Origin of the sequence: Oryzomicrobium sp. (genome assembly GCF_036820405.1) — a bacterium.
In the GTDB taxonomy this organism is placed as follows: Bacteria; Pseudomonadota; Gammaproteobacteria; order Burkholderiales; family Rhodocyclaceae; genus Oryzomicrobium.
Map to the genome: position 1 here is coordinate 112,974 of NZ_DAISLS010000004.1, position 56,983 is coordinate 169,956.

The 56,983-nt window shown below is 70.2% G+C and carries 49 protein-coding genes (2 of these 49 only partly in view); 31 read left to right on the plus strand and 18 right to left on the minus strand.

Annotated elements, in window-relative coordinates:
• The 8 genes from V7Z98_RS04765 to V7Z98_RS04800 form a co-directional block, all read left to right on the plus strand.
• Positions 1-249 carry the 3' end of a DUF4390 domain-containing protein gene (locus V7Z98_RS04765; protein WP_334157172.1) on the plus strand. The gene continues 393 nt to the left of window position 1, outside the view, so 249 of the gene's 642 nt are visible here — the last part of the coding sequence; the start codon falls outside the window, past its left edge; the stop codon is at positions 247-249.
• On the plus strand, positions 246-2,417 hold the full coding sequence (locus tag V7Z98_RS04770) for a sensor histidine kinase (protein WP_334157173.1): 2,172 nt from the start codon (positions 246-248) through the stop codon (positions 2,415-2,417). Before V7Z98_RS04765 ends, V7Z98_RS04770 begins: the two co-directional genes overlap by 4 nt.
• A 30-nt stretch (positions 2,418-2,447) precedes the next feature.
• Entirely contained in the window at positions 2,448-3,710 is a 1,263-nt protein-coding gene (locus V7Z98_RS04775) for a sigma-54-dependent transcriptional regulator (RefSeq protein ID WP_334157174.1), read from the plus strand.
• Positions 3,711-3,881: 171 nt separating this feature from the next.
• Positions 3,882-5,312, plus strand: a complete 1,431-nt coding sequence (gene trkA / locus V7Z98_RS04780) for a Trk system potassium transporter TrkA (protein ID WP_293260960.1) — start codon at positions 3,882-3,884, stop codon at positions 5,310-5,312.
• Between the two features lie 44 nt (positions 5,313-5,356).
• Positions 5,357-6,976 (plus strand): TrkH family potassium uptake protein, encoded by a 1,620-nt coding sequence (locus tag V7Z98_RS04785; RefSeq protein WP_334157175.1) that lies wholly within the window; start codon positions 5,357-5,359, stop codon positions 6,974-6,976.
• A 243-nt stretch (positions 6,977-7,219) separates the two neighbouring features.
• A complete protein-coding gene (gene hemE, locus V7Z98_RS04790; RefSeq protein WP_334157176.1) occupies positions 7,220-8,302 on the plus strand; it encodes a uroporphyrinogen decarboxylase in 1,083 nt (360 codons plus the stop codon).
• Positions 8,303-8,697: 395 nt separating this feature from the next.
• Positions 8,698-10,716 (plus strand): primosomal protein N', encoded by a 2,019-nt coding sequence (locus V7Z98_RS04795; RefSeq protein WP_334157177.1) that lies wholly within the window; start codon positions 8,698-8,700, stop codon positions 10,714-10,716.
• A 55-nt stretch (positions 10,717-10,771) separates the two neighbouring features.
• Entirely contained in the window at positions 10,772-11,899 is a 1,128-nt protein-coding gene (locus tag V7Z98_RS04800) for a hypothetical protein (RefSeq protein WP_334157178.1), read from the plus strand.
• A gap of 16 nt (positions 11,900-11,915) precedes the next feature.
• On the opposite strand, the gene V7Z98_RS04805 is transcribed toward V7Z98_RS04800, so the two are convergent.
• From V7Z98_RS04805 to can, 4 genes are all read right to left on the minus strand, one after another.
• Positions 11,916-12,668, minus strand: a complete 753-nt coding sequence (locus V7Z98_RS04805) for an MOSC domain-containing protein (protein WP_334157179.1) — start codon at positions 12,666-12,668, stop codon at positions 11,916-11,918.
• 45 nt (positions 12,669-12,713) lie between these two features.
• Positions 12,714-13,637 carry an ROK family protein gene (locus V7Z98_RS04810; protein WP_334157180.1) on the minus strand — a complete coding sequence of 308 codons (924 nt, stop codon included), beginning with the start codon at positions 13,635-13,637 and terminating at the stop codon, positions 12,714-12,716.
• 108 nt (positions 13,638-13,745) lie between these two features.
• Positions 13,746-14,696, minus strand: a complete 951-nt coding sequence (gene dmeF, locus V7Z98_RS04815; protein WP_334157181.1) for a CDF family Co(II)/Ni(II) efflux transporter DmeF — start codon at positions 14,694-14,696, stop codon at positions 13,746-13,748.
• Positions 14,697-14,698: 2 nt separating this feature from the next.
• Positions 14,699-15,370 (minus strand): carbonate dehydratase, encoded by a 672-nt coding sequence (gene can, locus V7Z98_RS04820; RefSeq protein WP_334157182.1) that lies wholly within the window; start codon positions 15,368-15,370, stop codon positions 14,699-14,701.
• A 155-nt stretch (positions 15,371-15,525) separates the two neighbouring features.
• On the opposite strand from can, the gene V7Z98_RS04825 reads away from it, so the two are divergent.
• Positions 15,526-15,876, plus strand: coding sequence for a DUF1840 domain-containing protein (locus tag V7Z98_RS04825; protein WP_293260933.1), 351 nt, complete (start codon positions 15,526-15,528; stop codon positions 15,874-15,876).
• 57 nt (positions 15,877-15,933) lie between these two features.
• On the opposite strand, the gene ptsP is transcribed toward V7Z98_RS04825, so the two are convergent.
• The 7 genes from ptsP to gshA form a co-directional block, all read right to left on the minus strand.
• A complete protein-coding gene (ptsP, locus tag V7Z98_RS04830) occupies positions 15,934-17,676 on the minus strand; it encodes a phosphoenolpyruvate--protein phosphotransferase (protein WP_334157183.1) in 1,743 nt (580 codons plus the stop codon).
• 43 nt (positions 17,677-17,719) lie between these two features.
• Positions 17,720-17,998 carry an HPr family phosphocarrier protein gene (locus V7Z98_RS04835; protein WP_293260927.1) on the minus strand — a complete coding sequence of 93 codons (279 nt, stop codon included), beginning with the start codon at positions 17,996-17,998 and terminating at the stop codon, positions 17,720-17,722.
• A 45-nt stretch (positions 17,999-18,043) separates the two neighbouring features.
• Positions 18,044-18,457, minus strand: a complete 414-nt coding sequence (locus V7Z98_RS04840; protein ID WP_293260924.1) for a PTS sugar transporter subunit IIA — start codon at positions 18,455-18,457, stop codon at positions 18,044-18,046.
• Positions 18,458-18,495: 38 nt separating this feature from the next.
• Positions 18,496-19,647: an FAD:protein FMN transferase gene (locus V7Z98_RS04845; RefSeq protein ID WP_334157184.1), complete on the minus strand. Its 1,152-nt coding sequence runs from the start codon at positions 19,645-19,647 to the stop codon at positions 18,496-18,498.
• Positions 19,648-19,732: 85 nt separating this feature from the next.
• On the minus strand, positions 19,733-20,329 hold the full coding sequence (locus tag V7Z98_RS04850) for a gamma-glutamylcyclotransferase family protein (RefSeq protein ID WP_334157185.1): 597 nt from the start codon (positions 20,327-20,329) through the stop codon (positions 19,733-19,735).
• Complete coding sequence (locus tag V7Z98_RS04855; protein ID WP_334157186.1) at positions 20,326-22,845, minus strand: tetratricopeptide repeat protein; 2,520 nt, start codon at positions 22,843-22,845, stop codon at positions 20,326-20,328. Before V7Z98_RS04855 ends, V7Z98_RS04850 begins: the two co-directional genes overlap by 4 nt.
• Positions 22,846-23,115: 270 nt before the next feature.
• On the minus strand, positions 23,116-24,408 hold the full coding sequence (gshA, locus tag V7Z98_RS04860) for a glutamate--cysteine ligase (protein ID WP_334157187.1): 1,293 nt from the start codon (positions 24,406-24,408) through the stop codon (positions 23,116-23,118).
• 206 nt (positions 24,409-24,614) lie between these two features.
• On the opposite strand from gshA, the gene V7Z98_RS04865 reads away from it, so the two are divergent.
• Both V7Z98_RS04865 and ubiB read left to right on the plus strand, forming a co-directional pair.
• A complete protein-coding gene (locus tag V7Z98_RS04865; RefSeq protein ID WP_334157188.1) occupies positions 24,615-25,085 on the plus strand; it encodes an Sbal_3080 family lipoprotein in 471 nt (156 codons plus the stop codon).
• A gap of 147 nt (positions 25,086-25,232) precedes the next feature.
• Positions 25,233-26,753: a ubiquinone biosynthesis regulatory protein kinase UbiB gene (ubiB, locus tag V7Z98_RS04870; RefSeq protein ID WP_334157189.1), complete on the plus strand. Its 1,521-nt coding sequence runs from the start codon at positions 25,233-25,235 to the stop codon at positions 26,751-26,753.
• A 205-nt stretch (positions 26,754-26,958) separates the two neighbouring features.
• Here ubiB and corA read toward each other — a convergent pair whose 3' ends face one another.
• Both corA and V7Z98_RS04880 read right to left on the minus strand, forming a co-directional pair.
• Positions 26,959-27,921 (minus strand): magnesium/cobalt transporter CorA, encoded by a 963-nt coding sequence (gene corA, locus V7Z98_RS04875; protein ID WP_293260904.1) that lies wholly within the window; start codon positions 27,919-27,921, stop codon positions 26,959-26,961.
• Between the two features lie 395 nt (positions 27,922-28,316).
• Positions 28,317-28,895: a TMEM165/GDT1 family protein gene (locus tag V7Z98_RS04880; protein WP_334157190.1), complete on the minus strand. Its 579-nt coding sequence runs from the start codon at positions 28,893-28,895 to the stop codon at positions 28,317-28,319.
• A 339-nt stretch (positions 28,896-29,234) separates the two neighbouring features.
• On the opposite strand from V7Z98_RS04880, the gene rocD reads away from it, so the two are divergent.
• The 10 genes from rocD (at position 29,235) to V7Z98_RS04930 (ending at position 42,947) form a co-directional block, all read left to right on the plus strand.
• Complete coding sequence (gene rocD / locus V7Z98_RS04885; protein WP_334157191.1) at positions 29,235-31,493, plus strand: ornithine--oxo-acid transaminase; 2,259 nt, start codon at positions 29,235-29,237, stop codon at positions 31,491-31,493.
• Positions 31,490-32,962, plus strand: a complete 1,473-nt coding sequence (locus V7Z98_RS04890) for an aldehyde dehydrogenase family protein (RefSeq protein ID WP_334157192.1) — start codon at positions 31,490-31,492, stop codon at positions 32,960-32,962. Before rocD ends, V7Z98_RS04890 begins: the two co-directional genes overlap by 4 nt.
• A gap of 103 nt (positions 32,963-33,065) precedes the next feature.
• On the plus strand, positions 33,066-34,988 hold the full coding sequence (locus V7Z98_RS04895; protein WP_293260892.1) for a PrkA family serine protein kinase: 1,923 nt from the start codon (positions 33,066-33,068) through the stop codon (positions 34,986-34,988).
• 111 nt (positions 34,989-35,099) lie between these two features.
• A complete protein-coding gene (locus V7Z98_RS04900) occupies positions 35,100-36,377 on the plus strand; it encodes a YeaH/YhbH family protein (protein ID WP_293260889.1) in 1,278 nt (425 codons plus the stop codon).
• 45 nt (positions 36,378-36,422) lie between these two features.
• A complete protein-coding gene (locus V7Z98_RS04905; protein WP_293260886.1) occupies positions 36,423-37,994 on the plus strand; it encodes a SpoVR family protein in 1,572 nt (523 codons plus the stop codon).
• 327 nt (positions 37,995-38,321) lie between these two features.
• Positions 38,322-39,773 carry a sodium:solute symporter family protein gene (locus tag V7Z98_RS04910; RefSeq protein ID WP_293260883.1) on the plus strand — a complete coding sequence of 484 codons (1,452 nt, stop codon included), beginning with the start codon at positions 38,322-38,324 and terminating at the stop codon, positions 39,771-39,773.
• Positions 39,774-39,809: 36 nt separating this feature from the next.
• The gene (locus tag V7Z98_RS04915) at positions 39,810-40,916 is read left to right on the plus strand and encodes a VanZ family protein (RefSeq protein ID WP_334157193.1); all 1,107 of its coding nucleotides are present in this window, start codon (positions 39,810-39,812) and stop codon (positions 40,914-40,916) included.
• A gap of 111 nt (positions 40,917-41,027) precedes the next feature.
• The gene (locus V7Z98_RS04920) at positions 41,028-41,336 is read left to right on the plus strand and encodes a (2Fe-2S) ferredoxin domain-containing protein (protein WP_293260877.1); all 309 of its coding nucleotides are present in this window, start codon (positions 41,028-41,030) and stop codon (positions 41,334-41,336) included.
• Positions 41,333-41,986, plus strand: coding sequence for an alpha/beta hydrolase (locus V7Z98_RS04925; RefSeq protein WP_293260874.1), 654 nt, complete (start codon positions 41,333-41,335; stop codon positions 41,984-41,986). Before V7Z98_RS04920 ends, V7Z98_RS04925 begins: the two co-directional genes overlap by 4 nt.
• A gap of 13 nt (positions 41,987-41,999) precedes the next feature.
• Positions 42,000-42,947, plus strand: a complete 948-nt coding sequence (locus tag V7Z98_RS04930; protein WP_334157194.1) for an ATP-binding cassette domain-containing protein — start codon at positions 42,000-42,002, stop codon at positions 42,945-42,947.
• A gap of 16 nt (positions 42,948-42,963) precedes the next feature.
• Here the strand turns inward: V7Z98_RS04930 and V7Z98_RS04935 are convergent, their stop codons facing one another.
• Positions 42,964-43,425 carry an MEKHLA domain-containing protein gene (locus V7Z98_RS04935; RefSeq protein ID WP_334157195.1) on the minus strand — a complete coding sequence of 154 codons (462 nt, stop codon included), beginning with the start codon at positions 43,423-43,425 and terminating at the stop codon, positions 42,964-42,966.
• Between the two features lie 108 nt (positions 43,426-43,533).
• Between V7Z98_RS04935 and V7Z98_RS04940 the strand changes: the two genes are divergently transcribed.
• The 5 genes from V7Z98_RS04940 to purU all read left to right on the plus strand — a co-directional run bounded on the left by V7Z98_RS04940 (position 43,534) and on the right by purU (position 48,302).
• On the plus strand, positions 43,534-44,379 hold the full coding sequence (locus V7Z98_RS04940) for an ABC transporter permease (RefSeq protein WP_334157196.1): 846 nt from the start codon (positions 43,534-43,536) through the stop codon (positions 44,377-44,379).
• A gap of 22 nt (positions 44,380-44,401) precedes the next feature.
• Positions 44,402-44,773: a divalent-cation tolerance protein CutA gene (gene cutA, locus V7Z98_RS04945; RefSeq protein WP_442951812.1), complete on the plus strand. Its 372-nt coding sequence runs from the start codon at positions 44,402-44,404 to the stop codon at positions 44,771-44,773.
• 5 nt (positions 44,774-44,778) lie between these two features.
• Positions 44,779-46,638, plus strand: a complete 1,860-nt coding sequence (gene dsbD / locus V7Z98_RS04950; protein WP_334157198.1) for a protein-disulfide reductase DsbD — start codon at positions 44,779-44,781, stop codon at positions 46,636-46,638.
• Positions 46,639-46,744: 106 nt separating this feature from the next.
• A complete protein-coding gene (gene thrH, locus V7Z98_RS04955) occupies positions 46,745-47,353 on the plus strand; it encodes a bifunctional phosphoserine phosphatase/homoserine phosphotransferase ThrH (RefSeq protein WP_293260856.1) in 609 nt (202 codons plus the stop codon).
• Positions 47,354-47,429: 76 nt separating this feature from the next.
• On the plus strand, positions 47,430-48,302 hold the full coding sequence (purU, locus tag V7Z98_RS04960; protein WP_293260853.1) for a formyltetrahydrofolate deformylase: 873 nt from the start codon (positions 47,430-47,432) through the stop codon (positions 48,300-48,302).
• A gap of 93 nt (positions 48,303-48,395) precedes the next feature.
• Here purU and V7Z98_RS04965 read toward each other — a convergent pair whose 3' ends face one another.
• The 4 genes from V7Z98_RS04965 to V7Z98_RS04980 form a co-directional block, all read right to left on the minus strand.
• Positions 48,396-49,193 (minus strand): phosphodiesterase, encoded by a 798-nt coding sequence (locus V7Z98_RS04965; RefSeq protein ID WP_334157199.1) that lies wholly within the window; start codon positions 49,191-49,193, stop codon positions 48,396-48,398.
• A 110-nt stretch (positions 49,194-49,303) separates the two neighbouring features.
• Positions 49,304-50,830 carry an ammonium transporter gene (locus V7Z98_RS04970; RefSeq protein ID WP_293260847.1) on the minus strand — a complete coding sequence of 509 codons (1,527 nt, stop codon included), beginning with the start codon at positions 50,828-50,830 and terminating at the stop codon, positions 49,304-49,306.
• A 13-nt stretch (positions 50,831-50,843) separates the two neighbouring features.
• Positions 50,844-51,182, minus strand: coding sequence for a P-II family nitrogen regulator (gene glnK / locus V7Z98_RS04975; RefSeq protein WP_054619821.1), 339 nt, complete (start codon positions 51,180-51,182; stop codon positions 50,844-50,846).
• Between the two features lie 20 nt (positions 51,183-51,202).
• Complete coding sequence (locus tag V7Z98_RS04980; protein ID WP_334157200.1) at positions 51,203-52,069, minus strand: TorF family putative porin; 867 nt, start codon at positions 52,067-52,069, stop codon at positions 51,203-51,205.
• Between the two features lie 475 nt (positions 52,070-52,544).
• Between V7Z98_RS04980 and V7Z98_RS04985 the strand changes: the two genes are divergently transcribed.
• The 5 genes from V7Z98_RS04985 to bamE all read left to right on the plus strand — a co-directional run.
• Entirely contained in the window at positions 52,545-52,790 is a 246-nt protein-coding gene (locus V7Z98_RS04985) for an accessory factor UbiK family protein (RefSeq protein WP_293260834.1), read from the plus strand.
• A gap of 7 nt (positions 52,791-52,797) precedes the next feature.
• A complete protein-coding gene (locus tag V7Z98_RS04990; protein WP_334157201.1) occupies positions 52,798-53,415 on the plus strand; it encodes a YceI family protein in 618 nt (205 codons plus the stop codon).
• Positions 53,412-54,896 (plus strand): YifB family Mg chelatase-like AAA ATPase, encoded by a 1,485-nt coding sequence (locus V7Z98_RS04995; protein WP_334157202.1) that lies wholly within the window; start codon positions 53,412-53,414, stop codon positions 54,894-54,896. Before V7Z98_RS04990 ends, V7Z98_RS04995 begins: the two co-directional genes overlap by 4 nt.
• Before the next feature lie 267 nt (positions 54,897-55,163).
• Positions 55,164-56,384, plus strand: coding sequence for a multidrug effflux MFS transporter (locus tag V7Z98_RS05000; protein WP_334157203.1), 1,221 nt, complete (start codon positions 55,164-55,166; stop codon positions 56,382-56,384).
• 107 nt (positions 56,385-56,491) lie between these two features.
• On the plus strand, positions 56,492-56,983 hold the 5' portion of the coding sequence (gene bamE, locus V7Z98_RS05005; RefSeq protein ID WP_293260757.1) for an outer membrane protein assembly factor BamE domain-containing protein. Its footprint extends 9 nt past the window's final position; the window shows 492 of its 501 coding nt (coding positions 1-492); its start codon is at positions 56,492-56,494; the stop codon falls past the right edge of the window.

Sequence of the window (56,983 nt, forward strand, 5' to 3'; positions counted from 1 at the left end):
CACCAGAGCTTCGCCACCCTGGACGACGCCCTGCGCCTGCTTTCCCGCCTGCGCCAGTGGCCGGTGCTGGACCGCCACCAGCTGCGCCCGGGCGAGACCTACGAGGCCGCCCTGCGCCTGCGCCTGGATACCTCCCAGCTGCCCAAGCCGTTCCAGATCAGCGCCCTGGCCAACCGGGACTGGACCCTCACCTCCGACTGGGTGCGCTGGTCCTTCGTCCCCCCGGCCCTGCCGAGCGAGACGCGATGAAGCTGTTGATCGCCGCCGCCGCCGCCTTGGGGGGCTTCCTGCTGCTGCTGCTCACCCTGGCCTCGGGCAACACCCCCTTGTTCACTCGCCAGTACCCCTGGCTGTTGGTGGGCAACCTGGTGGTGGCCCTGAGCCTGGTCGGACTGGTGGTGTGGCAAATCGCCCAACTGGCCCGGGAGCACCGGGCCCAGGTGTTCGGCTCCAAGCTCAAGCTGCGTCTGGTGCTGTTCTTCGGCCTGATGGCGGTGGTGCCCGGGGCCCTGGTCTATGGGGTGTCGGTGCGCTTCGTCACCAAGAGCATCGAGAGCTGGTTCGATGTGCGGGTGGAAAAAGCCCTGGAGGCCGGCCTCAACCTGGGCCGTTCCGCCCTCGATACGCGCCTCGCCGAGTTCTCCGCTCGGGGCCGCGCCGCCGTCCAGGAACTGGCGGACCGCCCCGATGCCCAGCGCCGGGTGATGCTCAATCGGCTGCGCGAGCAGGTGGATGCAGACACCGCCCTGCTCGTCACCCCCCAGGGCCAGCTGCTGGCCTCGTCCTCAGCCGGCCTGGCCAACCTGCTGCCCAGCCTGCCCTCCCCTTCCCAGCTCAAGCAGGCCCGCCTTAACCGGGGCACGGCCGAGGTGGAAGGGGAAAGCGGCCAGGACCTGACCCTGCGCATCGTGCTGCCGATCAACACCTTCCACCTGGGCGAGGAGCCGCGCTACGTGCAGTTCACCCAGCCGGTGCCCAACGCCCTGGCGGCCAACGCCGACGCGGTCCAGGCGGTGTACCGGGACTACCAGGAGCTGGCCCTGGCCCGCTCCGGCCTGACCCGGCTGTATGCCCTGTCCCTGACCCTGACCCTGCTGCTCGCCCTGCTCGGCGCCATCGCCCTGGCCTTCGTCCTGGCCCGGCGCCTATCGGCGCCTCTCTCGATCCTGGCCGAAGGCACCCAGGCGGTGGCCGCCGGCGACTTCACGCCGCGCCAGGCCATCTACAGCCGCGACGAGCTGGGGGTGCTGACCCAATCCTTCTCGCGCATGACCCGCCAGCTCGACGACGCCCGGCGCGACACCGAGCGGCACCGGGCGGAACTGGAATCGGCCCGGGCCTATCTGGAAGAAATCCTCGGCAACCTGTCCGCCGGGGTGCTGGCCTTCGACCGCCGCTTCGTCCTGCACGCCGCCAACCAGGGCGCCGGCCACATCCTCGGCGACGACCTGGTCGGGCTGATCGGCGTAGCGGCGGAAGATTGGCCGCGCCTGGGGGAATACGTCCAGGCCATCCGGGAATCCTTCGCCGCCCATCCGGACGAGGACTGGCAGCGGGAAGTGAACATGGTCGGCGCCGACGGCGCCCACCGCATCCTGCTGGTGCGCGGCTCATCCCTGCCGGCCGCGTCCGGCGGTGGCTACGTGGTGGTGTTCGACGACGTCAGCCAGCTCATCGCCGCCCAGCGCGCCGCCGCCTGGGGCGAAGTGGCGCGGCGTCTGGCCCACGAGATCAAGAATCCCCTCACCCCCATCCAGCTGTCCGCCGAGCGCCTGCAACTCAAGCTTGCCGACAAGCTGGGCAACGGCGACGCCGAACTGCTGCAACGTTCCACCACTACCATCATCAACCAGGTTCAGGCGATGAAGCACATGGTGGACGATTTCCGCGACTACGCCCGCTTGCCGCCGCCGGAACTGAAACCCCTCGACCTGAATGCCCTGGTGGGCGAGGTGCTGGGCCTCTACGAGGCCTCCCAGGCCCCGGTGGTGGCCGAGCTGGCCCCGGACCTGCCGCCGGTGCTGGGGGATGCCACCCAACTGCGCCAGGTGATCCACAACCTGTTGCGCAACGCCCAGGATGCGGTGGAGGGCCTGGGCGACCCGGCGGCGCCGGATAGCGGAGCGGGGGGCGATTCTCCCGCCGAACCGCCTCCGGCGCCGCGCATCGAACTGAGCACCACTATCGCCGGCCGCTACGCCGAACTGGTGGTGGCCGACAACGGCTGCGGCTTCCCCGCCGAGGTCCTGGCCCGGGCTTTCGAGCCCTACACCACCACCAAGGCCAAGGGTACCGGCCTGGGCCTGGCCATCGTGCGCAAGATCGCCGACGAGCACGGTGGCGACGTGACCCTGGCCAACCGGGCGCCCCGGGGCGCCCTGATCCGGGTGCGCATCCCCCTGGCGGCCGCCGCCTGACCCCCTGAACTGGACGAACCGAGTACTCCCATGGCCCAGATCCTCGTAGTCGACGACGAAGTCGGCATCCGCGAGCTCCTCTCCGAAATCCTCGCCGACGAGGGGCACGCCGTGCTGCTGGCGGAAAACGCCGCCGCCGCCCGGCGGGCACGCGCCGAGCGCCGCCCCGACCTGGTGCTGCTCGACATCTGGATGCCCGACACCGACGGCATCAGCCTGCTCAAGGAATGGGCGGCGGCAGGGCAGCTGACCATGCCGGTGATCATGATGTCCGGCCACGGCACCATCGATACCGCTGTCGAGGCCACCCGTTTCGGCGCCGCCGACTTCCTGGAAAAACCCATCGCCCTGCAAAAGCTGCTGGCTACGGTCAAGCGCGTGCTCAAGCACGAGACCCCGGCGGCCAAGCCGGTGATGACCCTGGAAGCCTTCGCCCACGTGCCCCTGCTCAAGGAGTTCCGCAAGCGCCTGGAGCAGGCCGCCGCCCGCACCCGGGCGGTGCTGCTGCGCTGTCCCGCCGGCGGCATGGCCGAAGTCTGCGCCCGCACCTTGCAGGCGCCCCAGGCGCCTTGGCTCGACCTGTCCGTCGAATCCGGCCCCCTCACCCAGGAGCGCCTCCAGGAAGTGGCCGGCGGCCTGCTGTTCGTCCCCGAGCTACCCAGCCTGGGACGTTTGCAGCAGATGAACCTGGCCTTCGCCCTGGACCGGCTGGAGCGCCACAAGCTGATGCTGGTGGCCGCCAGCAGCAAGTCCGCCACCACCCTGCCCGAGGCCGGCTGGGACCCGGCCCTGGTCAGCCGCTTGGCCGAGGTGCGCCTGGCCCTGCCACCCCTCGCCGACCGGGGCGACGAAGTGCCCGAGATCGCCACCCTGCTCCTCACCTTGCTCGCCGAGCGCGGCGAGGTGCCGCACAAGCGCCTGTCCAGCGGCGCCCTCAACCTGCTGCGCCAGCAGCGCTGGCCCGGCGACGACGGCGGCTGGTCGGCCCTTTCCGCCACGGTCAAGAACCTGGCCCTCACCGCCCTCGACGACGAGATCAGCGCCGAGGAGGTGGGACGCCTGCTCACCGCCGAAAGCAGCGGCAACGACGGCCCGGGGCAGGCCCTGGCCGCCCTCTTCGGCGAGCCCCTGCGCGAGGCCCGGGAAGCTTTCGAAAAAGCCTACTTCGCCCACCACCTGGCGGTGGCTGGCGGCAACATGACCCGGGTGGCCGAGCAGACCGGCCTGGAGCGCACCCACCTCTACCGCAAGCTCAAGCAACTGGGCCTGCCCGTGGGGCGCAGCAAGGAATAAACGAACCAGCGGCCGGGCGGCAGCGCCGCCCGCAGCACACATGCGCCATGCAACCCACGCCGCATCGAGCCCCGGGCTCGCGGCATGGCGAAGAACAAACCGACAGGCTGCCGCAGCGGCCGCCAATGGCCGTCACGCCCGCATACCGGGTGGGTTGGGAGGGAGAGCCCCGTGAAGATCGTCATCCTCGGCGCCGGACAGGTCGGCGCCAGCCTGGTCGAGCACCTGGCGTCCGAAGCCAACGACATCACGGTGGTGGACACCGACCGGGAGCGGCTGGTCCTGCTCCAGGACCGCTACGACCTGCGCACCGTGGTCGGCGACGCCGCCACCCCGGCGGTGCTCGACGCCGCCGGCACCGGGGACGCCGACCTGCTGGTGGCGGCGACCCGCAGTGACCCGGCCAACCTGGTGGCCTGCAAGCTTGCCCACAGCCGCTTCAACGTGCCGCGCCGGGTGGCCCGCCTGCGCAGCGCCGACTTCTTCGCCGATCCCGGCCTGTTCGCCCCGGAGCACTTCGCCGTCACCGAGGCCCTGTGCCCTGAGCAGGAGGTCACCGACACCATCGTCCGCCTAGTGGAATTCCCCCGGGCCTTGCAGGTGCTGGAGTTCGGCGCGGGACGGCTGACCCTGGTCGGCGTGCGCGCCTACGAGGGCGGGCTGCTGGTGGGCCACCCGATCCGCGAGATGCGCCGCCACCTGCCCCCGGACATCGACGCCCGCATCGCCGCCCTGTACCGGCGTGACCGGCCCCTGATGCCCGACGGCGACACCCGCATCGAGGTGGGAGACGAGGTGTTCTTCATCGCCCCCACCGAACACCTGCCGGCGGTGCTGCGCGAGCTGCGCCGCGAAGAGCAGCCGGTGCGCCAGGTGGTGGTGGCCGGGGCCGGCAACATCGGCGCCCGGGTTGCCGCCGCCCTCCAGGGCCGCTGCCGGGTGACGGTGGTGGAAGCCAGCCGCCAGCGCGCCGAGGAGGTGGCCGACCGGCTCGACGACGCCCTGGTGTTGTGCGGCGGCGCCAGCGACGAGGACGTGTTGGAGCAGGCCAACATCGCCGAGGCCGACCTGTTCCTGGCCCTGACCAACGACGACGAGGACAACATCCTGGCCGCCAGCCTGGCCAAGCGCCTGGGCAGCCGCCGGGTGCTGGCCCTGATCAACCGCCGTGTCTATGCCGACATGGTCCAGGGCGGCCCCATCGACATCGCCCTGTCCCCGGCCGAGGTGTCCGCCGGCGCCTTTCTCGCCCACGTGCGCCAGGGCGACGTGGTCCAGGTGCACCGCCTGCGCCGGGGCGCCGCCGAGGCTCTGGAACTGGTGGTGCACGGCGACGCCCGCACCTCCAAGGTGGTGGGCCGGCGCATCGCCGACCTGGACCTGCCCGAGGGCGTCTCGGTGGCCGCCCTGGTGCGCAACATGGAAATCCCCGAGGTGCTGGTGGAAACCGAGGACGAGGTGGAAACCCGCTTCGGCCAGGTGATCATGGCCCACCACGACACGGTGGTGCAGGCCGGCGACCACGTCATTCTGTTCTGCACCCGCAAGGAGCTGGTGCCCAAGGTGGTGCGCCTGTTCCAGGTGGCCTTCGGCTTCCTCTGATCCCGCTCCCCGCTCCCCGCTCAACCTCGCCCCCCGCCTTCGCCATGACCGACGCCACCCTCGCCGGCCGCCCCCGTCGCCCGGCCGCCTCCGTCGCCGACGCCGACGCCGATGCCGATGCCCCCAGCCAGCCGGTGCGGCGCCGGGTGCGCCGTCGCCTGCGCCTGCTGTTCGCCGGTGAGCTGTCCCGGCCGCGCCAGTCCCGGGGCTGGTTCCCCTACCTGCCGGTGCTGCGGGTGTTTTCCCTGATCCTGTTCTTCTTCACCCTCACCCTGCTGCTGCCCCTGGGCCTGTCCTGGGGGCTGGACGATGGGGCCCTGGGCGCCCTGGGCGCCAGCCTGGGGATGGGGCTGGGCGCCGCCGCCCTGTTGTTTCTCGCCACCCGTCGGGCCGGCGGCGAGCTGACGGTGCGCGACGGCTTTCTGCTGGTGGTACTGACCTGGGCGGTGCTGCCGGTGTTCGCCGCCCTGCCCCTGATGCTGCAACTGGGCATGAGCTTCACCGGCGCCTATTTCGAGGCAGCCTCGGGCCTCACCACCACCTGCGCCACGGTGCTCTCCGGGCTGGACGGCCTGCCGCCGTCGATCAACCTGTGGCGCTGCCAGCTGGCCTGGGTCGGCGGCATGGGCCTGATCGTGCTGGCGGTGGCGATCCTGCCCCTGCTCGGCATCGGCGGCCGGCAGATGTTCAAGGCTGAGACTCCGGGGCCGATGAAGGAGCGCAACCTGACGCCGCGCATCGCCGAGACGGCCAAGGGCCTGTGGGGCGTCTACGTGCTGCTCACCGCCCTGTGCGTGGGCGCCTACCGCTGGGCCGGCATGACCTGGCTGGACGCGGTGATGCACGGCTTCTCCACCCTGGGCCTGGGCGGCTATTCCAGCCACGACGCTAGCTATGGCTACTGGAACAGCCCGGCCATCGAGGCGGTGGCGGTGGTCTTCATGCTGGTGGCCGGCCTCAACTTCGCCACCCACTACCTGGCCCTGCGCCGCCTGTCCCTGAGCGCCTACCGCCACGACCCGGAAGCCGGTTGGTTCCTCGGCCTGATGCTGGGCAGCGTGGTCGGCATCACCCTCTTCCTGCTCGCCCGGGGCGTCTATCCGGACGCCTGGACGGCCTTCCGCCACGCCGCCTTCAACGTGGTGTCGATCGCCACTACCACCGGCTTCGCCACCGTGGACTACGGCCAGTGGCCCCATTTCGCCACCCTGTGGATGCTGTTCCTGTCCAGCTTCGCCACCTGCGCCGGCTCCACCGGCGGGGGCCTCAAGATGATCCGGGCGGTGATCCTCTACAAGCAGGTCAAGCGCGAGATCCTGCGCGCCCTCTACCCCAGCGCCGTGGTGCCGGTGCGCCTGGCCGGCACCTCGGTGCCCTCCCCCATCCTGTTCGCCGTGCTGGCCTTCGCCTTCATGTACATGGCCAGCACCGCCCTGCTCACCATGCTGCTGGTGGGGGTCGGCCTGGAGCCCCTCACCGCCTTTTCGGCCGTGGTGGCGATGATCAACAACACCGGCCCGGGGCTGAACGAGATCGGCCCGGCGGGCAACTTCGGCGGGCTGACCGACCTGCAACTGTGGATCTGCTCGTTCACCATGCTGCTCGGCCGGCTGGAAATCTTCACCCTGCTGGTGGTGCTCTCCCCGGCGTTCTGGCGGCGCTGACTGCCCGGCAGGTGAAATCGAGCATTGGTGCGGGTTTCCGGCAGCCCTACGGGAAGGTCCGCGCCAGTGGCCGATCTTCACGCCACATGCCTGGAAAGCCAATACTGGAGCGGGGTTTGCCGGGGCGGGGTAATTTCCGCCCGGTCCGCCGGCGGCCCTGGCCCGCCGCCTTTTTGACCCAACCGGTGTCTCGCCCCGGCGGTTTTGGGATAATCCCCCTTTTGCCTCTTTTCGGAGTGCCCCATGGCCCGCCCGCAGAACGACACCTTCCTCCGCGCCCTGCTGCGTGAGCCCACCGAGTACACCCCGGTCTGGCTGATGCGCCAGGCCGGCCGCTACCTGCCCGAGTACTGTGCCACGCGCAAGCAGGCCGGCAGCTTCCTCAACCTGTGCAAAAACCCCCGGGCGGCCTGCGAGGTGACCCTGCAACCCCTGGAGCGCTACGACCTGGATGCAGCCATCCTCTTTTCCGACATCCTCACCGTGCCCGACGCCATGGGCCTGGGGCTGTACTTCGCCGAGGGCGAGGGGCCGCGCTTCGAGCGCCCCCTGGCCGACGAGGCGGCGATCAAGGCGCTCAAGGTGCCGGACCCCTACGGCGAGCTGAAGTACGTCATGGACGCGGTGTCCGAGATCCGCGGTGCGCTCAACAACCGGGTGCCCCTGATCGGCTTTTCCGGCAGCCCCTACACCCTGGCCTGCTACATGGTCGAAGGCGGTTCCAGCGACGACTACCGCAAGATCAAGACCATGCTGTACTCCCGCCCCGACCTGCTGCACCACATCCTGGCGGTGACGGCGGACGCGGTGATTGCCTACCTGAACGCCCAGATCGATTCCGGCGCCCAGGCGGTGATGATCTTCGACTCCTGGGGCGGCGGCCTGTCGGCGGCGGCCTACCAGGAATTCTCGCTGCGCTACCTGGAGCGCATCGTCGCCGGGCTGAAGCGCGAGAAGGACGGCGAGAAGGTGCCGGTGATCGTGTTCACCAAGGGCGGCGGCCTGTGGCTCGAATCCATCGCCGCCATCGGCGCCGACGGCGTCGGCCTGGACTGGACCATCGACCTGGGCGAAGCCCGCCGCCGCGTCGGCGACAAGGTCGCCCTGCAAGGCAACCTGGACCCGTCGGTGCTGTTCGCCCCGGCCGAGGTGGTGGCCGCCGAGGCCGTCAAAGTGCTGGCCTCCTTCGACCGCCCGGGGCCGAGCAACACCGGCCACGTCTTCAATCTGGGCCACGGCATCTCCCAGTTCACCCCGCCCGACGTGGTCAAGACCCTGGTGGACACGGTCCACGCCGAAAGCCGCCGGCGCCGCCAGGTCGCCTGAGGCTCAAGCGCACCAGCACACCGGCGTCGCCCTTGCCCCGTGTCCGGAACCCGTCCCTCGGGTTCCGGGCACCAAACTGGGGAAAAGGGCGATGAAAACGTCAGGAAAACGGTCGTTTCAGTCCGGACTTATGCACAGTCCGCCATGTCATGCCCAGGACTGGTGCGTTGTTGACGGTTTTATGACGTAAATCCGGGGTGCGCTTCCAACGCATTGAAAAATAAAGGATTTAATTTTGCCGATTTTTTCGGCAATATGACAGCAAGCCTTGCCCCACCGGGCTTTCGCCGGATTTCCCGGCCTTTCCCCACAGAGTTATCCACAGGTTCTGTGAACAACCTCCGCCAAGCCCGCAGCGGCGGCCTTTCCCACGGTTTCTCCAGACGGAGACGGCCGTGCCGGTAGTCCGCGTCGCCCTCGACGTACCCCTCTACCGTACCTTCGACTACCTGGCCGACGACGCCACGGCGGCGGACGTCGGTTGCCGGGTCAAGGTGTCCTTCGGGCGCGGGCGCAAGGTCGGCATCGTCGTCGCCGTGGGCGAGGACAGCGACCTGCCGCGCCACCAGTTGAAGCCGGTGGATGGCATCCTGCGCGACCTGCCGGCCCTGCCGGCGGACTGGTTCCGCCTGTGCGAGTTCGCCGCCGCCTACTACCAGGCGCCCCTCGGCGAAGTGATGCTGCAAACCCTGCCCACCGCCCTGCGCCGCACCGACCCGCCCAAGGCCCGGGCGATCAAGCCCAAGGCGGCCAAGGCCGCTACCGCCCCGGCCCTGCCGGAGCTGACCGCCGACCAGCAGGCCGCCCTCGACGCCCTGGGCGCCGCGCCGCCGGGCTTTGCCGGCTGGCTGCTGCACGGGGTCACCGGCAGCGGCAAGACCGAGGTGTACCTGCGCCTGATCGCCGACACCCTGGCGGCGGGCCGCCAGGCCCTGCTGCTGGTGCCGGAGATCAACCTCACGCCCCAGCTGGAGGCGCGCATCGCCGCCCGCTTCCCCGGCGTGCCCCTGGTTAGCCTGCACTCGGAACTGTCCGAGGCGGCCCGGCTGCGCCACTGGAAGGCGGCCTTCGCGGGCAGCGCCCGCATCGTCGTCGGCACCCGGCTGGCGGTGTTCACCCCTATGCCCGAACTGGGGCTGATCGTGGTCGATGAAGAACACGACCCCTCCTTCAAACAGCAGGACGGCATGCGCTACTCGGCCCGGGACGTGGCGGTGCTGCGCGCCCGCGGCCTGGGCATCCCGGTGCTGCTCGGCTCGGCCACCCCGTCCCTGGAATCCTGGGCCAACGCCCAGCCCGGGCCGCAGCAACGCTACCGCCTGCTCACCCTGGCGGCGCGGGCCGTGGCCGGCGCCCGGCTGCCGGACATCCGCCTGGTGGACACCCGCCGCGAGACCCTGGAGGACGGCCTGTCCCCGGCCCTCATCGCCGCCCTGGAGGCGCGCCTGGCCCGGGGCGAGCAGAGTCTGGTGTTCCTCAACCGGCGCGGCTACGCCCCGGTGCTGGCCTGCCCCTCCTGCGGCTGGGTGTCGCGCTGCAAGCGCTGCGCCGCCAACCTGGTGCTGCACCTCAAGGACCGGCGCCTGCGCTGCCACCACTGCGGCCTGGAGGCCGGCATCCCGCGGGCCTGCCCGTCCTGCGGCAACCAGGACATCCACCCCTTCGGCCGGGGCACCCAGCGCCTCGAAGAACGGCTCGTGGCACGCTTTCCCGAGGCCCGCATCCTGCGCGTGGACCGGGACGCGGCGCGCAGCCGCAAGCAGTGGGAAGCCCTGCTCGAACAGATCCACCCGGACGAGGCCGCGGGCACGCCCCGGGCCGACATCCTGGTGGGCACCCAGATGCTCGCCAAGGGCCACGACTTCCCCCACCTCACCTTCGTCGGCGTGGTGGGGGCCGATTCCGGCCTGTTCGCCGCCGACTTCCGCGCCCCGGAGCGGCTCTTCGCCATGCTCATGCAGGTGGCGGGGCGGGCCGGCCGGGCCGAGCTGGCCGGCGAGGTGCTGATCCAGACCGAGCAGCCCGGCCATCCCCTGTTCGCCGCCCTGCTCGCCCACGACTACCCGGCCTTCGCCGCCCGGGAGCTGGAGGAGCGCCGCCAGGCCGGCTTCCCGCCCTACACCTACCAGGCCATGCTGCGCGCCGAGGCGCCGGACATGGCCGATTCCCTGGCTTTCCTCAAGGCGGCAAAGGCCCTGCCCATCCTGGCCGCCCATCCGGCGGTTTTTGCCTACGACCCGGTGCCGATGCGCATGGCCCGCCTGGCCAACCTGGAACGGGGCCAGTTGCTCTTCGAATGCGGCGCCCGCCCCGTCCTGCAAGCCTTCCTGGCCGATTTCACCCCGGCCCTGGCGGCCCTGCCCGCCCCCGGCCGGCTGCGCTGGCACCTGGAGGTGGACCCCCTGGAGTGCTGAAAAACGGCTGGCACGGCGGTTGCAAATGAACGGGCCCACCCACGAGGAGGCGCCCATGAAGATCACCGACAGCCAGCTGCAGCAAAGTGCAGCCCACCGGGAATCGTCCCGGACCGAACTGAGCCAGGAAACCCGCTACGCCGTGCGCACCGGACTGTTCGGTGCCCTGATGGCCGACGGCCTGGCCCGCAACACCGGCGGCGCCACGGCCACGGCGCAAGGCGCCGACGATGGCGCGGCGACCGGCAGCGATGCCCTGCCCCCGGGCTTTTTCTCCATCAGCGCCGCCCGTGGGGCGGAGTCCGCGAGCCAGGGCGACGGCCTGCGCCTGAGCAAGATCCTGGAGCGGCTGCTCGCCGACCTGCTGGCCATCCTGCGCGGCGAGGGAACGGACGGGGCGGAGGGCTCGGCCCCCCTCACCCTCACCGACCTGTGGCTGGCCAAGGCGGGCGCCACCGCCAGCGTGCTCGACCAGCGCCCGGCGGTGGCGGTGGAATGGCATAGCACCACCATCGCTGCCCGCTACGAGAGCGAATCGGTCAGCTACTGCGCCCGGGGCCAGGTATGCACCGCCGACGGCCGGAAGATCGACGTGTCCATGGACTTCGCCCTGGCCCGGGAGAGCGTGGCGGTGAGCCGGGTCGAGCAGGACGGCAAGGCCTACGCCTTCAAGGACCCCCTGGTGCTCACCCTGCCCGGCGGCACCGCCAACCTGGACGGCCCCGGGCTGCGCTTCGATCTGGACGGGGACGGCACGCGGGAGTCGATCCCCTTCGTCGGCACCGGCTGTGCCCTGCTCGCCTGGGATCGTAACGGCAACGGCTGCATCGACGACGGGCGCGAGCTGTTCGGCGCCGTCAGCGGCGACGGCTTCGCCGAGCTGGCGGCCTTGGACAGCGACCACAACGGCTGGATCGACGAATCCGATCCGGTCTGGGGCCAGTTGGTGTTGTGGCAGCGCCAGCTGGAGAACGGCGTGGCGACGGACAAGCTGACCAGCCTCAAGGACGCGGGCATCGGTGCCCTGGCGCTGGGTAACGTGGCCACCCCCTTCCTCTACCGCGGCGCGGCCAGCAGTGACGATCCCCTGGGCGACGTCCAAGGCCGGTTGCGCGCCTCCGGGCTGTACCTGATGGAAGACGGCCGGCCCGGTAGCCTGCAACAGGTGGATCTGGCGGTTTAGGCCCGCCGGCGGGCGTTCAGTCCGCCGGACGGTTGTGCCACAGGGGCGGCGCGGCGACCGCAGGCTGGGCGCTGGCGGGCCGGTTGGCCTCCAGCCAGGCGGCTCGTTCGGTCAGCTTCTTCTGCCAGCTCGCCGGCAGGGCCGGTACCGTCGCCACCAGGTGGCGCAGCCAAGCCGGCGAAGGATCGGCGCTGCCCTCCGGCAGGCCGTGCCAGCCGTTCCATAGGGCCGCCAGGCTGAGGCGTCCGGCGCCCTCCGCCACCTGCGTCAGGGCGTCGCCGGGCTGCACCGTGCCGGCTTCCACCACCCGGTAGTACCAGCCGGTCAGGCCGTGCTGGGCGATGTAGCGGGCCAGCCCGTGGCGCCCCGAGTCGATGCCGAAGCGGGCGTCGATCTTCCAGCACGGCGAGCGGGGCTGGCTCACTTCAAGCAGCGCCGTGCCGAGGCGGAAGCGGTCGCCGATGCACACGGCGGCCTCGTCGAGGCCGGCCACCGACAGGTTCTCCCCCAGGCTGCCCGGCACGAAGGGGGCCTCGGCCTGGGGAAAGGCGGCGGCCAGCCGGGGATAGTGGTCGGCGCAGTACTGGTGTACCGCCTTTTCCACCCCGCCGTGCACCCGCAGGTCGGCCTGCTGGTCGCCGGCGATGCCCAGGGGGCCGACGGCCGCCGGCGCCGCCAGGGGGGCCTTGAAGATGCCGGTGGATTGGCCTTCCGGCGGCAGGGGGCGGATGGCGCCGACGAAGATGCGGGTTTCCAGGGGAGCGGTCATGGCGGTTGCGCTGAAAGGGTCAAGGGGCGGCCGGGAATCGGCGCGTCAGGCGGTCAGGGGCCACAGCCAGGCGGCGCCGCGCACCCCGGACGAATCGCCGTGCACCGGCGGCACGAGGCGGGTCACCACCCGGTTGGAGAAGACGTGGGGCAGCCACAGCCGGGGTACGTTCTGGTACAGCCGGGCGATGGCCGAGAGGCCGCCGCCGAGGACGATCACCTCCGGGTCGAGCAGGTTGATCACCTGGGCCAGGCCCCGCGCCAGGCGTTCCTCATAACGGGCCAGGGTGGCGGCGCAGGCCGGATCGCCGGCTTCGGCTCGGGCGACGACGGCCGGGGCGTCCAGGGCCGGGCCGGGGGCGGGGGATAAATGCGGATTGTGGCGCAGGTGGTCGGCGGCCAGCCCGGGGCCGGACAGGTAGGTCTCGATGCAGCCGGCGCGGCCGCAGTAGCAGGCCGGCAGAGGCAGGTCGTCGCCGGCGGGCAGCGGCAGGGGCATGTGGCCCCATTCCCCGGCGATGCCGTTGGCCCCCGTCAGGGGCTGGCCGTTAAGGACGATGCCACCCCCCACGCCGGTGCCCAGGATCACCCCGAACACGCTGGCGGCGCCCTGCCCCGCGCCGTCGATGGCCTCGGACAGGGCAAAGCAGTTGGCGTCGTTGGCCAGGCGCACTTCGCGCTGCAACAGGGCTTGCAGGTCGCGCTTGAGGGGATGGCCGATCAGGCAGGTGGAGTTGGCGTTCTTGATCAACCCCCGGTGGTCCAGGGCGCCGGGGTGGCCCACGCCCACAGTCGCGCGGGCGCGGCACTCGTGCTCGATGGCCTCCACCAGGGTGGCCACGGCACCCACGGTGGCCGGGTAGTCCCCCTGGGGGGTGGGCACGCGGCGACGCGCCACCGCCCGGCCGTCGGCGGCCAGGGCGATGGCTTCGATCTTGGTGCCGCCGAGGTCGATGCCGATGCGCAGCATGGAAGAAAAAGGCAAAAGGGGAGGACGGCATTAGATGCCGCCGCGGCCCGCCTGGCAATGGGTTGCGCCCATTGGTTGTGCCCATTCCGCAGGCTGATTCCACCGGCGTCAGGCGCGGTGGCTCACCTCGACGGTGATGTGGGCCAACTCCTTGCGCCGGGCGAGGCGCCGCCGGTAGTGGTCGGGGCCAGCGCCGGAGGCGTTGGAGAGGGCGACGATCACCGCGTACTGGTTGCGGCTGACCCGCCACACGTGCAGGTCGGTGAGCTGGGCCGGGTGCTCCGGGTCGTGGCGCAGGTCGTCGAGAATCTTGGCGACCACCGGGGAATCCATCTCGGCGTCGAGCAGCACCCGGCCGGTGTCGCGCACCAGGCCCACGGCCCAGACGGTGATGATCGCCGAGCCGACCAGACCCATCACCGGATCGAGCCATACCCAGCCGAAGTACAGGCCGCCCAGCAGGGCGACGATGGCCAGCACCGAGGTGGCGGCATCGGCCACCACGTGCACGTAGGCGGCGCGCAAATTGAGGTCGCCATGATGGGCGTGATCGTGGTCATGGTCATGACCGTGGTGGTCGTGCCCGGCGTGGTCGTGGCCGTGCCCCCCTTCCAGCAGCCAGGCGCTGCCCAGGTTCACCAGCAGGCCAATCACCGCCACCACCAGGGCTTCGCCGTAATGCACGTCCAGGGGATTGCGCAGGCGCTCCACCGATTCCCAGACCATGGTCACCGCCACCACCAGCAGGAACAGGGCGCTGGTGTAGCCGCCCAGCACCTCGATCTTCCAGGTGCCGAAGGCGAAGCGCGGGTTGTCCCGGTGGCGCCGCGCCAGTGCATAGGCCAGGGCGGCCAGGCCTAGGGCGAAGGCGTGGGTGCCCATGTGCCAGCCGTCGGCGAGCAGGGCCATGGACTGGCTCAGGTAGCCGACGGCGATCTCCACCACCATCATCGCCAGGGTCAGGTAGGTGACCCAGCGGGTGCGCTGCTCGGCGGCGCCGCTAGTGACGACGAAGGCGTGGGAGTGGGCGCAGCCCGGGGCGTTCGGCGGCGGGGCCATGGTCATTCCTGGCTGGGCTGGGCCGGAGGGAAGGTGCCGAGGCGGGCCAGGGCGCTCTCGTAGGCGCTGTGCACGTCGTCGTGCTGGGCGACGGAGATGCCCATGTCGTGGGCCAGGCCGTTCTCCAGGCTGTACACCCAGCCGTGCACGGTCAGGTCCTGGCCCCGGTCCCAGGCGTCGCGGACGATGGTGGTGTGGCTGACGTTGAACACCTGCTCGATCACGTTCAGTTCGCACAGGCGGTCGTGGCGTACCTCGGGGGCGGCGGCGTCGATCAGGGCGGCGTGCTTCTGGCGCACGTCCTGGATGTGGCGCAGCCAGTTGTCCACCAGGCCGACGCGCAGGCCGTGCAGGGCGGCCTTGACGCCGCCGCAGCCGTAGTGGCCCACCACCAGCACGTGCTTCACGCGCAGCACGTCTACGGCGTACTGCAACACCGACAGGCAGTTCAGGTCGGAGTGCACCACCACGTTGCCGACGTTGCGGTGCACGAACACCTCGCCCGGGTCCAGGCCGGTGATCTGGTTGGCCGGCACGCGGGAGTCGGAGCAGCCGATCCACAGGTACTCGGGGGCCTGCTGCTTGGCTAGGCGGTCGAAAAACTCCGGGTCTTCGGCGCGGATCTTTTCCGCCCAACTCCGGTTGCGTTCGAAGAGGTGGTCAAGGCTGGGCATGATGGGGACGCTCCGGGAGGCGCCGCTGCGCCAAGGCCGGGTGGCCGGGGCAGGACGCGGAATGATGGAATGGAATTCATTCTACCCCAGGGGGGGCGGCGGGTCGGGGCGGCGGCGCTCGGGTAGAATGGTGCGATCAGCCAGGAGAAAATGCCATGATCGTCAAGTTTTTCTGCAAGAACGCCGCCGATCTCATCATGTTCGACGATGTTGCCCGCAAGCTTCTTACCGTCCTGGGCAAGGAGCCGGTGGCCCGGGGCATCATCCTCGCCGAGGAGGTGCCCGAGGCCCTGGAGCGCCTGGCGGCGGTGGTGGCCCACGACAAGGCCCTCAAGGAAAAGGGCCACGAGGCGGCGGTGGAAGTGCCCGAAGTGGGCATCGAGCCCCACGAGCTGGTGGGCTTGGGTATCCGCGCCCAGCCCCTCATCAACATGCTCGGCCGGGCCCGGGAGAAGGACGAGCCGGTGCTGTGGGAAGCGGCCAAGGATTTCTACCCGCCGCGCTGAGCGGCATCCCCTGGGGCCGGGCCGCCAGCGGTCACGGCCCAGCGGTTGCGCTTCGTGTCAGTCGCTCGCCGGCGGGGCGTTGAGCCGGTCCAGGGCCTCGCGGATCTTGCCCGGCTCTTCCAGGCGCAGCATGCGCCGCACCTGGGGGGTGAGTTCGCTCACGTCGGACTTGAGCACCCGCTGCTTCACTTCCAGGATCTGGGCCGGGTGCATCGAGAACTGGCGCAGGCCCATGCCCAGCAGCAGCCGGGTCAGGGCAATGTCGCCGGCCAGTTCGCCGCACACCGACACCGGTACCCCGGCCTTTTCGCCGGAGGCCAGGGTGTGGGCCATCAGCATGGTCACCGCCGGATGCAGCGGGTCGTACAGGTGGGCCACTTCCTCGTCGGCCCGGTCGATCGCCAGGGTGTACTGGATCAGGTCGTTGGTGCCGATGGAGAGGAAATCCAGGCGCTTGAGGAACATATTGATGGCCAGGGCCGCGGCGGGAATCTCGATCATGCCGCCGATGGGTACCGACTCGTCGAAGGCAATCTTCTTCTCGCGCAGGGTGGCCTTGGCCTGGGCCAGGGCGGCCAGGGTGGCGTCGATCTCGCTGGCATGGGCGAGCATCGGCACCAGGATCTTCAGCCGGCCGTAGCGCGAGGCGCGCAGCAGGGCGCGCAGCTGCACCTGGAACATCTTCGGCTCGGACAGGGACAGGCGGATGGCGCGCCGGCCCAGGGCCGGGTTGGTCGAGTGGCGCGAGGTGTCGAGGGCCTTGTCGGCCCCCAGGTCGAAGGTGCGGATGGTCACCGGGCGGCCTTCCATGCCCTTCACCACCTTGCGGTAGGCCTCGAACTGTTCGTCCTCGTCGGGCATGTCGCCCCGGTTGAGGAACAGGAACTCGGTGCGGAACAGGCCCACGCCCTGGGCGCCGGCCTCCATGGCCGCCTCCACGTCCTCGGGCAGTTCGATGTTGGCCAGCAGCTCGATCTTCACCCCGTCCAGGGTCTCGGATTCCGCGGTCTTCAGGCGCTTCAGCTTGGAGCGTTCGATCTCCCGCTCCGACTTGCGCAGCCGGTATTCCTCCAGCACCCGGGGGTCAGGATTGACGATCACCACGCCCCGGGTGCCGTCGATGATCACCAGTTCGTTGTCGCGGATCGCCGAGCGTGCGTCGCGCAGGCCGACTATGGCCGGAATGGCCATGCTGCGCGACAGGATGGCGGTGTGGGAGGTAGCCCCGCCCACGTCGGTGATGAACGAGGCGAAGCGGTGTTCCTTGAAGGTGATCACGTCCGCCGGCGACAGGTCGTGGGCGACGATGATCTGGTCCTCCTCGCGCACCCCCTTGGCCGATTTCATCGCCGCCCGGCCGGGGCGGCCCATCAGCTCCTTGATCACCCGCTCCACCACCTGGCGCACGTCGGCGCGGCGCTCGCGCAGGTAGGGGTCGTCGATGGCGTCGAACTGGGCCACCAGGGACTCCATCTGCTGCACCATGGCCCATTCGGCGTTGCAGCGCCGCTCGCGGATGATCTCCAGGGGCACCTCGGCCAGTTCCGGATCGGCCAGGAGCAGGGCGTGGATGTCCACGAAGGCCTGCAACTCGGGGGCGGCGCTGGCGGTTTCCTCGCGCAGTTCCTCCAGTTCGGCATGCACCGCGGCAACGGCCGCCTTCAGGCGCGCCACTTCCCTCTCGACCATGCGCGGAGCGATGGTCAGGTGCGCCACCTCCAGGGTGGCGTGGGACATCAGCTGGGCGTAGCCGATGGCAATGCCGCCGGACACCCCCAGTCCATGCAGGGTGAAGCTCATCTCGGCAGCCGCCGGGCGGGTCGGTGCGGCGGGGGCGGGCAGCTTATTCTCCTTCGCCGAACTTGTCGGCAATCAGGGCCAGCAGTGCCTCCATGGCCTGGGGGGCGTCGCCGCCGATGGTCTCCAGGGTCACCTTGGAGCCCTTGCCGGCGGCCAGCATCATCACCCCCATGATGCTCTTGGCGTTGATGCGCTTGCCGCTCTTCTCCATCCACACCTCGCACTGGAAGCGGCCGGCAGTCTGGGTCAGCTTGGCCGAGGCGCGGGCGTGCAGGCCGAGTTTGTTGACGATTTCCGTTTCGGTGCGGATCGCCTGGGTCATGGTTCGAAGTCCTGTTCGAGTGTTGTTATCGATGGCGAAAAACGGTCACGGTTGGGGGTCGGCCGCCTCCGGCGCCGGCACGGCCACGGTGCATTCCACGGCGGCGGCCTGGACCCGTTCGATCAGGGTGGCCAGGGGCTGGTCGCGGAAACGGATGGCGCGCAGCACCATGGGCAGGTTCACCCCGGAGAGGGCCGCCACCTTGCCCGGCACGAGCAGCTCCCGCACCAGGTTGCAGGGCGTGGCCCCGAACAGGTCGGTGAGCACCAGCACCCCGGCCCCGTCGTCGAGCTTGGCCACTTCGGCGCGCAGACGCACGAGCATGGCGTCATGGGGCTCGTCCTGGCCGGCGGAAACGGCGTCGAGCCGCTCCGGCGGTGTGCCGTAGACGTGGGTGGCGCAGTCGATCAGGGCGCGTCCCTGGTCGCCGTGGGCAACGATCAAGATTCCAGCAGTCATTCCGTTTTCATGCAACAGCGCGGGGCGGATGCTCCAAATTAGTTCGTGGCGGCGGCGGGAGGTTTCCCGGCGTCGGGCAGGTCGACCTCGGTATGGGCCGGCAGGGTCTTGCCGTCGGCGCCGGGTACCCACTGCAAGCGGGCCGCCAGGGGCCGGGTGACCTCGATGGCCCCGTTCTGGTCCACCCGCAGTACCTGAGTCAGGCCGAAACGGGCCGCCTGGGCACGCCATTCCTTGGGCCCGGCGATGAACACCGGCTTGGAGGCGGCGTCCGACAGGGCGCCCACCCCAGCGGGCAGGCCCGGCCCCGGGCTGACCAGCACGGTCACCGCCTGGGTATGGGTCACCGGCCGGCCGGTGCGCGGGTCGAGAAGGTGACTATACCGGTGCCCGTCCACTTCGAAGAAGCGCTGATAGTCGCCGGAGGTGCCGATGGCCTCCCCGTCCTTCAAGGTCAGGGCCGCCAGGGGGCCGGGTTGGCGCGGGTGCTGGATGCCGACCCGCCAGGGCTGGCCGAACTTGTCGCCCAGGGCCATGACGTTGCCGCCGATGTTCACCAGGGCGTGGCTCACGCCGTGCTGGCGCAGGATGGCGGCGGCCCGGTCGAGGGCCACGCCCTTCAGGTAGCCGCCGAAGTCCAGGGCGACGCTGCCCTTGCGGCTGCGCACCTCGAAGCCGTTGGCCGTGGGGGTGACGGTCACGTCGGCCACCGAGGGGCGCGAGGCCAGCCAGCCGGCCACCTGGCCCGGGTCGGGCAGGCGCGGCGCGAAGGTGTCGGAATGGAAGCCCCACAGGGCCACCAGCTTGCCGATGCCCGGGTCGAACAAGCCGTTGCCCAGGGCGGAGAGGCGCTGGGATTCCTGGATGAGGCCGGCCATCTCGGCATTCACCGGTGCCGGCCGCTCGGCGGCAAAGGCCTGGTTCAGCTCGGTCAGGGGCGAGGGCTGCCAGGCGTGGTAGGTGCGGTGCAGCCGGTCGAACTCGGCCAGCACGGCGCCGATGGCGTCCTCGGCCTCGCCCTTGGAGACCTTGGGTTCGGCCACCAGCACCTCGACCCGGGTGCCAAAGACGAAGGCTTCGCGTTGCACCGTGGACGGCGCGCCGCAGGCGGCGAGCAGCAGGGCGGCGGCCAGGGCAAGGCAGAGGCGGCGGGCGGTGGGGAGGAACGGCAGGGACTGAGACTGCGGCATGGCGTGGCGCGGCCGGCGCGGGGACGGCGCCGGCGGTGAAGGCGGAGCCCCACAGTGTAGCGCCCCCTGCCGGGCAGGCCCAGGGTCAGGTCAGGCTGCGCTGCACCGGGTCGGCGAAGCGGTAGGCGCCGGGCACCCGGGGCAGGTGGGCCGCCGGGGGCCGGGTGCTGGCCCGGTAGCGGGCGACGAAAGCCTCGCCCAGGGGCGCGCAGGCGGTCAGCACCTTGGCCTCGTAGGCGTCGAGGAAAACACAGTCGCCGTCGCCGGCGCTGCCCTCCCCCAGCCCCCGGGGGTCGATGAAGGTCCATACCGGTTCGTCCGGGGGAAAGCCCAGGGCCGGGCCCACGTCCACCCGCCCGTAGCCCTTTTCCCGAGCCGCCAGGCGTTCCAGTTCGGCCGGGCTGACGGTGTAGACCATGCCGATGGCCGATTCGCCCGGGGCGGCGGCCAGGTTGAGGAAGGCGGCGTCGGTTTCCCGCCCCAGGGCTTCGCAGAACACCCGGTGGCGCGAATCCCACACCCGCACGTAGCCAGGCAGCTCCATCGCCTGGATTTCATGGGGCGCCAGGGGGCGCTGCAAGGCCCGTTCGGCGCTGGCCGGGTTCATCAGGGAACCGTAGGCGAAGACGCGCAGAACGCGTGGGGATGGAGCGGTGGCCGGCGACGGTGTGGCTGGACTCATGCCAGCAGCTCCAAGCAGTGCACGCGGCGGCCCAGCTCGTCCAGGGCGGTGGCGCGGGCGGCCTCGTCCGGTGCGGCGGCGAGCAGGTCCCGGGCGCGCCGCTCGGCCGGCGCCAGGGCGCTGTCGGGCAGGGCCAGCAGGGCCGCCAGGGCGGCCGGGTCCGCGTCGGCGCCGGCCGCCCGGCCGGCCAGCAGGGTTTCCAGCAGCAGGGCGCCGCGCTTTTTGTCCGAATCGGCCTTGTCCAGCCAGGCCAGCCCTTCCCGGGCGGCGGCGGCGGCCGCGCCGAGGCGCTCGTCCCGGGCGGCGCCGGCCTCGTCCAGAGCGGCGCGGCAGTAGCGCGACACGGCCAGGTTGTGCAGGGCCACCGGCAACTCGTCCTCGTCGCCGAGGCGTTCCTTGAGGTCGGCGGCCAGGCCGGCGGCGGTGACCGCATCGTCGAGGCGGTGGCGGCGCGCGGCCGGTGCGTCGTTGGCCGCGGCCAGGGCCGCCTTGCGCGCCACGTAGGCGATGTTGCTCAGGGTGCCGCTGTACCACTTGCCGCTCACCCCGGGAATGGCCAGGGCCCGGCGGTGCTCGGCCAGGGCGGCGGCGTAGTCCCCGGCCCAGTCCAGGTAGAGGGCCAGGTAGTTGTGGTAGCGCCAGTAGGCGATGGCGACGGCATTGGCTGCGGCGGCGTCCGGCGGGCTGGCCAGGAGCCAGCGGCGGGCGGTGGCGAGGCGCTGCCGGCCCTCATCGCGGCGGGCGTCGTCGAGCACCGAGTAGATGATCCAGGCCCCTTCCAGGTAGGCCTCGGCGCGCAGCAGGGGCGGCACGGCCAGCACTTCGCCGCCGGCGTCCGCGGCGGCGTCCAGTTCGGCGAGCAGCGGGTCGATGGCCCGGGCGGCGGCCTGGGGATCGCCGCTGCGTTCTTCGAGGCGGGCCAGGCGCACCCGGGCCCGGGTCGGGTCCAGGGGGGCGAGCTTGGTCCAGATGGCGATGGCTTCCGGATAGGCGCCGACCACTTCGAACAGCCGGGCCAGGCGGGCCAGGGTGTCGTAGCCGAAGGCGTTGAAGCGGGCGGTTTCGGCCAGATCCAGGGTGAAGGCGGCGTCGGCGTCGCCGCGTTCCTCGCCGGCGTCCACCACCCGGGGCAGGTAGCGGCCCAGGTCCTGCAGATTGCGCCGCCCGGGGCCGGCCAGGACTCGCTTCATCAGGTCGTAGCGCTCGCTCTTCTCGACCGCGGCGATGAAGCCGCCGACCACCTCCAGCAACTGCTGGGCAAGGCGCCGCCGGGTGCCGGCCGAGGCGGGGGGCAGGTCGTGCAGCAGGGCGCACAGGGCGCCGCTGACGACCAGGTGGGTGAGGGGATCGTCCCCATCCACGAAGGCCTGGGCGTTGGCGGTGAGGGCGTGGAACAGGGCGGTCCACAGGGCGCCCTGGCGGGCTGGGGGGGCGTCGGCATCGCCGGCCAGGAACCACAGGCCGCTGTCCGGATCGTCGCGCAGCAGGCCGTAGTCGTTCAGGCAGCGGTTGAGGAAGCGGCTTGCCTCGGCCCGGGTGACGCCGTTGCCGGCCAGGGGCAGCAGGCGGTGGAAGGCGTTCTCGCTGAAGACGCGGGCGGCACCGGCTGGGGCCAGGGGCGTGAGGGCTTCCGGGTCGAAAGCGGCCAGGGCCAGCAGCGGCAGCCAGGCCTGTTCGGCGGCGGGGATCAGGCTGCGCGGGGCGGCGCCGGCAGCTGTCGCGGCGGGCGCCGCCTGGGCGGCCACCTCCACCGCCAGGCCGGGCAGGGCCTGGGCGGCGGCGCACACGTCGGCGGTTTCGTCCTGGCGGATGTGCAGGGCCAGGGCGCAGTCGGGGCGGCTGACGTCGACCAGGGCCGGCAGCAGGATGCTCCAGGCCAGGGGTTCGGTGGGGGCTGCGCCGTGGCCGGCGTTACCGGTGGCGCCCGGGGCGCTCTGGGGGTTCCACACCTCGATGCGGGCCACCTGGTCGGCGCCCAGGCGCTTCAAGCGCTGGCGCAGGCGGCGGCGTTGGCGGCGCTTGCTATTGAGGAAATCCTCCACCACCAGGCGCACGGTGTGGCCGACGCTTTCCAGGTTCTCCTCGAACAGGGGCAGGCGGCGGAACAGGCGCACCGCCACCATGCCGCCGAAGAACAGCAGGGTCGAGAGGAGCAGCAGGCGCCCTTCGCGGATGGCGTCGTCGTGGTTGGCGCCCTCTTCGTGCACCCACTCGCCGATCACGTGATGCAGCGAATTGCCAAAGATGTCGAGGATGCCCAGAGTGAGCAGGAACACCAGGCTGGTGAGCAGCATGCCCGAGATTTCGACCAGGCCGGCGCCGACGCGGCCGCTGCCGCCGTGGGCGTGGTGGGCCCTGTCCAGGCCGCGCAGCAGTTCCACCGGGGTCAGGCCCTCGCGGCAGACGATGTGCAGGGTGTCGCCGGCGCGCAGGGCGATCTGGTCGCCGTCGGGGGCGTGGCGGAAGGTGCCGGGGTGCAGGGTGAGGGTGCGGGAGGCGGGTTGGCTCGGACTCATGGCGGGGTGGGGAAAGAGGGGCCCGGGGGCGGAGGCGGGGATCGCGCCGATCTTACCGGCTCGTCATGACGATTCCCAGACGCGGCACCGAGGCCGGGAAGCGGCGCCCCGGGCGGAGGGCCGCGCCAGTGCTCGATCCTGGCGGCATGGCCCGCAAAAGCCGCGCCCCGCCTTGGCCTCCGCGATGGGGGGGCGGAAAGCGAGGCGGGGCGCGGGGTTCCGGCGAGGGCCGGGGTGGAGCGGGGAAAAACGCTGGGGAAGAGGCTCCGTTCAGGCCGCCAGGGCGTCGGCCGGGGCGGTCCGCTCCAGCTCCAGGGACGCGGCCAGCAGGGCCAGCCGGGCCACCACGCCGTAGGCGTAGAAGCGGTTGGGCGGGGCGTCCGGGTTGCCGCCGTACTCGGGCTGGTTGCAGCAGGTGTCGAAGGCCAGGGGGGTGAAGTGCATGCCCGGGGCGTTGAGGTTCTCGTCCTTGCCGCGGCCGCCGTGGACCCGGTAGAAGCCGCCGACCACGTAGCGGTCGATCATGTACACCACCGGCTCGGCCACCTGCTCGGCGACCCGCTCCACGGTGTGCACCCCTTCCTGGATCAGCACCGCCGAGACCTCCAGGCCCTCCTTGATGACGCTCATCTTGTTGCGCTGCTTGCGGTTCAAGCCCACCACCTCGGAGGCGTCGTGCACCGTCATCACCCCCATGCCGTAGGTGCCGGCGTCGGCCTTGACCACCACGTAGGGCTTCTCGTCGATGCCGTATTCCTGGTACTTGGCGCGGATGCGCGCCAGCATCATGTCCACGTTGCCGGCCAGGCATTCCTCGCCGGTGCGCTCGTGAAAGTTGATCTGCTCGCACACCGCGAAGTAGGGGTTGAGGCGCCACGGATCGATGCCGAGCAGTTCGGCGAACTCGTTGGCCACGTCGTCGTAGGCGGCGAAATGGTGCGATTTGCGCCGGGTGGACCAGCCGGCGTGCAGCGGCGGCAGCAGCCACTGCTCGTGCAGGTTGGTGAGAATCTCCGGGATGCCTGCCGACAGGTCGTTGTTGAGCAGCACCACGCAGGGATCGAAGCCCTCCAGGGTGAGCCGGTTGCCGATCCGTTTCAGGGGTTCGAGCAGCAGGGCGTGGCCGTTGTGCAGGTCGATGGCGGTGGGCTCGGCGATCTCCGGGTTGAGGGAGCCGATGCGCACGTTCAGCCCGGCGTGCTTGAGGATGCCGGCGAGCTGGGCCACGTTTTGCAGGTAAAACAGGTTGCGGGTGTGGTTTTCCGGCACCAGCAGCAGGTTGCGCGCCTCGGGGCAGAGCTTTTCCACCGCCACCTGGGCGGCCTGGACGCACAGCGGGTGGAAGGCGGCGGTGAGGTTGTTGAAGCCGCCGGGAAAGAGGTTGGTGTCCACCGGGGCCAGCTTGAAGCCGGCGTTGCGCAGGTCCACCGAGCCGTAGAAGGGCGGGGTGTGGTCCTGCCACTTGCCTCGCAGCCATTGTTCGATGCGGGCGCTCTCGTCGAGGAAACGCTGCTCCAGCTCCAGAATCGGGCCGGTCAGCGCGGTGGTGAGGTGAGGAACCATGGTGTCTCCGGGGCGGCGGTGCGGGGTGGTAGAACCGGGGCCGCCCGATGGGAAAGTCGGTGAGGGGCAGATGTTACCCCGAGCGCCCCGGGCGTAGCACGTCCGGGTGCGGCCGGGACGGGCATCCTTGCCGCTGGGAACTTCTCCGGGCATGCTCCGGCCCCGCGCGCATCGCGGCTCACGACAACGACATCAGGGATGTTTCCATGACGCTGCACCGACTCATCCCCATTGGGGCGCTGGCCCTGGCCTGCGCCGCCTGTTCGATCAGCACCGCCGTCAAGCCGGTGGAGAAGCCGCTGACCGCCCTCTGCCTGCGGTACAACGACGACGTGTTGATGGATGGCTTCCACCCCGAGTTGGACGCCCAGATCCGTAGCGCCGGCATTGCCACCCGCACCTACAAGGGCGCGCTCCCGGCCGACTGCGGCGCCTACCTGGAATACACCGCCTCGTGGCGCTGGGACCTGGCTATGTTTCTGCGTTATGCCCAGCTGCGCGTGTTCGAGAGCAACCGGCTGATCGGCGAGGCCACCTACGATGCACGCTACGGCGGCGGCCGGCCGGACAAGTTCGGTCCCACCGCCGGCAAGCTGCGCAAGCTCACCGATCCCCTGCTCGCCGCCAGCCGCCAGGCGGCTGGATTGCCTGCCACCACCGTGGCCGAGGCCGAGTAAGGCCGGGTCTGCCGCCCTGGGGCGCCAGGCCGTCCCGGGGCGCTTGAGCGGGGGGGCGCCAATCCCGGTAAACTCCGGCCTTTCCCCCGGCGCCGGCAGGGCCGCGCCGGGCTGCTTTCTTACCTCCTTCGATTGCCGATCGCGCCCATGCGCCTCTTCCGACTCGCCCGCATCGTTTCCGTCGCGCTCCGCCACGGCCTGGATGGCATGCTCATCGAGGCCGAGCCCACCGGCCGGGCCGCCCGCTGGCTGGCGCCCCTGCTGCGCTGGCGGCGTTTTTCCGAGCCCCGGGCGGTGCGCCTGCGCAAGGCCCTGGAAGCCCTCGGGCCGATTTTCGTCAAGTTCGGGCAGGTGCTGTCCACCCGCCGCGACCTGCTGCCGCCGGACGTGGCCGAGGAATTGGCCAAGTTGCAGGACCGGGTGCCGCCCTTCCCCTCCGAGCAGGCGGTGGCCGAGATCGAGGCCGCCTTCGGCCGGCCCCTCAACCAGGTCTTTCCCGAATTCGACCTGACCCCGGTGGCCTCGGCCTCGGTGGCCCAGGTGCACTTCGCCAAGCTGCCGGACGGCCGCGAGGTGGCGGTCAAGGTGTTGCGCCCGGGCATGCGCCCGGTGATCGCCCACGACCTGGCGCTGATGGATACCCTGGCCCGGCTGGTCGAGGCCGTCTCGGTGGACGGTCGGCGCTTGAAGCCCCGGGAGGTGGTGGCCGAGTTCGCCAAGTACCTCTACGACGAGCTGGACCTGATGCACGAGGCGGCCAACTGCTCCCAATTGCGGCGCAATTTCGAGCATTCGCCGCTGCTGGTGGTACCCGAGGTGTACTGGGACTACTGCGCCACCGCGGTGATGACCATGGAGCGCATGCACGGCACGCCCATTTCCCAGACCGACGTGCTGCTGGCCAAGGGCATCGACCTGAAGGCCCTGTCCCGGGCCGGGGTGGAAATCTTCTTCACCCAGGTGTTCCGCGACGGCTTCTTCCACGCCGACATGCACCCGGGCAACATCCTGGTGGCCGACGACGGCCGCTACATCGCCCTGGACTTCGGCATCGTCGGCACCCTCAACGAAGTCGACAAGAACTACCTGGCGCAGAACTTCCTGGCTTTCTTCCGCCGCGACTACAAGCGGGTGGCCGAGGCCCACATCGAATCCGGCTGGGCCCCGGCGGACACCCGGGTGGACGAGCTGGAGGCGGCGGTGCGCACCGTCTGCGAGCCGATCTTCGACCGGCCCCTGAAGGACATCTCCTTCGGCAAGCTCTTGCTGCGCCTGTTCCAGACCAGCCGCCGCTTCAACGTGGAAATCCAGCCCCAGCTGGTGATGCTGCAAAAGACCCTGCTCAACATCGAGGGCCTGGGCCGCCAGCTCGACCCGGAGCTGGACCTGTGGAAGACCGCCAAGCCCTTCCTGGAGCGCTGGATGAGCCGCCAGATCGGCTGGCGCGCCCTGGTGGACGGCCTCAAGCACGAGGGCCCCTACTGGGCCAAGGAGCTGCCCCAGTTGCCGCGCCTGATCTACCGGCGCCTGGCCGAGGAGCCGCGCCGGGACGATTCCGCCCTCAAGCTGCTGCTCGCCGAACAGCGCCGCCAGCGCGTCGCCTTGCTGCTGATCGCCCTCGTCGCCGCCGCCGCCCTGGCGCTGGAGGCGAGCCGCGTCCTGGGCTGATTCCCCCGGGCTGGTTCCCGATTCCCGCCCCCGGCGGCGCTTCATCCTGCCCGGCCCCGCCAAACCCCAGGCGGGGCGCCGATCTCCACAGGGTATGCTCCAAAAGCAAGACGGGGCGCGGCGTTCCCGCCGCACCCCGTGAAGATGCCCTACTGGCGCGGGGTTTCAGATAGCGCCTGAAATCCCGCCCATTTGCGACCCCTCCCTACTTCAGCCAGCCGCGGCGGCGGAAGTAGGTGAACGGGGCGATCACCGACAGGATCATCAGGATCAGGGAGAAGGGGTAGCCGTACTCCCATTGCAGCTCGGGCATGCGCCCGAAGTTCATGCCGTACACGCTGGCGATCAGGGTCGGCGGCAGCAGGGCCACCGAGGCCACCGAGAAGATCTTGATGATCTTGTTCTGGTTGATGTTGATGAAGCCGACGGTGGCGTCCATCAGGAAGTTGATCTTGTCGAACAGGAAGGTGGTGTGGCCGTCCAGGGAGTCGATGTCGCGCAGGATCTGGCGCGCCTCCTCGAACTGCTCGTTGGTCAGGCGCTTGCCGCGCATCAGGAAGGACACGGCGCGGCGGGTGTCCATCACGTTGCGGCGGATGCGCCCGTTGGTGTCCTCTTCCTTGGCGATCGACGACAGCACCTCGCCGGCGGCCTCGTCCGAGAGCTGGTTGCCGAGCACGTGGCGGCTCACCTCGTCCAGGGCCCCGTAGATTTCCTCCAGGGCGTCGGCGGAATATTCCACGTCGGTGGCGTACAGGTCGAGCAGCACGTCCATGGCGTCGGAAACGTGGCCCGGCTGGGTGCGGGCGCGCATGCGCGACAGGCGGAACACCGGCAGGTCGTCGTCGCGGATCGAAAACAGCAGCCCGCCGCGCAGCACGAAGCGCACCGGCACGTTGTGGTCGTCGTCGTCCTTGTCGAGCAGAAAGTCCGAGCGCAGGTGCAGGGCCCCGTCGTCGGTCTCGTAGAAGCGCGCCGACGCCTCGATATCGGTCAAGTCCTCCGGCGTCTCCAGGTCCAGGCCCCACTGTTCGTGGGCCCAGGCGGATTCCTCCTCGGTGGGCTCGACGATGTCGATCCAGATCGGCGCCTTGCCCGCCAGGTCGCTGTGGCGGATGGCCTGGGTCTGACGCAGGCGGCCATTCAGCAGTTCGAAGATGTTGATCATGCTCGCGCCTTACCGGAGTGGTCCGGAGTGACGGGGCACGGCGGCATGCGCTCGGCGCTGACTGGCAACCGGCAACGATCGCGCCACCCTCGCGGCCACGGGCCAGCGAAAGCGGGTGAGGAAGCGGTGTAAAAGTGTCCCCCAGGACGGGGGACGCTAGGCGGGCGGCGCGTTCTGGCGCAGGCCCGGGGAGGCGGTCACCCCGTCGTGGCGGTCAGCGGGAGCGGCGTATCGGCGGTGCGGCAACTGCCACCGTCCGAGCCACCCAGGCAACTGCCCACGTCGGAATCTCCGGAGATGAAAACGGGCGCGAGGTTAGCACGCCTGCTGCACTGCGCCAAGGCCGCTTGCCCCGGCTTGCGGGGCCGGGGTCGTGGTGCCGGGAACAGGCCGGTTCAGCCCAGCCAGGCGGCGAAATCGGCGCCGGCCAGGGCGGCCACGCCGAGGGCGGCGAAGATCAGGGCGCAGACTACGTGGATGGCCTTCACCGGCAGCTTGTGGGCCAGCTTGTCGCCCACCAGCACCGCCGGCACGTTGGCCAGCATCATGCCGAAGGTGGTGCCCAGCACCACCGCCGCCAGGGAGTCGAAGCGGGCCGCCAGGGCCACCGTGGCCACCTGGGTCTTGTCGCCCATTTCGGCGAGGAAGAAGGCGATCAGGGTGGTGGCGAAGGCGCCGTAGCGGGCTTGCGGCGTCTCGTCGTCGTCGAGCTTGTCCGGCACCAGGATCCAGCCGGCCATGGCCAGGAAGGACAGGCCCAAAATCCAGCGCATGGTGTCCGGGCCGATCAGGTGGGTCAGCCAGGCCCCCACCGCGCCGGCGGCGGCGTGGTTGAAGACGGTGGCGACGAAGATGCCGGCGACGATCGGCCAGGGGCGCTTGAAGCGGGCGGCCAGGACGAAGGACAGCAGCTGGGTCTTATCGCCGATTTCGGCCAGGGCGACGATGCCGGTGGAGACGAGGAAGGCTTCCATGGGGTCGGGAGAGGGGGGCCGGTAGGGGTGGTCGGACGGAACGCAGGAACGCCACGGCCACCGGCTCCCCGGGGTTTCCTGGAAGAAGGCCGCATCGTCCCTGGTCTCGCCAGACCCGGCGGTGCAGACGCGCCTGCGGGCCCGCGCCGGCCAGGAGGCGGCGATGACCGCGCTTCCAGCATGTTGACCGGCGCCCCCACCGTTGCGGCGGGGCGGCTACTCCCCAAAAAGCGGGCGCAGTATAGCGCACGCCGGGCCGGGACGAACCCCGCCGGGCCGGCCCTTGTCCAATGGGCATATTGCATACGGCTACGGCTGCATCCCACCAGGAGGTGTGCCATGAACGACCGACTCAAGGCGGCTCCACAAGAGCGCCCCGCCCATGTCGCCGACCCCGCGCCCGCAGCGGCGCCGGCCCGCTCGCCCGATTCTTCTGATTCTTCCCCGGGCCATCCGGCCACTCATCCGGCCACGCATTCCGCCACCCGGGCCACGGGGGGCGATCTGCCCCCGGTGGTCCTGATCGACGCCGCCTGCGGCCTGGGCGGCCCCCCGGCGGCCGAGGACGACCTGGCCGCCGGCCCCGCCGCCCTGGCGCATCTTGGCGTGGCCGGGGCGGTGCGTCGTGCCGGCGGCCGGGTCGGTGCTGTCGAACGGATTGCGCCGGTGGCCGAGGACGCCCCGGCGGACGCCGGCCGCCTGGCCCGGCTGGGCGGCTACCTGCGCCGGCTGGCGGCGGCGGTCGGCCAGGCGGCGGGCGGGGGCGGCCGGCTGGTGATCCTGGGCGGCGATCACAGCGTCGCCGCCGGCACTTGGCGCGGCGTCGGCCAGGCGCTGGGCGAGGCCCCGGGCCTGGTGTGGATCGACGCCCACCTGGACGCCCACGTGGCCGAATCCTCCCCCACCGGCAACCCCCACGGCATGCCCCTGGCCGCTCTGCTCGGCCTGGGCGGCCCGGAACTGGCCTGGGTGGACGGGCCGGTGCTCGACCCGCAACGCATCACGGTGATCGGCGCGCGCAGCTTCGAGGCCGCCGAATTGCGCCATCTGGTGCGCCTCGGGGTCAAGGTAGTGCCCCCGGACGACCTGGCCAGGCTGGGCTTCGCCCGGGTCTTCGCCGACGCCGTGGCCCGGGCCGGCCGCCACGGCACCGCGCCCTTCGGCGTGACCATCGACCTGGACGCCTTCGATCCGGAGGACGCCCCGGCCACCACCGTGCCGGCCCCCCTCGGCCTGGCCGCCGGAGAGGTGCTGCCAGCCCTGCGCGGCGTGTTGCGCCGCCCCGGGGCGGTGGCCCTGGAGATCGTCGAATACCGTCCCGGCCTGGACCGGGACCTGCGCACCGGCCGCCTGGCGGTGGACCTGGTGGAAACGGCCCTGGCCCCGGACGCCGCCACCCTGGCCGATTGGGAAATGGCCCACGGCGCCCACAACTACGAGCCCCTGCCCCTGGTGGTGAGCCACGGCGAGGGGCCCTGGTTGGTGGATACCGAGGGGCGCCGCTACATCGACATGATGGCCGCCTACTCGGCGGTGTCCTTCGGTCACAGCCACCCGCGCCTGGTGGCGACTCTCGCCGCCCAGGCCCGGCGCCTGGCGGTGACGTCCCGGGCCTTTTCCAACGACCGGCTGCCGGTGCTGCTGAAGCGACTCACCGAGATCACCGGCTTCGACCTGGCCCTGCCCGCCAACACCGGCCTGGAGGCGGTGGAAACCGCCCTCAAGGTGGCGCGCAAGTGGGCCCACGTGGTCAAGGGCGTGCCCGACGGCGACGCCGAGATCATCGCCTGCGCAGGCAACTTCCATGGCCGCTCCATCGCCATCGTCGGCCTGTCCACCGAGCCCCAGTACCGGGCCGGCTTCGGCCCCTTCCCGGGGGGGCTGTTGACCATTCCCTACGGCGACGCGGCGGCCCTGGAGGCGGCCATCACCCCCAACACCGCCGCCTTCCTGGTGGAGCCGATCCAGGGCGAGGGCGGCATCGTCGTGCCGCCGCCGGGCTACCTGGCGGCCTGCGCCGAGATTTGCCGGCGCCGCAACGTGTTGCTCATCGCCGACGAGGTGCAGACCGGCCTGGGCCGCACCGGCCGGCTGCTCGCCTGCGAGCACGAGGGCGTGCGCCCCGACGGCCTGTGCCTGGGCAAGGCCCTGGGCGGCGGCCTGCTGCCGGTGTCGGCCTTCCTCGCCCGGCGCGAGGTGCTCGGCGTGCTCAAGCCCGGCGACCACGGCTCCACCTTCGGCGGCAACCCCTTGGCCGCCACGGTAGCCCTGGAGGCCCTGGAACTGTTGCTCGACGAGGACCTGCCGGCCCGCTCGGCCCGGTTCGGCGCCTGGCTGCTGGCGCGCCTGCAAGGCATCGCCTCGCCGTTGATCAAGGAAGTGCGCGGCCGGGGCCTGTTCGTCGGCGTCGAGGTCCAGGGTGTGAGCGCCCGGGCGGTGGTGGACGGCCTGCTCGCCGCCGGGGTGGTGACCAAGGACACCCACGGCACGGTGATCCGCCTGGCCCCGCCCCTGACCATCGACGAGGCCACCCTGGCCCAGGCGGCGGATGCCCTGGAGCGGGTGCTGGCCGGGCTGGAGATGGAGGCGCGGCCATGAATGCCCCGGGCGGACCGCGCCAGCTGCTCTCGGTGAATCCGGCCACCGGCCACGATCTGGGCCGGGTGGCGGTGACTTCGGCGGAAGAGGCCGCCGACCGGGTGGCGGTGAGCGCCGCCGCCTTCCGCCGCTGGCGCGAGGTGCCGGCGCCGCGGCGCGGCCTGTTGGTGCGCGCCATCGCCGACGCCCTGCGCCGCGACAAGGCGCGCCTGGCCGCCCTGCTCGGCGCCGAGGTGGGCAAGATCAGGAGCGAAGCCGAGGGCGAGATCCAGGAAATGATCGACATGGCCGACTACGCCGTGGGCCTGTCGCGCCAGCTGCACGGTCTGACCCTGCCTTCGGAGCGGCCCGGCCACCGGCTGCTGGAGCAGTGGCATCCTCTCGGCCCGGTGCTGGTCGTCACCGCCTTCAACTTCCCCGCCGCGGTGTGGGCGTGGAACGCCTTCATCGCCGCCGTGTGCGGCGACACGGTGGTGTGGAAGCCCAGCTCCAAGGCGCCCCTGACCGCCCAGGCCATTTCCGCCCTGGTGGAAGAGGTGGTGGACGCCCGAGTGGCCGAGGTGGATGGCCGGGGCGTGTTTGCCACGGTCTATTCCGACGAGCCGGCCGCCCTGGACGGCCTGGTGGGCGACGGGCGCCTGCCCCTGGTGTCGTTTACCGGCTCTTCGGCCACCGGCCGCCACGTCGCCGTGGCGGTGGCCCGGCGCCTGGGCCGCAGCCTGCTCGAATGCAGCGGCAACAACGGGGTGATCGTGGACGAGACGGCCGACCTGGAACTGGCCGCCCAGGCCCTCTTCTTCGGCGCCATGGGCACCGCCGGGCAGCGCTGCACCAGCACCCGGCGGGCCTTCGTGCACCGCGCCGTGCTGCCCGCCCTGGAAGCGCGCCTGGCGGCGGCCTGTAAGGCGGCGCCGGTGGGCGATCCGGCCGATCCAGCCACCCTGGTGGGGCCCCTCATCGACGAGGCGGCGCGGCAGCGTTTCCTCGCCGCCGTGGCGGCCCGGGAGGCGGCCGGCGAAACGCGCCTGGCCGGCGGCCGGGCCCTGCCCGGCCCGGGCCACTTCGTCACCCCGGCCCTGTTCCGCGCCGAGGCCATGGCGGCCCGGCACCGGGACGAGGTGTTCGGGCCGCTGCTCACCCTCTTTCCCTACGACGATTTCGCCGCCGCCATCGCCTCCCACAACGACGTGCCCCAGGGCCTCTCCGGCGCCCTGTTCACCCGGGACCTGGGCCGGGCCGAGCGCTTTCTCTCGGCGGCGGGGGCCGACACCGGGCTGGCCAACGTCAACACCGGCACTTCGGGGGCCGAGATCGGCGCGGCCTTCGGCGGCGAGAAGGACACCGGCGGCGGCCGGGAGGCCGGTTCCGACAGCTGGAAGGCCTACATGCGCCGCCAGACCAATGTAATCAACGACGGCGCCGCCCTGCCACTTGCCCAAGGTGTGCGTTTTTTCCTGCCGGGCGGTTGATGTTGCAGAAAAAAGGCAAAACTTTTTCGCCGGGGGGTAGCCCAATCTCACAAGCGATTCCGGGAAAGAGCTAACGGGACCGCGCACCGCACAGGAGGCCACCATGTCCATCTTCGCCAAGTACCAGAGTCGCTACGAAGCGGCGCAGGAAGAGGAAATGTCGCTCCAGGAGTATCTGGAGTTGTGTCGCAGCGACAAGTCGGCCTATGCCAGCATCGCCCAGCGCATGCTGATGGCGATCGGCGACCCGGAGGTCGTCGACACCCGTCAGGACCCACGTCTGTCGCGGCTGTTCGCCAACAAGCTGATCCGCATCTACCCGGCCTTCCGCGAGTTCTACGGCATGGAGGAGGTGATCGAGTCGATCGTCGCCTACTTCCGCCACGCCGCCCAGGGCCTGGAGGAGAAGAAGCAGATCCTCTACCTGCTGGGCCCGGTGGGCGGCGGCAAATCGAGCCTGGCCGAGCGCCTGAAGCAACTGGTGGAGAAGGTGCCGTTCTACTCGGTCAAGGGCAGCCCGGTGCACGAGACGCCCCTGGCCCTGTTCAACCTGGAAGAGGACGGGCCGATCCTGGAAGAGGACTACGGCATCCCGCGCCGCTACCTCAACAGCATCATGAGCCCCTGGGCGGTGAAGCGCCTGCACGAGTTCGGCGGCGACATCACCAAGTTCCGGGTGGTCAAGCTGCGCCCCTCGGTGCTGTCCCAGATCGCCATCGCCAAGACCGAGCCGGGGGATGAGAACAACCAGGACATCTCGTCCCTGGTGGGCAAGATCGACATCCGCAAGCTGGAGAACTACTCCCAGGACGATCCGGACGCCTACAGCTACTCCGGCGGCCTGTGCCTGGCCAACCGGGGCATCCTCGAATTCGTCGAGATGTTCAAGGCGCCGATCAAGGTGCTGCACCCCCTGCTGACCGCCACCCAGGAAGGCAACTACAAGGGTACCGAGGGCTTCGGTGCGATCCCCTTCGACGGCCAGATCCTGGCCCACTCCAACGAGGCGGAATGGACCGCCTTCAAGAACAACCGCAACAACGAGGCCTTCCTCGACCGCATCTACATCGTCAAGGTGCCCTACTGCCTGCGGGTCGGCGAGGAGGTGAAGATCTACGACAAGCTGATCGCCAACTCGTCCCTGGCCAAGGCGCCCTGCGCCCCGGACACCTTGCGCATGATGGCCCAGTTCTCGGTGCTGTCGCGGCTCAAGGACCCGGAGAATTCCAGCATCTACAGCAAGATGCGGGTCTATGACGGCGAGAATCTGAAGGACACCGACCCCAAGGCCAAGAGCTTTCAGGAGTACCGGGACTACGCCGGGGTGGACGAGGGCATGACCGGGCTTTCCACCCGCTTCGCCTTCAAGATCCTGTCCAAGGTGTTCAACTTCGAGCACAAGGAGATCGCCGCCAACCCGGTGCACCTGATGTATGTGCTGGAGCAGCAGATCGCCCAGGAGCAGTTCCCCCCCGAGGTGGAAGAGAAGTACCTGCGCTACCTCAAGGAGTACCTGGCGCCGCGCTACGCCGAGTTCATCGGCAAGGAGATCCAGACCGCCTACCTGGAGAGCTATTCCGAGTACGGCCAGAACATCTTCGACCGCTACGTCACCTATGCCGACTTCTGGATCCAGGACCAGGAATTCCGCGACCCCAACACCGGCGAGATCCTCGACCGGGGGGCCCTCAACGAGGAACTGGAGAAGATCGAGAAGCCGGCGGGCATCAGCAATCCCAAGGACTTCCGCAACGAGGTGGTGAACTTCGTGCTGCGCGCCCGCGCCAAGCACGACGGGCGCAATCCGGCCTGGACCTCCTACGAGAAGCTGCGCGCGGTGATCGAGAAGAAGATGTTCTCCAACACCGAGGAGCTGCTGCCGGTGATCTCCTTCAACACCAAGGGCAGCACCGAGGAGCACAAGAAGCACCAGGACTTCGTCAATCGCATGATGGAAAAGGGCTACACCGAGCGCCAGGTCCGGCTGCTCACCGAGTGGTACCTGCGGGTGCGCAAGTCGTCGTGAGCCCGGCCCTGTGGCGGCCCGCCCCCGGGGCAGCGGCGCGTTCGCGCGCCCGCACCCGCCCCGGGCGGCCGGACGCGGCACCCGCGACATAGAACAGCCCAAGGAGGCACCATGACCGTCCGCATCATCGATCGGCGGTTCGACAGCAAGCACAAGAGCGCGGTCAATCGCCAGCGCTTCATTCGCCGTTTCAAGGGGCAGATCCGCAAGGCGGTGGCCGACGCCATCACCCGCCGCGGCATTACCGACATCGACTCCGGCGAGAACATCGCCATCCCCGGCAAGGATATTTCCGAGCCCCAGTTCCAGCACGGCCAAGGCGGCGTGTGGGAAGGAGTGCAGCCGGGCAACGACCGCTTCCACTCCGGCGACGAGATCGAGCGCCCGGCCGGGGGCGGTTCGGGCAAGGGCCGGGGCGGCGGTGCCAGCAACGAAGGCGAGCATCTGGACGACTTCGTGTTCACCCTGTCCCGGGACGAGTTCCTCGACATCTTCTTCGACGACCTGGCCCTGCCCAACCTGGTCAAGCGCCAACTCGCCAAGCTGGAAGAATTCAAGCGGGTGCGCGCCGGCTTCACCCACAGCGGGGTGCCCACCAACATCAACATCGTGCGCACCATGCGCGACGCCACCGGCCGGCGCATCGCCGCCAGTGCGCCCTACCGGGCCAAGATCCGCGAGTTGCAGGCGCGCCTCGACGAATTGCTGCGCGACCACCGCACCGAGATCGACCCGGAGGTGGTGGCCCTGCGCAAGGAGATCGCCCGGCTCAAGCTGCGCATCGAGGCGATACCCTTCATCGACGATTTCGACCTGCGCTACAACAACCGCATCCGCATTCCCCAGCCCTCCACCCAGGCGGTGATGTTCTGCCTGATGGATGTGTCCGGCTCCATGGACGAGCAGAAGAAGCAGACCGCCAAGCGCTTCTTCATGCTGCTCTACCTGTTCTTGCAGCGCAGCTACGAGAAGATCGAGCTGGTCTTCATCCGCCACCACACCACCGCCACCGAGGTGAACGAGGATGACTTCTTCCACTCCCGGGAGTCCGGCGGCACCGTGGTGTCCAGCGCCCTGGACCTGATGCAGAAGATCATGGCCGAGCGCTACTCCTCGTCCCTGTGGAACATCTACGCCGCCCAGGCCTCCGACGGCGACAACTGGGAAAACGATTCGCCGCGCTGCGCCGAGCTGCTGGCCGAACGCATCCTGCCCGGGGTGCAGTATTTCGCCTACATCGAGATCACCCCCGGGGAACCCCAGAACCTGTGGAAGGAATACCAGGGCCTGGAACCCCGCTTCCCCGGCCGCTTCGCCATGCAGCGCATCGAGGGGCTGGAGGACATCTACCCGGTATTCCGCGAACTGTTCAGGAAGAAGCTGGCCTAGCCGGCACCGACGTCGCGGCGCCCACGCATCCCCGAGGAAGTCGCCATGGACATCCCCCTCCTCTCCCCGCCCCCCGAAACCCCGCCCCTGGCGGCTCCCGGCAGTGGCCAGTTCCTGCCCGACGGCTCGGAATGGACCGAGGAACTGCTCACCCTCTACGACGAGGAGATCGGCAAGGTGGCCGCCCGCTACGCCCTGGACTGCTATCCGCACCAGATCGAGGTGATCACCGCCGAGCAGATGATGGACGCCTACGCCTCCATCGGCATGCCCGTGTTCTACCACCACTGGTCCTTCGGCAAGCAGTTCCTGGCCACCGAGCGGCGCTACAAGCGGGGCCAGATGGGGCTGGCCTACGAGATCGTGATCAACTCCGACCCCTGCATCGCCTACCTCATGGAAGAGAACACCCTGACCATGCAGGCCCTGGTGATCGCTCACGCCGCCTACGGCCACAACAGCTTCTTCAAGGGCAACTACCTGTTCCGCCAGTGGACCAGCCCGGACGCCATCATCGACTACCTGGTGTTCGCCCGGCACTACATCGCCGAGTGCGAGGAGCGCTACGGCGCCGACGAGGTGGAGCAACTGCTCGATGCCTGCCACGCCCTGATGAACGTGGGGGTGGACCGCTACCGGCGGCCGCCCAAGCTGTCCACCGACCAGGAGCGGGTGCGCATCCGCGAGCGGGCCGAGTACCTGCAACAGCAGGTCAACGACCTGTGGCGCACCCTGCCGGCCAAGGGCGGTGACCGGACGGTGGAGGCGGCGCGGCGCTTTCCCGAAGAGCCGGAAGAGAACCTGCTCTACTTCATCGAGAAGCACGCCCCCCTGCTGGAACCCTGGCAGCGCGAGATCGTGCGCATCGTGCGCAAGGTGGCCCAGTACTTCTACCCGCAGCGCCAGACCCAGGTGATGAACGAGGGTTGGGCCTGCTTCTGGCACTACACCCTGCTCAACACCCTGTACGACGAGGGGCGCCTGTCCGACGGCTTCATGCTCGAATTCCTCCAGCACCACAGCAACGTGGTGCTGCAGCCGCCCTACAACCACCCCTGGTTTTCCGGCATCAACCCCTACGCCCTGGGCTTCGCCCTGTGGCGCGACCTGCGCCGCATCTGCGAGGAGCCGGACGACGAGGACCGGGAGTGGTTTCCCGAGATCGCCGGGTCCGACTGGCGCGCCACCTTCGACTTCGCCATGCGCAACTACAAGGACGAAAGCTTCATCGCCCAGTTCCTCTCGCCCCGGCTGATGCGCGAGTTCCGCCTGTTCACCCTGGTGGACGACGACCAGCGGGAGCACTTGGCGGTGGGGCCGATCCACGACGAGCAGGGTTACCGCCAGCTGCGCCAGACCCTGGCCGACCAGTACAACGTCCATTCCCGGGAACCCAACATCCAGGTGTGGAACGTGAACCTGCGCGGCGACCGCTCCCTGACCCTGCGCCACTTCCAGTACCGGCGCCGGCCCGTGGCCGTGGAGACGGCGGAGGCGGTGCTGTCCCACGTGGCCACCCTGTGGGGCTTCCCGGTCACCCTGGAGACCCAGGCCGAGGACGGCAGCGTCGCTCCGGTGGCCGAGTGCTGCCGCGCGCGGCGCACTCCTTCTCCCTGAGCGGCGGGGCGGCGGGCCTGGCCGGGGCCGGTCGGAAGAGTGCCCCATATCGGGGCGCGCCGTCGAGAAGGCCCGGGCGGCCGGTGTTTCCGCACGTTTTCCCCTGACTGCGCCATGGGCGGAAAGACGTCGCCGCCCCAGGCAGGGCGCGGGATTGCCCCGGGTTTTCGGGGTATGGCTATAATCCGCTCTTTCCCCGCTCGACACCCCCTCCGCCGGCCCGGTTTGGCATCGTCCAGCTGCTCCTTTGGCCGCGCGGCGCCCGGCTGCCCGGCCGGCCCGTCGGGTCCCCCACCTGCCGCTGCCCTTCGCCTAGGCCCTGGAATCATGCTCGTCTGGTTCGTCGGACTCTACCTGCTCGTCACCATTTCCATCGGCCTCTACGCCGCCTCCAAGGTGAAGAACGCCGCGGACTTCGTCGTGGCCGGGCGCCACCTGCCCCTGCCGGTGATCGTGGCCACCGTGTTCGCCACCTGGTTCGGCTCGGAAACCGTGCTCGGCATCCCCGCCGCCTTCGTCAAGGACGGCCTGCGCGGCGTGGTGGCCGACCCCTTCGGCTCGTCGATGTGCCTGATCCTGGTGGGCCTGTTCTTCGCCCGGCCCCTCTACCGCCTCAAGCTGCTGACCATCGGCGACTTCTTCCGCGGCCGTTACAACCGCACCGTGGAGCTGCTCACCGCCATCGCCATCGTCATCTCCTACCTGGGCTGGGTGTCCGCCCAGATCAAGGCCATGGGCCTGGTCTTCTCGGTGGTCACCCAGGGGGCGGTGACGCCCGAGCAGGGCATGTTCATCGGCATCGCCATCGTGCTGGTCTACACCCTGATGGGCGGCATGTGGGCGGTGGCCATGACCGACGCCTTCCAGATGACCGTGGTCATCGGCGGCCTGCTCTTCATCGCCTGGATCGTCGCCGGCCTGGCTGGCGGCGTGGGCACCGTGGTGGCCCACGCCGAGGCCGCCGGCAAGCTCAATTTCCTGCCCCGCTTCGAGGCCCGCGACATGGTGGCCTTCATCGCCGCCCTGGTGACCATGGGCTTCGGCTCGATCCCCCAGCAGGACGTGTTCCAGCGCGTCTCCTCGGCCAAGAGCGAGAACGTCGGCGCCGTGGGCTCGGTGCTCGGTGGCAGCATCTACTTCGTGTTCGCCTTCGTGCCCATGTTCCTGGTCTATTCGGCGACCCTGATCGACCCCCAACTGGTGGCCCGCTACCTGGAGGCCGATGCCCAGTTCATCCTGCCCCAGCTGATCATCCAGCACACCCCGTTCATCGCCCAGGTGCTGTTCTTCGGCGCCCTGCTGGCGGCGATCATGAGCTGTTCCTCGGCCACCCTGCTGGCCCCCTCGGTGACCTTCACCGAGAACATCCTGCGCCCCTTCCTGCCCGACATCACCGACGGCCAGCTGCTGCGCGCCATGCGCATCGTGGTATTCGTCTTCGGCATGGCGGTGCTGACCTTCGCCCTGGCCTCCGACAACTCGATCTTCGAAATGGTTGAGAACGCCTACAAGGTGACCCTGGTGGCCGCCTTCATCCCCCTGGCCGCCGGGGTGTACTGGCCCCGGGCCACCACCCAGGGCGCCCTGTGCTCGATCGTCGGCGGCGTCGGCGTGTGGCTGGCTGGCGAGATGCTGGCCCCCGAGGGCTACCTGGACGGCTTCCTGCCGGTGCAGTTCGCCGGGCTGCTGGCCGCCCTGGCCGGCATGGTGGCCGGTTCCCTGCTGCCCCAGCGCGTCGGCCGCTTCTCCCCGGAGGCGGCGCGTAGCCATGTCTATTGACCCCGTGGCGCCGCGGCCGGCGGCGCCCGCCAGGCCATGAGCGCCGCTCCCGCCGCAACGTCCCCCGCCGCGCCGGCCCCCTCGCCCCGGGACGGGCACAAGCTGGCGGTGCCCCTCGCCCTGGCCTACCTGGCCCTGGTGGTCTACGCCAGCCTGCATCCCTTCTCCGGCTGGACCGACCGGGGCGTGCCGCCCCTGGCCTTTCTCGGTGCCGCCTGGCCGCGCTACTGGACCGTGTTCGACCTGGCGGTCAACGTGGCGGCCTACATTCCCCTCGGCCTGCTGCTCACCCTGGCCCTGGACCGGCTGCCCACCCGGGTGCTGCCCGCCCTGATGGCCGCCCTGCTCGGCTGCGGCCTGTCGCTTTCCATGGAAGTGTTGCAGAACTGGTTGCCCACCCGGGTGCCGTCCAACGTGGACTGGGGCACCAACACCCTGGGGGCCGCGATCGGCGCCCTGATCGGCCTGTTCGGCGGCGCCCGCTGGCTGATCGCCCTGGCCCGCTTCCGCAACCGGCTACTGGCCCCGGTGCCTTACGCCGAGGTGGGGCTGACCCTGTTGATGGTGTGGTGCGTCACCCAGCTGTCGCCGGAATTCACCCTGTTCGCCACCGGCGACCTGCGCGCCTTCCTGCCCCTGCCTCCGGCCCTGCCCTTCGACGTGCCCCTGTTCCGGGTGCTCGAATCGGTGATCACCGGGCTCAACGTGGCGGCGGTGGGGCTGTTCGCCCGCACCCTGTTCGGCGGACCGCGCCTGCCCTGGTGGGGCGGCCCCCTGGCGGTATTGCTGCTGCTCGTCTTCGGCCTGCTCACCCGCACCCTGGCCACGGCCCTGATCCTCTCCCCCGCCGAGGCCCTGGCCTGGGCCACCCCGGGGGCGCTGGCGGGGCTCAAGTGGGGCGCCGTCGCCCTGTTCGTGCTGGTCTGGCTGCCGCCGGTGCCCCGGGCGATCCTGGCCGCCTTCCTGCTCACGATGGCGGTGGCCCTGGTCAACATCGCGCCGGAGAACCCCTATTCCCCGGCGGCGCTCAACGTCTGGCGCCAGGGCCACTTCCTCAACTTCAACGGCCTGACCCGGCTGGCCGGCGGGCTGTGGCCCTTCGTCGCCCTGCCCTTCCTGATGCTGACCGGGCGCAAGCTCTAGCCGCCGGCCGTTCCTACTTCCCCTGCCGCCTCCCTGACCGCGCGCGGCCCGTATAATCGTCGGGTCCGGCGTCCCGAGAAGGCCGGGCCCCATCGTTCCAGGAGTCTTTCGGTGAGCTACTTCAAGCACCACGTCTTTTTCTGCTGCAATCAGCGCGGCCCCGGTGAAACCTGCTGCAACAACCACGGCGCCTCCGACCTGCAGACCTACGCCAAGGAGCGGGTCGCCGAACTCAAGCTGAAGGGGCCGGGCAAGGTGCGCATCAACAAGGCCGGCTGCCTCGACCGCTGCGACGCGGGCCCGGTGATGGTGGTCTATCCGGAAGCCGTCTGGTACACCTACGTGGACAAGTCCGACATCGACGAGATCATCGAGGAGCACCTGATCCACGGCCGCGTCGTGGAGCGCCTCAAGGTATGAGCCCGACCGCTGCCAGCGCCGTGCTGATCCCCGGCCCGATCGGGGACATCGACACCCTGGTCGACCTGCCCCGCGGCGAGGCCCGGGGCATCGCCCTGGTGGGCCATCCCCATCCCCTGTTCGGCGGCGCCAACACCAACAAGGTGGCCCAGACCCTGGCGCGCACCTTCGTCCAGCTCGGCTACATCGCCCTGCGCCCCAACTTTCGCGGCGTCGGCAAGAGCGCCGGCAGCCACGACAACGGCCAGGGCGAGAGCGACGACATGCTGGCGGTGCTCGACTGGGCGCGCCGCCAGTACGATCCGGCAGGGGCGCTGCCGGTGGTGCTGGGGGGCTTTTCCTTCGGCGCCTACGTCCAGGCCCGGGTGGCCTCCCGCCTCAAGGAGGCCGGCACCCCGGTGCTGCGCATGGTGCTGGTGGGCACCGCTTCCGGCCACGTGGAAGGCGCCCGCCACTACGTCACCGACGCGGTGGCGCCCGACACCATCGTCATCCACGGTTCCGCCGACGAGACCGTGCCCCTGGCCAACGTGCTGGCCTGGGCCGAGCCCCTGGAGCTGCCGGTGATCGTGGTGCCCGGCGCCGACCATTTCTTCCACCGCCGCCTGCACATCCTCAAGGACATCATCGTGCGGGCCTGGAGGGACTGAAGCCGTGATTCCCGTGGATGTTCCGGCCGTCGGCCTGCACGACGCCCCGCCCTTGTCCGTCACCGGCCTGGTCAAGCGCTTCGGCGACCAGGTGGTGGTGCGCGACCTGTCCTTTGCCGTGCCCAAGGGCACCTGCTTCGGCCTGCTCGGCCCCAACGGCGCCGGCAAGACCACCACCCTGCGCTGCTGCCTGGGGCTTACCGCCCCGGACGGCGGCGAGGTGCGCCTGGCCGGCCTGCCGGTGCCCGAGGCGGCGCGCCAGGCGCGCATCCGGGTCGGCGTGGTGCCCCAGTTCGACAACCTGGACCCGGACTTCACCGTGGCCGAGAACCTGCTGGTGTACGGTCGCTATTTCGGCCTGGCCGACAAGGCGGTGCGCGCCGAGATTCCCCGGCTGCTCGACTTCGCCGGCCTGGGCGGCAAGGAGAACGCCCGCATCCAGGCCCTTTCCGGCGGCATGAAGCGGCGCCTGACCTTGGCCCGGGCCCTGGTCAACGACCCGGACGTGGTGTTCCTCGACGAACCCACCACCGGCCTCGATCCCCAGGCCCGCCACCTGATCTGGGAACGGCTCAAGCAGCTGAAGGCCGCCGGCAAGACCCTGCTGCTGACCACCCACTTCATGGACGAGGCGGAGCGCCTGTGCGACCGCCTGGCCATCATGGACCACGGCGCCCTGGTGGCCGAGGACACGCCCCGGGGACTGATCGCCGGCCACATCGAGTCCCAGGTGGTGGAAGTGTTCGCCGAGGCCGACCACGGCCTGACCGCCTGGGCCGAGGCCCGGCGCGACCTGGCCAGCCGCCTGGAGATCGCCGGCGAGACCGCCTTCTTCTACTGTCAGGACCCGCGTCCGCTGCTGGCCGAGCTGGAACGGGCCCCCCAGTTGCGCTACCTGCACCGGGCGGCCAACCTGGAGGACGTGTTCCTCAAGCTCACCGGCCGGGACCTGCGCGACTGAGGCCGGTCCGGCCGCTTCAGTCCGGCAACGGCTCCCAGTGCGGCAGGCGGGCGGCCTGGCCCCGGTAGGCGCCAGACTCGTCCACCAGGTTCCACACCGTGGCGCCGCTGATGCGGAAGCGCTGGCCGGTGCTGGCGATGCGGATGCCTTGGTAGTCGGCGATGTAGCCGTGGTCGGCGACCCGCTGCAGCAGCCGGGTCCGTTCCTCCCGGTTCGGCGCCTCGGCGGAAAAGCGAGACGGCAGGGCGACGAAGGTCGGCCAGTCCATGGCGAACAGGGCCTGGGCCGCCGGGTTGGCGAAGTTGAACAGGGGATCGTCCCGGTTGTCGTGGGAAAGCAGGGCGTAGGGGGCGGTCAATACCGCTGCCAAGGCTTGCGTCGGCGACAGATGGGGCGGCACCAGATCGTCGCCGGTGAGGCGGCGGTAGCTGGTGCGCAGCAGGGCGACGTGGTCGATCAGCCAGGAGCGGTCGGGCATGGCGGGTGGCTCGCGGAAGATGAAAATGCAGGCCGGAACAGCAGGCCGGAACAGGCGCCGCGGCCCGGGTCGGACACCGGGCTGGCGCGCACAAACGAGGTTGTCAGTATGCCGTTCGAATCGAATGCCGCCAATGCGGCCCAATCCCGCCTGGGGCGCCCGGCGCGCCAGTCCGGCCTCGACCTGGGGCCGCCGCGCTTTTCGCTGCGCTTCCTGCCGGTGTGGCGGCGCAACTTCCTGGTATGGAAGAAGTTGGCTTTCACCTCGGTGCTCGGCAACCTGGCCGACCCGCTCATCTACATGCTCGGCCTGGGCTACGGCCTGGGGCGCCTGCTGCCGCAGATCGAGGGCCAGCCCTACGTGATGTTCCTGGCCGCCGGCACGGTGTGTGCCTCGACCATGAACGCCGCCACCTTCGAGGCCCTCTACTCGGCCTTTTCGCGCATGCACGTGCAGAAGACCTGGGAGGCGATCCTCAACACCCCCCTGGCCCTGGACGACGTGCTCACCGCCGAACTGGTCTGGGCGGCGTGCAAGAGCCTGCTCTCGGGCGTGGCGATCCTGGTGGTGGCCACCGTGCTCGGCCTGATCACCTCGCCCCTGGCCCTGCTGGCGGTGCCGGTGATCTTTCTCACCGGCCTGGCCTTCGCCGCCCTGGGGCTGATCTGGAACGCCCTGGCCAAGGGCTACGACTTCTTCATGTACTACTTCACCCTGTTCGTCACGCCGATGACCCTGATTTCCGGGGTGTTCTTCCCCGCCGCCGAACTGCCCCCGGCGGTGGCGGCGGTGGGCGAGGTGCTGCCCCTGTCCCACGCGGTCAAGCTGATCCGCCCCCTGCTCGCAGGGCAGTGGCCGGCGGCGGCCTTCGCCCACCTGGCGGCGCTGCTGGCGATCACCGGCGTAGCCTTCTGGGTCGCCACGGTTTTGACCCGACGCAGGTTGCTCAAGTAAGGCGGGCCGTACAATGGACGCCATGACTACTGCCCCTGCCGCTGGCGACTGCCTGCTGGTCCTGTGCAACTGCCCCGACGCCGCCACCGCCGACGCCCTGGCCGCCGCGGTGGTGGAGGCGCGCCTGGCCGCCTGCGTCAATGTGCTCGCCCCGTGCCGCTCGGTGTATCGCTGGCAGGGCGCGGTGGAGCGGGCCGAGGAAGTGCCGCTGCTGATCAAGACCACCGCCGCCGCCTACCCGGCCCTGGAGTCGGCCCTGCGCGCCGCCCACCCCTACGACGTGCCCGAGATCGTCGCCGTGCCGATGGTCCGGGGCCTGCCCGATTACCTGGCCTGGTTGGCGGCGGAAGTCGCCCCCGCGCCCGGTTCCTCCGGCTCTACTTTTTCCTGCTGATGCCCATGCTCGCCCGCCTCACTGCCTTGTTCCTCCTGGCCCTCGCCCTGGCGGCCCCCGCCGCCGCCCAGGAATTCCTCGATCCCCAGGTCGCCTTCCAGCCCAGCGCCAGCAAGGTGGATGCGGCCAGCGTCGAGGTGCGCTTCACCATCGCCAAGGGCTACTACCTGTACCGGGACAAGTTCCGCTTCGCGGCCCCGGGCGCCACCTTCGGCACGCCGGCCTTCCCCAAGGGGCAGATGAAGAAGGACGACCTGTTCGGCGACGTGGAGGTGTTCCACGACCAGGTGACGATCCGCCTGCCGGTGCAGGGGACGCTGCCGGCCACGATCACCGTTACCTCCCAGGGCTGCGCCGAGGGCGGCATCTGCTATCCGCCCCAGGAAATGGACGTGGCGGTGGCCCAGGCCGGAGGCCCAGGACTGGCGGCCTTCACCAAGGGGGCGGGCGCGAATGCCGCGTCTGGCGCGGCGTCCGGCATGAGCACCCCGGAGAGTGGCGCCAATGCTGGACCTTCGGCCGATACCCCGGCGGCACCGGAAAAAAACACGGCCGCCGCCGACGCGGCAGACGGCGACGAGAGCGGCGCCATCGCCCGCATGCTGCGCCACGCCGGCTTCTGGGCCAATCTTGCGGCTGCCTTCGTCGCCGGCCTGGGGTTGTCGCTGACCCCCTGCATGTTGCCCATGGTGCCAATCCTCTCCGGCATCATCGTCGGCTCGGGCAAGGTCAAGCCGGCCCGGGGCCGGGCCACCGCCCTGGCCGTGGCCTACGTGCTGGGCATGGCGGTGACCTACGCCCTGGCCGGGGTGGCCGCCGGCCTCACCGGCACCCTGCTCTCGACCCTGATGCAGAACCCCTGGGTGCTCGGCTTCTTCGCCCTGGTGTTCATCGCCCTGTCCCTGGCCATGTTCGGCTTCTACGAACTGCAGATGCCGGCCTTCCTGCAAAGCAAGGTGTCGGAGGAAGCCGCCCACATCAAGGGCGGCTCCCTGCCCGGCGTGGCGGCCATGGGGGTGCTGTCGGCCCTGATCGTCGGCCCCTGCGTCGCCGCGCCCCTAGCCGGCATCCTGCTCTACATCGGCCAGACCCGGGACGCCCTGCTCGGCGGCGCCGCCCTGTTCACCCTGGCTCTAGGCATGGGCGCGCCCCTGATCGCTCTGGGGGCCTCCGCCGGCACTCTGTTGATCAAGGCCGGCCCGTGGATGGCCCGGGTCAACCAGACCTTCGGCGTGCTGCTGCTGGCCACCGCCCTGTGGCTGGTGGGGCCGGTGCTGCCCGAAGCCCTGGTGATGATCGGCTGGGGTCTGCTCGCCCTGGTGCCGGCCGTCTACCTGCACGCCCTCGACCCCCTGCCCGCCGGTGCCCGCCCCTGGCAGCGCTTCTGGAAGGGCCTGGGGGTGGTGCTGCTGGTCTACGGCGCGGCGGTGCTGGTGGGCGCCTTGGCCGGCGGGCGCGACCCGCTCCAGCCGCTCAAGCCCTTCGCCGCTCAGACCACTGGCGGTGCAGCCCGCTTCGAGCGGGTGGCCAGCCTGGCCGAGCTGGATGCCCGGCTGCGCACCACCGACCGGCCGGTGATGCTCGACTTCTACGCTGACTGGTGTTCCAGCTGCAAGGAAATGGAGCGCTTTACCTTCACCGATCCCAAGGTGCGCGCGCGGCTCGACCGCTTCCTCCTGCTCCAGGCCGACGTTACTGACACTAATGCTACGAGCAAGGCCCTGCTCGCCCGCTTCAACCTGTTCGGCCCGCCGGGCATCCTGTTCTTCGACGCCGCCGGTGAGGAAGTGCGCGGCCACAAGGTGGTGGGCTTCCAGAGCGCCGAAAAGTTTGCCGCCTCCTTGGACCGGGTCCTGTCCAAGTGAGCGGAACGCCCCCGGCCTGGTCGGGGGCAGGGGCGAGGAACCGGGGTGGCGATGCTAGAATCCCCGTTTTTTCGCCCCCGGGCGCAGCTAAAACAGGGAGTGTTCCGTGCAAATCGTCTGTCTTGACCTGGAAGGTGTCCTGGTCCCCGAAATCTGGGTCGAATTCGCCGAGCGTACCGGCATCCCCGAACTCAAGCGCACCACCCGGGACGAGCCCAACTACGACGTGCTGATGCAGTACCGCCTGGGCATCCTCAAGCAGCACGGCCTGGGCCTGCCGGACATCCAGAAGGTCATCGCCGAAATGGGCCCCCTGCCCGGCGCCAAGGAATTCATCGAGTGGCTGCGTCCGCGCTTCCAGGTGGTGATCCTGTCCGACACCTTCTACGAATTCGCCATGCCCCTGATGGAGCAGCTCGGCTTCCCCACCCTGTTCTGCCACAAGCTCGAAGCCGACGCCCAGGGCTTCCTGGTGAACTACCACCTGCGCATGCCCAACCAGAAGCAGGAGGCGGTGAAGCGCTTCAAGGAGCTGAACTTCAAGGTGATCGCCTCCGGCGACTCCTACAACGACACCACCATGCTCGGCGAAGCCCACGCCGGCATCCTCTTCTGCCCGCCGGACAACGTCATCCGCGAGTTCCCCCAGTATCCGGTGGTGCTCGACTACGCCCAGCTGCAGGACGAAATCCTCAAGGCCAGCGCCCGCATCTGAGGCGCGCCCTCCGGGGCGGTCGCGGCCATTGCGCCGCGCCGCCTCTGCCACCCGCCGCATTCCCGACCGTACCGCCATGCACCGCGAACGCTTCTATACGCTGACTGCCTCCTGTCCCGACCGGGTCGGCATCGTCGCCACCGTGTCAGGGTTCTTTGCCCAGCACAAAGGCTGGATCCTGGAGACGGCGCTGCACGCCGAGCCCGATTCCGAGGCCGCCCCGGGGCGCTACTTCATGCGCCTGGAAGTGAAGGCCGATTCCCTGCCCTTCATGCTTGCCGAACTGCGCGAGCGCTTCGCCCCCCTGGCCGCCGAGCTGAACATGGACTGGCGCATCACCGACAGCGCGGTGAAGAAGCGGGTGGTGCTGCTGGTGTCCAAGCAGGAGCACTGCCTGTACGACCTGCTGGCGCGCTGGCAGGCCAAGGAGCTGGACGTGGAGATTCCCTGCATCATCTCCAACCACGACACCTTCAAGGGCTTCGTCGAGTGGCACGGCATCCCCTTCCACCACATCCCGGTGACGGCGGACAACAAGGTCGCCGCCTTCAAGGAAATCCAGCGCATCTTCGAGGAGGTGAAGGGCGACACCATGGTGCTGGCGCGCTACATGCAGATTCTCTCGCCGGAACTGTGCGCCGCCTACCCGGGGCGCATCATCAACATCCACCACAGCTTCCTGCCCAGCTTCGTCGGCGCCAAGCCTTACCACCAGGCCTACACCAAGGGGGTGAAGCTGATCGGCGCTACCTGCCACTACGTCACCGCCGACCTGGACCAGGGCCCGATCATCGAGCAGGACGTGATCCGGGTAGACCACTCGGACACCCCGGACGACCTGGTGCGCTACGGCAAGGACATCGAGAAGACCGTGCTGGCCCGGGGCCTGCGCTACCACCTGGAAGACCGGGTGCTGACCCACGGCAACAAGACCATCGTCTTCCGCTGATCGTCGCTTCGGCACGGCACTGCACAAGGGGCGCCTCGGCGCCCCTTGTTCGTTTGCGGCGCAGCGTGCGCAACTACCGGCCGTGCCGGCCGGTCAGCCGCCCAGGGCGGCGTAGCGGTAGGCCGGCGCGGGGGCGCAGGGTACGCAGTGGGTGGTCAGGGGGCGTCCCGGGGCCCACAGGTGCAGGAGGAAGGCGCCGGGCTCCAGGGTGAACGCCAACTCCCCGGGGGCTCCGTCCAGGTCCAGGGCGATCTGGTGGGCCGGCGACGGCGTGGTCAGGGCCAGCCGGCCGGCGAAGGTGGTGGCGACGAAGCGGTGCACATGGCCGCACAGCACCGCTTCCACGTTGGGGTGGCGCGCCAGCCAGGCGTCCAGGGCCTCGGCGCCCCGGCAGGCGATGGCGTCCATGCCGGCCACGCCGATGGAAAAGGGCGGATGGTGCATGACCAGCAAGGTGCGGGTCCGGGCCGGGCAGGCGGCCTCCAACCAGTCCAGGGCGGCGGCGTCCACCAGGCCATGCTCCTGGCCCGGCACTACGGTGTCGAGCAGCAGCAGGGTGCCCGTGGCCACGTCGAGGCGGCGGTGGCAGGGGGCGTCGTCCTTCCCCGTCCAGCCCTGGCTGGGAAAGGCGGCGCGCAACGTCTCGCGCCGGTCGTGGTTGCCGGGCATCAGGGCCACCGGGCAGGACAGGGGCGCCAGGGCCCGGTCCAGCCAGGCGTACTCCGTCGCGCTGCCCCGGTCGGACAGGTCGCCGCTGATGACCAGCAGGTCCGGCGCCAGGGCGGCGATGCGCGCCAGGGCCGCCTCCAGGCAGGCGGCGGTGTCCACCCGGCCGTAGAGCCGTTGCCCCGGGGGCTGCAGGTGCAGGTCGCTGAGTTGAACGATGCGCATGGTTCCAGCATAGCAGTCGCATCGTGGAGCGCGGCCCGGGGGGCTGGGGGGCACAAACGACAACGGGCGCCCGAAGGCGCCCGTTGCGGCATCGCGGGGAGGAGCCGCGCTTACAGGTGGTAGGCGGACTCGCCGTGGGAGGTGATGTCCAGGCCTTCCCGCTCTTCTTCCTCGGGGACCCGCAGGCCGATGAACATGTCCACCAGCTTGTAGGCGACCAGGGCGACCACGCCGGACCAGACCAGGGTCACGCCCACGCCGGTCAGCTGCACGATCACCTGGTCGGCGATGGAGTAGGAGTCGGCGACCTTGTTGGCGACGTAGTCGTAGATGCCGGCACCGCCCAGGGCAGGGTCGGCGAACACGCCGGTGAGGACCGCGCCGAGGATGCCGCCCACGCCATGGACGCCGAACACGTCCAGGGAGTCGTCGGCACCGATCAGGCGCTTCAGGCCATTGACGCCCCACAGGCAGACCACGCCGGCCAGCAGGCCCAGGACGATGGAGCCGATGAAGCCGACGAAGCCGGCGGCCGGGGTGATCGCCACCAGGCCGGCCACGGCACCGGAGGCGGCGCCCAGCATGGAGGGCTTGCCCTTGATCATCCACTCGGCGAAGACCCAGGAGAGGGCTGCGCAGGCGGTGGCCACCCAGGTGTTGAGGAAGGCCAGGGCGGCGGAGCCGTTGGCTTCCAGGGCGGAACCGGCGTTGAAGCCGTACCAGCCCACCCACAGCAGGGAGGCGCCGATCATAGTCATGGTCAGGCTGTGCGGGGCCATGGACTCGCGGCCGTAGCCGACGCGCTTGCCCACCAGGATGGCGCCCACCAGACCGGCCACGGCGGCGTTGATGTGCACCACGGTGCCACCGGCGAAGTCCAGTGCGCCCTTCTGGAAGAGGAAGCCGGCCGTGGCGTTGAGCTTGTCGGCGGAGGCGGCATCCAGGTAGCCGTCCGGACCGGCCCAGTACCACACCATGTGGGCCATTGGCAGATAGGCCAGGGTGAACCAGATGGTGATGAACAGCAGCACCGCGGAGAACTTGATGCGCTCGGCGAAGGCGCCGACGATCAGGCCGCAGGTGATGCAGGCGAAGGCCCCCTGGAAGGCGATGTAGGCCATTTCAGGCACCACCACGCCCTTGCTGAAGGTCGCCGCCAGGCTGTCCGGCGTCACGCCCTTGAGGAACAGCTTGTCGAGGCTGCCGAAGAAGGCGTTGCCCTCGGTGAAGGCCAGAGAGTAGCCGTAGATCGTCCACAACAGGGTCACCAGGGCGAAGACCATGAACACCTGCATCAGCACGGAGAGCATGTTCTTCGAGCGCACCAGGCCGCCGTAGAAGAGCGCCAGGCCGGGGATGGACATCAGCATCACCAGCGCGGTGCTCATCAGCAGCCAGGTGGTATCGCCCTTGTTGGGCACCGGTGCCGGCGCAGCGGCCGCCGGTGCTTCCGCCGCCGCAGCGGCGGCAGGGGCGGTGGTTGGAGCAGGAGCCGCCGCGGCAGCGGGTGCCGCGGCGGGTGCAGAGGCCGCCGGAGCGGGAGAGGCCGGCTTGTCGTCGGCAAAGGCCGGGGAGGCGAACGCCACCGTTCCGACCAGAGCCAGGGCGAGGCCGAGGCGTGCAAAGAGCCGTTTCATCGTGGAACTCCCTTTAGAGGGCGTCCTCACCGGTTTCGCCGGTGCGGATGCGGATGACTTGTTCGAGCGGGAAGACGAAGATCTTCCCGTCGCCGATCTTGCCGGTGCAGGCCGACTTCTCGATGGCTTCCACCACCTGGTCGAGGATCTCGTCGCGCACGGCGGCTTCGATCTTCACTTTGGGGAGGAAGTCGACCACGTATTCGGCGCCCCGGTACAGCTCGGTGTGCCCTTTTTGCCGGCCGAAACCCTTGACCTCGGTCACGGTGATGCCCTGCACGCCGACGGCGGCGAGGGCTTCCCGGACTTCGTCAAGCTTGAACGGCTTGATGATGGCGGTAACCAGTTTCATGGTGTGCCTCTGCGGTGAAGTTAGAACGTGCGGGAAACCGACAGCACGGCGGTGGCCTTGCCGCCATCGTGCTTGCTGGTGCTGGCGTTGCCGTCGGTATCGACGGTCTTGGCCAGGCAGTAGGGATTCACACCGGTGCTGTTGCAGCTGCCCTTGGCGTTGGTATCCACGTAGGCGAGGCCCACCACCCAGCCGCTGAAGTCCTTGGTGACGCCGACCTTCCAGTCGGTGTAGTCGCCGTTGTTCACGTTCCGGTAGAACAGCTGGCCGACGTGGGCATTAAGGCCCCAGCCGTTGCCCAGGTCGTAGTTGGCCGACAGGTCCAGGTAGGAAGTGCCGGCGGTGCTGCGGCCGGTGGCGTTGCCAGACGAGTCGATGCCCTTGGTGGCGAAGTAATCGTCGATGGCGTAGGAGTACTTCAGGCTGAGGAACTTCCACGAACCGCCCACATACAGTTCCTTGTTGGTGACGGTGTCGCCGCCGGTCTTGCCGACCAGGGGACCCTTGGCGGAACCGGGGTAGTAGTAGAGGATCGCGCCCACATCCACGCCGAAGTCACCGAAGGCCTGCTTCCAGCCGCCATAGAGGTCCATCTCCAGGTTGCCGCCGGGGTAGCCGGCGCCGGAGGTGACGTTGGAGTTCCAGTTGCCCACGTAGAAGCCGCTGGAGTGGGAGTAGTCGAAGCCGCCTTGCAGCGCGGGATGACCGTTGGTCTGGTCGATGCCGCGGAACCGGTAGCTGGAGAACAGGCCCACGTTGGCGGTCAGGGTATGGGGGCTGGCCGGGTCGGCAGCGGGGGCTGCGGCATCGCCAGCGGACTGGGCGAAGGCCGGCAGGGCGCCCAGGCCCAGGGAGGCGACGGCAACGGTGAGAAGGGTTTTGCGCATGTTGGACTCCTTTGTCTCAGCAAGTGAAAAAACTACAACGCGGTATGAGCACGCTCTGTGCCAGTTTGGAAAGTGCCTAAAAATCAAACGGATGCTGCGTTGGCTTGTATGCTGGAAGACGAATCCGCACCGCTGCGGCGCGAACATCATGGCATACGCACCATGACGGTGCGAAGCTCTGTTGCGGGGTGAATAACGCTCTGCCGGCTCTGGTACAGAGGCTCTCCACCGCCGCGGCAAGGCCCCGGCCGGCAGCCCGTTCGACGTTGGCAGCCCTCCCGGGCGGGCCGGGAAGGCGGGCAGAGCATCCCCCGGGCGGAATAAAAATGGACTCAAGAGAAAGGACGGGCACGTAAAAACCGCGTCATGGCGTCGCCGCCCCGAAATTGGCCGCCAAGGCTTGCCGGCGGGCGGAAACGGCCCCCTGTGCTACACTCAAAAACAGTGCCGCAATGCTTCTTTTAAGGATGTTGTCATGATAGACCCGAAGGCTTTCGAAGAGTTCTCCAACCGCATGAGCGCCATGTTCGCCGCCTCCCCCGCGGCCGACATCGAAAAGAACGTGCGCAGCCTGATGAGCGGCTTCTTCAGCAAGCTCGACCTGGTCAGCCGCGAGGAATTCGACATCCAGAGCCAGGTGCTCGCCCGCACCCGGGAAAAGCTCGACGCCCTGGAAGTCCGGGTCGCCGAACTGGAAAAGCAGCTCGGCGCCAAGGGCTGACCCCGCCATGGCCGGCGCGCTCCGGGAGCAACGGCGGGCTACTGGGCGCGCCCTGTCTGGGGTGCTGTTGGCCGCGCTGACCCTGGCCATCGGCCCCGCCACGGCGGCGCCGGAGCATTTCACCATCGACCCGGCCCACACCTTTCCCCAGTTCGAAGTCAGCCACCTGGGCTTTTCCCTGCAACGGGGGCGGTTCGACCGGACCCGGGGCACCTTGGTCCTGGACCGGGAGGCCGGGCGGGGCGAGGTGGACGTGACCATCGAGGCGGCCAGCGTCGATACCGGGCTGGACGCCCTGGAAAAGGCCCTGCGCGGCGATTCCTTCTTCGCCGTGGAGCGCTACCCCACCCTGACCTTCCGTAGCCGTCAGATGTATTTCCGCGACGGCCGCCCGGTAGGGCTGGACGGGGAGCTGACCCTGTGCGGCGTGACCCGGCCCGTGTCCCTGGTGATCGACCACTTCGCCTGCGGCACCCAGCCCCTCACCCGCCAGGCGGTGTGCGGCGCCAATGCCCGGGGCAGCCTGCGCCGTTCCGAGTTCGGCATGGCCGCCTACCTGCCCTTCGTCGGCGACGAAGTGGCGATCGCCATCCAGATCGAAGCCATCCGCGACCCGGTGCCATGACCCTGGCCCTCGTCCACAGCCGCGCCCTGGCCGGCGTGGCCGCCCCGCCGGTGACGGTGGAGGTGCACGTGGCCAACGGGCTGCCGGCCTTCTCCCTGGTCGGCCTGCCCGAGGCCGAGGTGCGGGAATCCCGGGAGCGGGTGCGGGCGGCCCTGCTCACCAGCGGCTACGACTTCCCGGCCCGGCGCATCACCGTCAATCTGGCCCCGGCCGACCTGCCCAAGGATTCGGGCCGCTTCGACCTGCCCATCGCCGTCGGCCTGCTGGCCGCCTCCGGCCAGTTGCCCACCAAGGGATTGGACCAGGTGGAACTGGCGGGGGAGTTGTCCCTGTCCGGCGAACTGCGCCCGGTGCGCGGCGGCCTGTCCATGGCCCTGGCGGCCCGGGACGCGGGGCGCGCCCTGGTGCTGCCCGCCGCTTCCGCCGCCGAGGGCGTGCTGGCCCCGGGCAGCGCCGTGCTCGCCGCCGGCACCCTGGCGGCGGTGTGCGCCCACCTGACCGGCCAGGCGAGCCTGGCGCCCCCGGCGGTGGCCCCGGCGCCGCTGCCTGCTTATCCAGACCTGGCCGACGTGAAAGGCCAGGCGGCCGCCCGCCGCGCCCTGGAAATCGCCGCCGCCGGCGCTCATGCCCTGTTGCTGGTGGGGCCGCCGGGCACCGGCAAGTCCATGCTTGCCGCCCGGCTGCAAGGCATCCTGCCGCCCCTGGATGAGGACGAGGCCCTGGAATCGGCGGCCCTGCTGTCCGCCGCCGGCCTGTTCGACCCGGCCGTCTTCGGCCGTCGCGTGCAACGTTCGCCGCACCATTCCGCATCGGCCCCGGCCCTGGTGGGGGGCGGCAACGACGCGCGCCCCGGCGAAATCTCCCTGGCCCACGCCGGCGTGCTGTTCCTCGATGAGCTGCCCGAGTTCGACCGGCGCGTCCTCGAATCCCTGCGCGAGCCCCTGGAAAGCGGCCGCATCCAGGTATCCCGGGTGGGGCGGCGGGCCGACTACCCGGCCCGTTTCCGCCTGGTGGCGGCCATGAACCCTTGCCCCTGCGGCTACCGGGGCCACCCGCAGCGCCCCTGCCGCTGCACTCCGGACCAGGTGGCCCGCTACCGGGGCAAGCTGTCCGGCCCCCTGCTCGACCGTCTCGACCTGCAAGTCGAGGTGCCGGCCCTGGGGGCGGCGGAACTGGCTGCCGCCCGGCCCGGCGAAGCCAGCGCGACGGTGGCCGCCCGGGTTGGCGCCGCCCACGCCCGGGCATTGGCGCGCCAGGGCTGCGTCAATGCCCGCCTGGAAGGCGAGGCCCTGGCCCGCCATGCCGCCCCGGACGAGGCGGGGGCGGTGCTGCTGGCTCAGGCGGTGGAACGGCTGGCCCTGTCGCCCCGGGCCTACCACCGGGTACTGCGGGTTGCGCGTACCATTGCCGACCTGGCCGGCGCGGCGCGCCTCCAGCCGGCCCATGTAGCCGAGGCCCTGGCCCTGCGGCCGAGCGCCTGATCCCGGACGGCTTGCCGCCGGACTGTGCGTTGCCGGACTGCTCCGCTGCACCTGCGTGACGCCGCCGCCGCCGTCGGTCGGCGCAACACCCGGGCCCGCCAAGGTCCGCGCCAGTATTGGGTTTCCCGATAGGCCCCGGCGCAATGCCCGAGAAAAATCGAAGGGACGCAACGCCGCGCCGCAGAATCCGCCCAGCCTGCTGGTGCCGCCACCGCGTCCCCGTTCCCATCCCGTGGTCCCGCCTGGCGTGGCCGCCCTGGAGTCCCCATGTCGTTCGCCGCACCCCCTCCCGCCGTCCCGCACACCGCACCCCCCCGCAGCCTGGCCTTGCTGCTCGCCGCCATGGCGGCCCTGGGGCCGTTCTCCATCGACACCTACCTGCCCTCCTTCCACGCCATCGGCGCCGACCTGGGGGTCGGGGAGCTGGCGGTACAGCAGACCCTTACCTACTACCTGGCGCCGTTCGCCATCATGACCCTGTGGCACGGCGCCCTGTCCGACGCCTTCGGGCGCAAGCGGGTGGTGCTGGCCGGCTTCGCCCTGTTCGCCCTGGCCTCCCTGCTGTGCGCCCTGGCGCCGCGCATCGAGGTGCTGTGGCTGGGGCGGCTGCTTCAGGGGGTGACGGCGGGGGCCGGCATCGTCATTTCCCGGGCCCTGATCCGGGATTTGTTCGAAGGCGCCCAGGCCCAGAAGCTGATGGCCCACGTAGCCATCATGTTCGCCCTGGCGCCGGCGGTGGCCCCGGTGATCGGCGGCTGGCTGGACACCCTGTTCGGCTGGCGCGCCGTGTTCCTGTTCCTCACTGCCTTCGCCCTGGCGCTGTTCGTCCTGTGCTGGCGGCGCTTGCCCGAGACCCTGCCGGTCCACCGGCGCCAGCCCTTTTCCGCCGCCTACCTGGCGCGGGCCTACCGCCACGCCTTCTCCCAGCCGGCCTTCATGGCCGCCTGCCTGGGCGTCGGCTTCTTCTTCATGGGCTTCTTCCTCTACGTGCTGTCGGCCCCGGTATTCCTGATGCAGCACCTGGGCCTGGGGGAAACCCAGTTCTACTGGCTGTTCGGCCCAGGCATGGGCGGGCTGATGGCGGGCTCCTGGCTGTCCGGCCATCTGGCCGGGCGGCACAGCCCGCGCCAGCTGTTGCGCCTGGCGATGGCGCTGATGGGGGCGGCGGCCCTGGCCAACCTGACGGTGTGCCTGGCCCTGCCCTCGGGAGTGCCCCAGAACGTGCTGCCCATCGGCCTGTACACGGTGGGCATGTCGGTGTCGATGCCGGTGCTGACCCTGCTCGCTCTGGACCTGTACCCAGAGCAGCGGGGCCTGGCCGCCTCGGTCCAGTCTTTCGTCCAGTCGGCGATCAACTCCTTGGCCTCCATCGCCCTGGCTCCCCTGCTCTGGGATTCGCCCTTGCACCTGGTCTGGGGCCAGTGCGCCCTGTTCCTGCTGGGGGCGGCGATGGTGGCCTGGCACTTCCGGGCCGCCCGCGGCGGCTGATGGACCGACTCCCCCGGGCCGGAGAATGCCGTTACGATGTGGCAAGGCGGCCGCGCATCCACCCCCGCACCGCCCGCCACTGCCTGTCTAACGAGATTGCCCCATTCATGCGCTCCCCCTTTCTTTCCTGGCTCGCCCGCTGGCGGCCCTTCTTCCTCGGCGCCCTGGCCCTGGTCGGCTGCGACGCCGCCCGGCTCGACGCCATCGTGCCGGGCCAGTCCACCACTGCCGACGTCATCCGGCACTGGGGCGAGCCGCCGGGGCGCTGGGACAACGACGACGGCAGCGTCACCTGGGAATACCCCCGGGGCCCCATGGGCACTGCCACCTACCTGATCACCCTGGGGGCCGACGGCGTGGTGCGGCGGGTCGAGCAGGCGCTGACCGAGGCCAACTATGCGCGCATCCGCCCCGGCATGAGCCATGACGAGGTGCGCCGCATCCTCGGCAGCCCGGGCAGCACCACCGTCTTTCCCCTCAAGCAGGAAGAGGTGTGGGACTGGCGCATCGCCGGCGACCTGCAATGGGAGGAATGGCACCTGTACGTGAACTTTGGTCTCGACGGCCGGGTCAGAAGCACGTCCAAGGCCATGATTCAA

Bases quoted from the DNA above. Each gene is read 5' to 3' on its own strand.
- V7Z98_RS04990 (WP_334157201.1), top strand. From the start codon at position 52,798: ATGGCCGGCGCGCTCCGGGAGCAACGGCGGGCTACTGGGCGCGCCCTG.
- cutA (WP_442951812.1), top strand. From the start codon at position 44,402: ATGACTACTGCCCCTGCCGCTGGCGACTGCCTGCTGGTCCTGTGCAAC.
- V7Z98_RS04850 (WP_334157185.1), bottom strand. From the start codon at position 20,329: ATGAGTCCAGCCACACCGTCGCCGGCCACCGCTCCATCCCCACGCGTT.
- V7Z98_RS04965 (WP_334157199.1), bottom strand. From the start codon at position 49,193: ATGCGCATCGTTCAACTCAGCGACCTGCACCTGCAGCCCCCGGGGCAA.
- gshA (WP_334157187.1), bottom strand. From the start codon at position 24,408: ATGGTTCCTCACCTCACCACCGCGCTGACCGGCCCGATTCTGGAGCTG.
- V7Z98_RS05000 (WP_334157203.1), top strand. From the start codon at position 55,164: ATGTCGTTCGCCGCACCCCCTCCCGCCGTCCCGCACACCGCACCCCCC.
- V7Z98_RS04865 (WP_334157188.1), top strand. From the start codon at position 24,615: ATGACGCTGCACCGACTCATCCCCATTGGGGCGCTGGCCCTGGCCTGC.
- V7Z98_RS04940 (WP_334157196.1), top strand. From the start codon at position 43,534: ATGCCGTTCGAATCGAATGCCGCCAATGCGGCCCAATCCCGCCTGGGG.
- purU (WP_293260853.1), top strand. From the start codon at position 47,430: ATGCACCGCGAACGCTTCTATACGCTGACTGCCTCCTGTCCCGACCGG.
- V7Z98_RS04805 (WP_334157179.1), bottom strand. From the start codon at position 12,668: ATGACCGCTCCCCTGGAAACCCGCATCTTCGTCGGCGCCATCCGCCCC.
- V7Z98_RS04845 (WP_334157184.1), bottom strand. From the start codon at position 19,647: ATGCCGCAGTCTCAGTCCCTGCCGTTCCTCCCCACCGCCCGCCGCCTC.
- ubiB (WP_334157189.1), top strand. From the start codon at position 25,233: ATGCGCCTCTTCCGACTCGCCCGCATCGTTTCCGTCGCGCTCCGCCAC.
- V7Z98_RS04980 (WP_334157200.1), bottom strand. From the start codon at position 52,069: ATGCGCAAAACCCTTCTCACCGTTGCCGTCGCCTCCCTGGGCCTGGGC.
- V7Z98_RS04995 (WP_334157202.1), top strand. From the start codon at position 53,412: ATGACCCTGGCCCTCGTCCACAGCCGCGCCCTGGCCGGCGTGGCCGCC.
- V7Z98_RS04835 (WP_293260927.1), bottom strand. From the start codon at position 17,998: ATGACCCAGGCGATCCGCACCGAAACGGAAATCGTCAACAAACTCGGC.
- dsbD (WP_334157198.1), top strand. From the start codon at position 44,779: ATGCTCGCCCGCCTCACTGCCTTGTTCCTCCTGGCCCTCGCCCTGGCG.
- V7Z98_RS04925 (WP_293260874.1), top strand. From the start codon at position 41,333: ATGAGCCCGACCGCTGCCAGCGCCGTGCTGATCCCCGGCCCGATCGGG.
- V7Z98_RS04985 (WP_293260834.1), top strand. From the start codon at position 52,545: ATGATAGACCCGAAGGCTTTCGAAGAGTTCTCCAACCGCATGAGCGCC.
- ptsP (WP_334157183.1), bottom strand. From the start codon at position 17,676: ATGAGCTTCACCCTGCATGGACTGGGGGTGTCCGGCGGCATTGCCATC.
- V7Z98_RS04935 (WP_334157195.1), bottom strand. From the start codon at position 43,425: ATGCCCGACCGCTCCTGGCTGATCGACCACGTCGCCCTGCTGCGCACC.
- can (WP_334157182.1), bottom strand. From the start codon at position 15,370: ATGCCCAGCCTTGACCACCTCTTCGAACGCAACCGGAGTTGGGCGGAA.
- V7Z98_RS04905 (WP_293260886.1), top strand. From the start codon at position 36,423: ATGGACATCCCCCTCCTCTCCCCGCCCCCCGAAACCCCGCCCCTGGCG.
- V7Z98_RS04810 (WP_334157180.1), bottom strand. From the start codon at position 13,637: ATGCTGCGCATCGGCATCGACCTCGGCGGCACCAAGATCGAAGCCATC.
- V7Z98_RS04775 (WP_334157174.1), top strand. From the start codon at position 2,448: ATGGCCCAGATCCTCGTAGTCGACGACGAAGTCGGCATCCGCGAGCTC.
- corA (WP_293260904.1), bottom strand. From the start codon at position 27,921: ATGATCAACATCTTCGAACTGCTGAATGGCCGCCTGCGTCAGACCCAG.
- V7Z98_RS04840 (WP_293260924.1), bottom strand. From the start codon at position 18,457: ATGACTGCTGGAATCTTGATCGTTGCCCACGGCGACCAGGGACGCGCC.
- V7Z98_RS04900 (WP_293260889.1), top strand. From the start codon at position 35,100: ATGACCGTCCGCATCATCGATCGGCGGTTCGACAGCAAGCACAAGAGC.
- V7Z98_RS04770 (WP_334157173.1), top strand. From the start codon at position 246: ATGAAGCTGTTGATCGCCGCCGCCGCCGCCTTGGGGGGCTTCCTGCTG.
- dmeF (WP_334157181.1), bottom strand. From the start codon at position 14,696: ATGGCCCCGCCGCCGAACGCCCCGGGCTGCGCCCACTCCCACGCCTTC.
- rocD (WP_334157191.1), top strand. From the start codon at position 29,235: ATGAACGACCGACTCAAGGCGGCTCCACAAGAGCGCCCCGCCCATGTC.
- V7Z98_RS04800 (WP_334157178.1), top strand. From the start codon at position 10,772: ATGAAGATCACCGACAGCCAGCTGCAGCAAAGTGCAGCCCACCGGGAA.
- V7Z98_RS04895 (WP_293260892.1), top strand. From the start codon at position 33,066: ATGTCCATCTTCGCCAAGTACCAGAGTCGCTACGAAGCGGCGCAGGAA.
- hemE (WP_334157176.1), top strand. From the start codon at position 7,220: ATGGCCCGCCCGCAGAACGACACCTTCCTCCGCGCCCTGCTGCGTGAG.
- V7Z98_RS04970 (WP_293260847.1), bottom strand. From the start codon at position 50,830: ATGAAACGGCTCTTTGCACGCCTCGGCCTCGCCCTGGCTCTGGTCGGA.
- V7Z98_RS04890 (WP_334157192.1), top strand. From the start codon at position 31,490: ATGAATGCCCCGGGCGGACCGCGCCAGCTGCTCTCGGTGAATCCGGCC.
- V7Z98_RS04910 (WP_293260883.1), top strand. From the start codon at position 38,322: ATGCTCGTCTGGTTCGTCGGACTCTACCTGCTCGTCACCATTTCCATC.
- V7Z98_RS04915 (WP_334157193.1), top strand. From the start codon at position 39,810: ATGAGCGCCGCTCCCGCCGCAACGTCCCCCGCCGCGCCGGCCCCCTCG.
- V7Z98_RS04825 (WP_293260933.1), top strand. From the start codon at position 15,526: ATGATCGTCAAGTTTTTCTGCAAGAACGCCGCCGATCTCATCATGTTC.
- glnK (WP_054619821.1), bottom strand. From the start codon at position 51,182: ATGAAACTGGTTACCGCCATCATCAAGCCGTTCAAGCTTGACGAAGTC.
- V7Z98_RS04855 (WP_334157186.1), bottom strand. From the start codon at position 22,845: ATGAGTCCGAGCCAACCCGCCTCCCGCACCCTCACCCTGCACCCCGGC.
- V7Z98_RS04880 (WP_334157190.1), bottom strand. From the start codon at position 28,895: ATGGAAGCCTTCCTCGTCTCCACCGGCATCGTCGCCCTGGCCGAAATC.
- V7Z98_RS04785 (WP_334157175.1), top strand. From the start codon at position 5,357: ATGACCGACGCCACCCTCGCCGGCCGCCCCCGTCGCCCGGCCGCCTCC.